The sequence below is a fragment of the Chloroflexota bacterium genome (assembly GCA_016875875.1).
In the GTDB taxonomy this organism is placed as follows: domain Bacteria; phylum Chloroflexota; class Dehalococcoidia; order GIF9; family UBA5629; genus 9FT-COMBO-48-23.
This window is the reverse complement of sequence record VGOP01000012.1, coordinates 1-57,671: the sequence shown is the minus strand read 5'-3', so window position 1 is coordinate 57,671 and position 57,671 is coordinate 1. Positions and strand designations below refer to the sequence as shown.

Annotated in this window: 51 protein-coding genes, 4 tRNA genes, 1 other RNA gene and 2 pseudogenes (1 of these 58 running past the window's edge); 34 read left to right on the top strand and 24 right to left on the bottom strand. The window is 46.5% G+C overall.

Annotation, left to right across the window (positions count from 1 at the left end; genetic code table 11):
• A protein-coding gene (locus tag FJ023_08820; protein ID MBM4447423.1) for a recombinase family protein crosses the window boundary here: on the top strand, positions 1–387 show its 3' portion. The gene continues 1,212 nt to the left of window position 1, outside the view; the window shows 387 of its 1,599 coding nt (coding positions 1,213–1,599); the start codon falls outside the window, past its left edge; the stop codon is at positions 385–387.
• Here FJ023_08820 and FJ023_08815 read toward each other — a convergent pair.
• A tRNA-Leu gene (locus FJ023_08815) sits at positions 342–426 on the bottom strand. The genes FJ023_08820 and FJ023_08815 overlap by 46 nt on opposite strands.
• 189 nt (positions 427–615) lie before the next feature.
• Between FJ023_08815 and FJ023_08810 the strand changes: the two genes are divergently transcribed.
• Positions 616–1,041, top strand: a complete 426-nt coding sequence (locus FJ023_08810; GenBank protein MBM4447422.1) for a protease inhibitor I42 family protein — start codon at positions 616–618, stop codon at positions 1,039–1,041.
• 185 nt (positions 1,042–1,226) lie between these two features.
• Entirely contained in the window at positions 1,227–1,997 is a 771-nt protein-coding gene (locus FJ023_08805; GenBank protein MBM4447421.1) for an SDR family oxidoreductase, read from the top strand.
• Between the two features lie 69 nt (positions 1,998–2,066).
• Here the strand turns inward: FJ023_08805 and xth are convergent, their stop codons facing one another.
• Positions 2,067–2,840: an exodeoxyribonuclease III gene (xth, locus tag FJ023_08800; GenBank protein MBM4447420.1), complete on the bottom strand. Its 774-nt coding sequence runs from the start codon at positions 2,838–2,840 to the stop codon at positions 2,067–2,069.
• 320 nt (positions 2,841–3,160) lie between these two features.
• Complete coding sequence (locus tag FJ023_08795; GenBank protein MBM4447419.1) at positions 3,161–3,394, bottom strand: hypothetical protein; 234 nt, start codon at positions 3,392–3,394, stop codon at positions 3,161–3,163.
• Positions 3,395–3,724: 330 nt separating this feature from the next.
• On the opposite strand from FJ023_08795, the gene FJ023_08790 reads away from it, so the two are divergent.
• The 3 genes from FJ023_08790 to FJ023_08780 all read left to right on the top strand — a co-directional run bounded on the left by FJ023_08790 (position 3,725) and on the right by FJ023_08780 (position 5,429).
• A tRNA-Sec gene (locus FJ023_08790) sits at positions 3,725–3,820 on the top strand.
• Between the two features lie 43 nt (positions 3,821–3,863).
• Positions 3,864–4,289, top strand: coding sequence for a VOC family protein (locus FJ023_08785; GenBank protein ID MBM4447418.1), 426 nt, complete (start codon positions 3,864–3,866; stop codon positions 4,287–4,289).
• A gap of 534 nt (positions 4,290–4,823) precedes the next feature.
• Positions 4,824–5,429, top strand: a complete 606-nt coding sequence (locus tag FJ023_08780; protein ID MBM4447417.1) for a zinc ribbon domain-containing protein — start codon at positions 4,824–4,826, stop codon at positions 5,427–5,429.
• A gap of 165 nt (positions 5,430–5,594) precedes the next feature.
• Here the strand turns inward: FJ023_08780 and selB are convergent, their stop codons facing one another.
• Both selB and FJ023_08770 read right to left on the bottom strand, forming a co-directional pair.
• A complete protein-coding gene (gene selB, locus FJ023_08775) occupies positions 5,595–7,442 on the bottom strand; it encodes a selenocysteine-specific translation elongation factor (GenBank protein MBM4447416.1) in 1,848 nt (615 codons plus the stop codon).
• A 92-nt stretch (positions 7,443–7,534) separates the two neighbouring features.
• On the bottom strand, positions 7,535–8,914 hold the full coding sequence (locus FJ023_08770) for an L-seryl-tRNA(Sec) selenium transferase (protein MBM4447415.1): 1,380 nt from the start codon (positions 8,912–8,914) through the stop codon (positions 7,535–7,537).
• A gap of 200 nt (positions 8,915–9,114) precedes the next feature.
• Between FJ023_08770 and FJ023_08765 the strand changes: the two genes are divergently transcribed.
• Positions 9,115–9,693 carry an isoprenylcysteine carboxylmethyltransferase family protein gene (locus FJ023_08765; protein ID MBM4447414.1) on the top strand — a complete coding sequence of 193 codons (579 nt, stop codon included), beginning with the start codon at positions 9,115–9,117 and terminating at the stop codon, positions 9,691–9,693.
• Between the two features lie 66 nt (positions 9,694–9,759).
• Positions 9,760–10,809: a selenide, water dikinase SelD gene (gene selD / locus FJ023_08760; protein MBM4447413.1), complete on the top strand. Its 1,050-nt coding sequence runs from the start codon at positions 9,760–9,762 to the stop codon at positions 10,807–10,809.
• Positions 10,810–10,891: 82 nt separating this feature from the next.
• Here the strand turns inward: selD and ssrA are convergent.
• Positions 10,892–11,238: a transfer-messenger RNA gene (gene ssrA / locus FJ023_08755) on the bottom strand.
• Between the two features lie 23 nt (positions 11,239–11,261).
• Positions 11,262–11,717 (bottom strand): SsrA-binding protein SmpB, encoded by a 456-nt coding sequence (gene smpB / locus FJ023_08750; protein ID MBM4447412.1) that lies wholly within the window; start codon positions 11,715–11,717, stop codon positions 11,262–11,264.
• A 55-nt stretch (positions 11,718–11,772) separates the two neighbouring features.
• On the opposite strand from smpB, the gene FJ023_08745 reads away from it, so the two are divergent.
• From FJ023_08745 to FJ023_08735, 3 genes are all read left to right on the top strand, one after another.
• Positions 11,773–12,282, top strand: coding sequence for a hypothetical protein (locus tag FJ023_08745; GenBank protein MBM4447411.1), 510 nt, complete (start codon positions 11,773–11,775; stop codon positions 12,280–12,282).
• Positions 12,279–14,717, top strand: coding sequence for a DNA internalization-related competence protein ComEC/Rec2 (locus FJ023_08740; GenBank protein MBM4447410.1), 2,439 nt, complete (start codon positions 12,279–12,281; stop codon positions 14,715–14,717). The genes FJ023_08745 and FJ023_08740 overlap by 4 nt, the downstream gene beginning before the upstream one ends.
• 366 nt (positions 14,718–15,083) lie before the next feature.
• Positions 15,084–16,370 (top strand): hypothetical protein, encoded by a 1,287-nt coding sequence (locus FJ023_08735; protein MBM4447409.1) that lies wholly within the window; start codon positions 15,084–15,086, stop codon positions 16,368–16,370.
• Positions 16,371–16,386: 16 nt separating this feature from the next.
• Here FJ023_08735 and def read toward each other — a convergent pair whose 3' ends face one another.
• From def to FJ023_08710, 5 genes are read right to left on the bottom strand one after another with little or no spacing between them, the layout of a single operon-like run.
• On the bottom strand, positions 16,387–16,878 hold the full coding sequence (def, locus tag FJ023_08730) for a peptide deformylase (protein ID MBM4447408.1): 492 nt from the start codon (positions 16,876–16,878) through the stop codon (positions 16,387–16,389).
• Between the two features lie 11 nt (positions 16,879–16,889).
• On the bottom strand, positions 16,890–19,325 hold the full coding sequence (gene priA, locus FJ023_08725) for a primosomal protein N' (GenBank protein MBM4447407.1): 2,436 nt from the start codon (positions 19,323–19,325) through the stop codon (positions 16,890–16,892).
• Complete coding sequence (locus FJ023_08720) at positions 19,322–19,798, bottom strand: 50S ribosomal protein L19 (protein ID MBM4447406.1); 477 nt, start codon at positions 19,796–19,798, stop codon at positions 19,322–19,324. The genes priA and FJ023_08720 overlap by 4 nt, the downstream gene beginning before the upstream one ends.
• A gap of 18 nt (positions 19,799–19,816) precedes the next feature.
• The gene (gene trmD / locus FJ023_08715) at positions 19,817–20,557 is read right to left on the bottom strand and encodes a tRNA (guanosine(37)-N1)-methyltransferase TrmD (protein MBM4447405.1); all 741 of its coding nucleotides are present in this window, start codon (positions 20,555–20,557) and stop codon (positions 19,817–19,819) included.
• Between the two features lie 9 nt (positions 20,558–20,566).
• Positions 20,567–21,055: a MogA/MoaB family molybdenum cofactor biosynthesis protein gene (locus tag FJ023_08710; GenBank protein ID MBM4447404.1), complete on the bottom strand. Its 489-nt coding sequence runs from the start codon at positions 21,053–21,055 to the stop codon at positions 20,567–20,569.
• Between the two features lie 232 nt (positions 21,056–21,287).
• Here FJ023_08710 and FJ023_08705 point away from each other — a divergent pair, with 232 nt between their 5' ends.
• The 11 genes from FJ023_08705 (at position 21,288) to FJ023_08655 (ending at position 32,440) form a co-directional block, all read left to right on the top strand.
• Positions 21,288–21,704 carry a MarR family transcriptional regulator gene (locus FJ023_08705; protein MBM4447403.1) on the top strand — a complete coding sequence of 139 codons (417 nt, stop codon included), beginning with the start codon at positions 21,288–21,290 and terminating at the stop codon, positions 21,702–21,704.
• A 19-nt stretch (positions 21,705–21,723) separates the two neighbouring features.
• A complete protein-coding gene (gene mraZ, locus FJ023_08700) occupies positions 21,724–22,152 on the top strand; it encodes a division/cell wall cluster transcriptional repressor MraZ (protein MBM4447402.1) in 429 nt (142 codons plus the stop codon).
• Between the two features lie 8 nt (positions 22,153–22,160).
• Positions 22,161–23,084, top strand: a complete 924-nt coding sequence (rsmH, locus tag FJ023_08695; GenBank protein ID MBM4447401.1) for a 16S rRNA (cytosine(1402)-N(4))-methyltransferase RsmH — start codon at positions 22,161–22,163, stop codon at positions 23,082–23,084.
• A gap of 65 nt (positions 23,085–23,149) precedes the next feature.
• Entirely contained in the window at positions 23,150–24,364 is a 1,215-nt protein-coding gene (ftsA, locus tag FJ023_08690; protein MBM4447400.1) for a cell division protein FtsA, read from the top strand.
• A 39-nt stretch (positions 24,365–24,403) separates the two neighbouring features.
• Complete coding sequence (gene ftsZ / locus FJ023_08685; GenBank protein ID MBM4447399.1) at positions 24,404–25,507, top strand: cell division protein FtsZ; 1,104 nt, start codon at positions 24,404–24,406, stop codon at positions 25,505–25,507.
• 157 nt (positions 25,508–25,664) lie between these two features.
• Positions 25,665–26,198, top strand: coding sequence for a transcriptional repressor NrdR (gene nrdR, locus FJ023_08680; protein ID MBM4447398.1), 534 nt, complete (start codon positions 25,665–25,667; stop codon positions 26,196–26,198).
• A gap of 84 nt (positions 26,199–26,282) precedes the next feature.
• Positions 26,283–28,769, top strand: a complete 2,487-nt coding sequence (locus FJ023_08675; GenBank protein ID MBM4447397.1) for a vitamin B12-dependent ribonucleotide reductase — start codon at positions 26,283–26,285, stop codon at positions 28,767–28,769.
• Complete coding sequence (hpt, locus tag FJ023_08670) at positions 28,770–30,254, top strand: hypoxanthine phosphoribosyltransferase (protein ID MBM4447396.1); 1,485 nt, start codon at positions 28,770–28,772, stop codon at positions 30,252–30,254.
• A 246-nt stretch (positions 30,255–30,500) separates the two neighbouring features.
• Positions 30,501–31,787, top strand: a complete 1,287-nt coding sequence (locus FJ023_08665; GenBank protein MBM4447395.1) for a homocitrate synthase — start codon at positions 30,501–30,503, stop codon at positions 31,785–31,787.
• Between the two features lie 72 nt (positions 31,788–31,859).
• Positions 31,860–32,297 (top strand): tRNA (N6-threonylcarbamoyladenosine(37)-N6)-methyltransferase TrmO, encoded by a 438-nt coding sequence (gene tsaA, locus FJ023_08660; protein MBM4447394.1) that lies wholly within the window; start codon positions 31,860–31,862, stop codon positions 32,295–32,297.
• A 67-nt stretch (positions 32,298–32,364) separates the two neighbouring features.
• Positions 32,365–32,440, top strand: a tRNA-Gly gene (locus FJ023_08655).
• Between the two features lie 102 nt (positions 32,441–32,542).
• Here the strand turns inward: FJ023_08655 and FJ023_08650 are convergent.
• Positions 32,543–32,761: a dodecin domain-containing protein gene (locus tag FJ023_08650; GenBank protein MBM4447393.1), complete on the bottom strand. Its 219-nt coding sequence runs from the start codon at positions 32,759–32,761 to the stop codon at positions 32,543–32,545.
• Between the two features lie 640 nt (positions 32,762–33,401).
• Between FJ023_08650 and FJ023_08645 the strand changes: the two genes are divergently transcribed.
• Both FJ023_08645 and FJ023_08640 read left to right on the top strand, forming a co-directional pair.
• Positions 33,402–33,674 (top strand): hypothetical protein, encoded by a 273-nt coding sequence (locus tag FJ023_08645; GenBank protein ID MBM4447392.1) that lies wholly within the window; start codon positions 33,402–33,404, stop codon positions 33,672–33,674.
• Between the two features lie 109 nt (positions 33,675–33,783).
• Positions 33,784–33,856, top strand: a tRNA-Lys gene (locus tag FJ023_08640).
• A gap of 110 nt (positions 33,857–33,966) precedes the next feature.
• Here the strand turns inward: FJ023_08640 and FJ023_08635 are convergent.
• From FJ023_08635 to FJ023_08625, 3 genes and pseudogenes are all read right to left on the bottom strand, one after another.
• Positions 33,967–34,590, bottom strand: a pseudogene (locus tag FJ023_08635) (site-specific integrase).
• Positions 34,591–34,698: 108 nt separating this feature from the next.
• Positions 34,699–35,058: pseudogene (locus FJ023_08630) on the bottom strand (site-specific integrase).
• A gap of 46 nt (positions 35,059–35,104) precedes the next feature.
• Positions 35,105–36,064 carry a hypothetical protein gene (locus FJ023_08625; protein ID MBM4447391.1) on the bottom strand — a complete coding sequence of 320 codons (960 nt, stop codon included), beginning with the start codon at positions 36,062–36,064 and terminating at the stop codon, positions 35,105–35,107.
• Between the two features lie 413 nt (positions 36,065–36,477).
• Between FJ023_08625 and FJ023_08620 the strand changes: the two genes are divergently transcribed.
• From FJ023_08620 to FJ023_08585, 8 genes are all read left to right on the top strand, one after another.
• The gene (locus tag FJ023_08620) at positions 36,478–36,693 is read left to right on the top strand and encodes a helix-turn-helix domain-containing protein (GenBank protein ID MBM4447390.1); all 216 of its coding nucleotides are present in this window, start codon (positions 36,478–36,480) and stop codon (positions 36,691–36,693) included.
• A 40-nt stretch (positions 36,694–36,733) separates the two neighbouring features.
• Positions 36,734–38,065: an AAA family ATPase gene (locus FJ023_08615; GenBank protein ID MBM4447389.1), complete on the top strand. Its 1,332-nt coding sequence runs from the start codon at positions 36,734–36,736 to the stop codon at positions 38,063–38,065.
• Positions 38,066–38,231: 166 nt separating this feature from the next.
• Positions 38,232–38,549 carry a phage integrase family protein gene (locus FJ023_08610; protein MBM4447388.1) on the top strand — a complete coding sequence of 106 codons (318 nt, stop codon included), beginning with the start codon at positions 38,232–38,234 and terminating at the stop codon, positions 38,547–38,549.
• A complete protein-coding gene (locus tag FJ023_08605) occupies positions 38,528–38,857 on the top strand; it encodes a hypothetical protein (GenBank protein ID MBM4447387.1) in 330 nt (109 codons plus the stop codon). Before FJ023_08610 ends, FJ023_08605 begins: the two co-directional genes overlap by 22 nt.
• A complete protein-coding gene (locus tag FJ023_08600) occupies positions 38,835–39,275 on the top strand; it encodes a hypothetical protein (protein ID MBM4447386.1) in 441 nt (146 codons plus the stop codon). The genes FJ023_08605 and FJ023_08600 overlap by 23 nt, the downstream gene beginning before the upstream one ends.
• A gap of 53 nt (positions 39,276–39,328) precedes the next feature.
• Positions 39,329–40,921, top strand: coding sequence for a hypothetical protein (locus tag FJ023_08595; GenBank protein ID MBM4447385.1), 1,593 nt, complete (start codon positions 39,329–39,331; stop codon positions 40,919–40,921).
• 100 nt (positions 40,922–41,021) lie between these two features.
• Positions 41,022–41,279: a hypothetical protein gene (locus FJ023_08590; GenBank protein MBM4447384.1), complete on the top strand. Its 258-nt coding sequence runs from the start codon at positions 41,022–41,024 to the stop codon at positions 41,277–41,279.
• A gap of 314 nt (positions 41,280–41,593) precedes the next feature.
• Positions 41,594–42,052, top strand: a complete 459-nt coding sequence (locus FJ023_08585; protein ID MBM4447383.1) for a hypothetical protein — start codon at positions 41,594–41,596, stop codon at positions 42,050–42,052.
• Positions 42,053–42,641: 589 nt separating this feature from the next.
• Here the strand turns inward: FJ023_08585 and FJ023_08580 are convergent.
• Together FJ023_08580 and FJ023_08575 are read right to left on the bottom strand one after the other, a co-directional pair.
• Positions 42,642–43,313 carry a DUF2293 domain-containing protein gene (locus FJ023_08580; GenBank protein MBM4447382.1) on the bottom strand — a complete coding sequence of 224 codons (672 nt, stop codon included), beginning with the start codon at positions 43,311–43,313 and terminating at the stop codon, positions 42,642–42,644.
• Positions 43,314–43,525: 212 nt separating this feature from the next.
• Positions 43,526–44,619, bottom strand: a protein-coding gene (locus FJ023_08575) for an IS3 family transposase (protein ID MBM4447381.1) whose coding sequence is annotated in 2 segments (ribosomal slippage) — positions 43,526–44,358 and positions 44,358–44,619 — 1,095 coding nt in all. Because the reading frame shifts where the segments join, the coding sequence is not laid out codon by codon here.
• 101 nt (positions 44,620–44,720) lie between these two features.
• Here FJ023_08575 and FJ023_08570 point away from each other — a divergent pair.
• A protein-coding gene (locus FJ023_08570) for an IS3 family transposase (protein MBM4447380.1) occupies positions 44,721–45,835 on the top strand; the annotation gives its coding sequence in 2 pieces (ribosomal slippage) (positions 44,721–44,985 and positions 44,985–45,835; 1,116 coding nt in all).
• A gap of 68 nt (positions 45,836–45,903) precedes the next feature.
• Here FJ023_08570 and FJ023_08565 read toward each other — a convergent pair.
• The 4 genes from FJ023_08565 to FJ023_08550 form a co-directional block, all read right to left on the bottom strand.
• Positions 45,904–46,899: a M23 family metallopeptidase gene (locus FJ023_08565; GenBank protein MBM4447379.1), complete on the bottom strand. Its 996-nt coding sequence runs from the start codon at positions 46,897–46,899 to the stop codon at positions 45,904–45,906.
• A 161-nt stretch (positions 46,900–47,060) separates the two neighbouring features.
• Positions 47,061–50,288 carry a class I SAM-dependent DNA methyltransferase gene (locus FJ023_08560; protein MBM4447378.1) on the bottom strand — a complete coding sequence of 1,076 codons (3,228 nt, stop codon included), beginning with the start codon at positions 50,286–50,288 and terminating at the stop codon, positions 47,061–47,063.
• Between the two features lie 111 nt (positions 50,289–50,399).
• On the bottom strand, positions 50,400–50,897 hold the full coding sequence (locus tag FJ023_08555; protein ID MBM4447377.1) for an NYN domain-containing protein: 498 nt from the start codon (positions 50,895–50,897) through the stop codon (positions 50,400–50,402).
• A 2-nt stretch (positions 50,898–50,899) separates the two neighbouring features.
• Positions 50,900–54,082 carry a helicase gene (locus FJ023_08550; GenBank protein ID MBM4447376.1) on the bottom strand — a complete coding sequence of 1,061 codons (3,183 nt, stop codon included), beginning with the start codon at positions 54,080–54,082 and terminating at the stop codon, positions 50,900–50,902.
• Between the two features lie 354 nt (positions 54,083–54,436).
• Here FJ023_08550 and FJ023_08545 point away from each other — a divergent pair, with 354 nt between their 5' ends.
• Positions 54,437–54,763, top strand: coding sequence for a multidrug efflux SMR transporter (locus FJ023_08545; protein MBM4447375.1), 327 nt, complete (start codon positions 54,437–54,439; stop codon positions 54,761–54,763).
• Between the two features lie 109 nt (positions 54,764–54,872).
• Here FJ023_08545 and FJ023_08540 read toward each other — a convergent pair whose 3' ends face one another.
• The gene (locus FJ023_08540) at positions 54,873–56,081 is read right to left on the bottom strand and encodes a DUF5050 domain-containing protein (GenBank protein MBM4447374.1); all 1,209 of its coding nucleotides are present in this window, start codon (positions 56,079–56,081) and stop codon (positions 54,873–54,875) included.
• Between the two features lie 160 nt (positions 56,082–56,241).
• Positions 56,242–57,456: a hypothetical protein gene (locus FJ023_08535; protein MBM4447373.1), complete on the bottom strand. Its 1,215-nt coding sequence runs from the start codon at positions 57,454–57,456 to the stop codon at positions 56,242–56,244.
• Positions 57,457–57,671 lie beyond the last annotated feature (215 nt).

Genomic DNA, 57,671 nt, shown 5'->3' with positions numbered 1-57,671 from the left:
GATGTTCTGGAGACCGGAAAGCTTGGCTTGGATGAACTGGCACCTAGGATTAGAGAGTTAAAAACCAGGCAGGATGAACTCTCCAAATCAAGGGTATTAATAGAGGCTGAAATATCCGCTGAGGGAGCGACACAGGTCGATATTGAGATGGTGAAGTCCTACGTAACTGATTTAAGGTGGATTTTGCAAGATACTGAGGTGAGTAGGGTGAAAGGCTTTCTAAAGACCTTCATAGAGAGCATAGTAGTTAACGGGCGGGAAATAGTGATCAATTACACGTTGCCGTTAGCGCCAAACGGGAAATACGAAGATAAATTAAGAGTTCTACCTATTGATACGATTGGTGGGGAAGAGGGGACTCGAACCCCTACGCCTTGCGGCACATGATCCTAAGTCATGCTCGTCTGCCAATTCCGACACTCCCCCAGATATGAAACCGACAAATATTGTAACATTTCGCCTAACGTTTATTCTATTCTGGCTTGGCTGGGCTTATAATCTAGTAAACTGAAGGAGGAAACCGGCCGATGACCCGTGACTAAACAAAGTGAGACTATCTGGGTTATAATATAGCAGAGCGTCAACAGACTAAACAAAAGCAGGAGGTAAAACAAAGTGAAGCTAAGAATAATTGCATCATTTGCCTTGCTCACCATATCATTGTGGCTGGCATCTTGCGCTCCATCCACAGGAACATCAATAGAGGTTTCCTGTGACGACTTCGGGAAACAACAGGACATCAGCCAAGAAGTAAATGTTGCTGCTGGAGATACATTTACAGTAACACTATGCTCCAATGCTACAACCGGCTTCAAGTGGTCTGAATCAGCGCAAATCAGTGACCAAACAGTAGTACAACAAACAGGCCACGAGTTTGTAGCTCCTGACGCCAAGGGGCTTGTAGGCGCACCAGGCAAAGAGGTATGGACTTTCAAAGCGCTAAAAAAGGGCACCAGCACACTATCTTTGGAATATAGCCGACCTTGGGAAGGCGGCGAGAAGGGCGAGTGGACATTCAACCTCACCGTCGTTGTCAAATAAAGTCCAGCCGTAATAAGCTAGCCTGAATATAGCCTGTGATAACAATTGCCCTCTTTACCTGAAACTTGATACAATCGTTTGTTGATATCAGTCTATTCCTGTTCTTATGACCTTCAATAATGGCTATTGATGACCGCATCAGACCTAGGCAAGGCATGCTCTGAATCTATAAGCGAGGTAAAAGAATGACAAAACCAAATTTTTCTTTGGAAGGTAAAGTGGCCTTGGTAACTGGAGGCAGCCGTGGCATAGGTAAAGCCACCGCTCTTGGCTTTGCCAATGCTGGTGCAGACATTGCCATTGCCAGCCGGAAATTACCCGATCTTGAGATTGTAGCTGCCGAGATAAGAGGATTAGGAAGAAAAGCCCTACCAGTATCAGCACACGTAGGTAGGCTAAAGGAAATAAAGAACCTGGTCACCACAGTTTGCCAGGAGTTCGGCAAAATTGACATCCTGGTGAACAATGCCGGTACAAGCCCAGCCATGAGTCCGATGCTGGAACTAGAGGAACGGCTCTGGGATTCAATAATGAATCTAAATCTGAAAGGGGTGATATTTCTCAGTCAAGCAGTGGCTAGGGTAATGAAGGAGCATGGCGGCGGTACGATTATTAACGTTGCCTCTGTGGCTGGCTTCAGGCATGAACCTAATATAGGTGTATATTCCATAAGCAAAGCTGCTTTAATCATGGCAACGAAGATTATGGCCCAGGAATTGGCCGAATATAATATAAGGGTGAACGCTATAGCTCCCGGCCACATACACACGCGCCTTGGCGACTCTATCTTTGAAGTAGTGCCGGAGTATAAAGAAGAGCTTTTGCAGAGAGTACCGATGCGACGCATAGGTGACCCTGATGAAATCGTCGGGGCCATGCTTTATCTGGCATCCGATGCGTCTAGCTACGTGACCGGAGAAACCATTGTTGTCGACGGCGGAACATTGACAACTTAGCCGAAACAACCAGCACCACAACGATTGCAGGCACACCAACGCTAAGGTTTATGTGCCACCTACTTTAGATTACTGCTTTAATATTATTCCGACAGGACAATGGTCGGAGCCTGTTACTTCAGGCATTATAAATGCATCTGAAACCGCGGGCAATAGGTTTTCTGTTACAAAGAAGTAGTCGATTCTCCAACCCACGTTTCTCTCCCGAGCTCTAGTCTTCATATCCCACCATGTATATTGATTAGGCTCGTTATTGAAATAGCGAAACGTATCAGCATAACCATGAGCCGCAAATTTATCCATCCAGGCCCTCTCCACAGGCAAAAATCCCGAGACATGCGCATTCTCTTTCGGCCTGGCCAAATCTATCTCCTTATGAGCGGTGTTGAAGTCACCGCAAATAATGAGTCTGGTGCCATTTGCTTTCAGAGAATCCGCAAACCTGAGAAAAGCCTCGTAGAAATCCATCTTGTACTTCAACCGCTCCTCACCCATTTTCCCGTTCGGGAAATACACATTCATTAGAAGGAAATCAGCATATTCAGTTATTATGGCCCTTCCCTCCAAATCGACACCCACGCCTTCAAAGCCATATTTCACATTGGCAGGCTTAGTCTTTGTAAAGGTGGCAACCCCACCATAGCCTTTTCTCTCCGGATAATTCCAGTAGGTGTGATAGCCGTATGGTTCACGCAAATCCTTATCGAGCTGTTCAAGATGTGCTTTCGTTTCCTGAAGACAAAGAATATCTGGCGATTCCCTATACAGCCACTCTAAAAACCCTCTACCCCTTACTGCCCTGATTCCATTGACATTCCAGCACAAAATCTTCACTGCCGCCATAACCATGATTCCCCAGCTAATCCATCTAGTGTTATCACCACATGGAGCCAATGCCACTGCAATCAGGACATGGCTGCCAGTTCCCGCCACCAGCGGGCACACGTCCACTGCCGTGACAGCAACTGCAGAGCGCAGCATCACCCGGCACCAGATTGTAGCCCCTCTGATTACATACCGGGCATGGCTCGGCTGGAGCAGAAGGCCCAGCAGGCCCTGGCACCGCACCCTGCCCCCGACAATAAGGGCAACGCCTTCTCACCATCATCTGCGTACTCCCTGAACCATAATCGTCATCAATTCAAAAATCACTCTCGACTGAATTAGAACTGCACCAGTTTGGTTGTCTTACGCCAGACCCATCTGTTGGCACTCAATGACCTTAACTTGTCATATGCTGTCTTTTGCTCAAAATTCATGGCAGCAGCAACTTGTTCCACCGTTGCTCCCTCTGCCATACCCAGATATTCAAGCATACTAGCTTCAACCCATCTACCTGCCTTCCTAAGCACTGGTATCGCCTTTGTTCCTGACCCAGTTAAAATATATAGCTCCATCTTCCCCCCTTAGCTCCAGCTCCAAGCTCAATTTTACATCATCCCCAAAGCTATGTCACTGCATTAATCCCATCCGCATCTGCTAACAATTTGTCTAGCAACCCTCTCCTACACCTTTCCCCTCAAAAGGAAATGACTGTTTTCGGTGTCATTAAGGGCAGACTTAAAGACCTGTACCTAAACTTCAGCTCCAAAGCAATGCAATTATAGCAAATTTGATTTTGCGAGTCTGACGGCGATTCCGTGTTTTGCGTGAATTTGGTATTATGTTATCTGCTAGCACAAAAGAGGGCAGTTTCTGCCTCAAGTGGTAACCTATATACGGATTGGGGAGCGTTTGGGTCCCGGTGGGCTTCGCGGACTTCAAATCCGTCGAGAGGCATCAGAAATGTCTCTGGTGGGTTCGACTCCCATACGCTCCCGCCACCTTTTCAACATACACTGACAGCAAGCGTACGAGAGGAGACTTATGAAGGTACAACTCCAACACACTCACATCTTTGCCTCGGACATTAAGGCCACGCTTAGATTCTGGCAGGAGATGTTCAATGCCCAGATACTGTTCGATACAGTGATAGCTGGCGCCCGAAATATGATGCTCGCCATTGGCACAGGCAGGCTAAATATCTACGACCAGCCGCCACGGGAGGGCAGAGGTGGGCCCTATCACCACCTGGGCATCCAGACCGATAACCTTGATGCGCTGATAGAACATATGAAGAATAAGGGGTTCCAGTTCCAAGGGCAGGCCAAAGACTATAGCTTCATGAAATATATTATGGCCATGGCCCCCGACAACATACTCTTGGAAATATTCCAGGTGGTTCCAGAGAAGATTCCAGCAGAGTTACAGGATAGTTTGAAACGAGCTTTTGCCTTCGAGGACACAGGGTAATGAAACAGCTAGCATTCCTGGCTTAAACAGCCACTAAAGCAAATACCAGGCAAAAGCCCAAAAAAGCAGAGCTACGAATAAGAAGCCGCTGATAACACTGATAAGTTCTTTGCCCATTTTGTAGTTCCGAATTTACCGGCATCTGGGAGTTACGGCAAATACCAAACACAGGCCGTGACTAGAATGGCGGTAAGAACAGCGGCATCAATAACGATGCCACCGAACATCCCCAACAGTTTCTTGTCACCTTTGAGGATAGCCAAGAATTTCTTACTTTTGCTCATGTCTCCCTCCTTACCATAAATTGTTGTTCCCGTTGGCTCGGCATCTACATCCTTATTTTCACATAGCATCCTCAACAAAACATGATGAATTGGTACTGTTTCAACGAGACACTTAGGTACCACGAACCTAAGAGACATAAGTACCATACGCACCTCATTGCATATCGCTATACAAGTAACAGGAAATGGCTTTTAAAATGTTGCAGACACACAATGTTTTTCTATTTCACTTCGGCTAGGTATATAATTAATTTCAGATGCACTTGCATCAGACTCAGATGACGCGGTAACATCTAAACAAGGAGAAACGGAGTATAAGTTGCAACAAGCGTTCCCATGTCCAAAATGTGGCGCACAAATTCCCGTAGGGCAACAGCTCTGCAACACTTGTGGCCAACGTTTCGAATACAGATGTCACCACTGCGGTGCTGCTACTAGAGACTTATCCGGCTTTTGCACCAATTGCGGCGGAAAGCTATACCAGCAAACACATTTGACAAAGCCTTCAGCTAACAAAGTCAAAGAAGCCCGCCAAAAGGAAAGAGCCAGAAGGGAAAGGATGGTGCCACAACCTGCAGGTCAGATTGGTCGCTATCTTATCTTCATAGCCACTATCATTTTCATCGGAGCAATCCTCTACACTATTGGTACAGGTCTGCAAGGGCAAACATCTAACTGGTTTGGCAGCAGCTTTATCTTTGGGGGAGCATCTCCACCTTCAACACCACCAAGCACAGATGCTCAACAGCAGCTGAAACCAGCCTCCGATTCACCACACTACACGATGGACCAAGTGATAGCTGCAGCAAAGAAGATTAGCCCCTATTGTCGAGTGCCCACCAGGCGAACCGGCTGAGTTAGCCCAAGTTGTCCTCAGTATGAGGACGCCCAACCGACTTTTACCGCTCAGTATATAGGCAATGGGATGTGGAGCGTCATTAAAACCTGCCCTATAAACTCAGAATATAATGGCTCCTGGTATTTCTTTGAGGACAACGATCAACTAATAAAACAGTATTAGTTACCTTAGTATCCGCTCGTCACCGACCCGGCGCGTGAGCTTTTTCTCGTCCATATATTCTAGAAGTGCTTGGGCATACTTACGGCTGGTGCCCAGCATATCCCGTACTTCGGCGAGGGTCACTTTACCTTTTGCCTTGGCATAAGCGATAACTTTATCCACCATTTCGTTATAGGCAGAGACAGAAAAGACCACACCATCGCTTACCTTTAACACCTGTTGCTGTTCGATAAGCAAATTGAGCAGGTCAGGTTCGAGTGTTATATCACCAGGCGGAGAATAAGGATTCTGGCCTAGAACAAGAAGGAAAGCATCAATTTTTGCCTGCTGCTGCGGGGAAAGTTTAACTCGGTAAGAAGGAAGGTGGGCAGCTGCCCCCTCTTCAACTAGAACACCGTCATCGAAAAGCCTTTGTAAAGCTGGGGAATTTGGCGATAGCTTTAACTTACTGCTAAGCTCGCCCTTAGACATGCCTGAACGAGTCGGGAATTTGCGATGATAACTTTCTACTACAGCTTCTGCTTTTCTAGTCAATCGTTCCCAACCAGAACTGGTAAAAAGAAGATTTTGTCCTCCATGCCCTACCGCCACAATCCTTCCTTTTTTAATGAGCTCATCAACAACCTTATGGGCTTCGTCATTTGCCAGATTACATTGAACTGTCAGTTTCTCTAATTCTAGGGGTCGATTCGCCTCCAGAGTAGCAACTATGACATCTTCTACCGCACCCTCTCCCCTAACCTTCAGGCTCTGGATAATTGCTGGGCGGAATCGACGATGTCTCGGAGCGTGCGAATTAACAATCTGACCACCTCCCAAGGTATCCATGGGTGAACGGATAATGAAACGGTCACCCTTAACCAATGCCACTGGTTTAGCCAAGGCGAGTTGAGCCCAGGAAATGTCTCCAGAATCTAGTTTCTCTTTCTCCAGCAGGTGAACTTTGGCTATAATCTCGGCAGCACCTGTAAAAAAGCTAACAGCAGAACCATGACGCAGAGTATGTTTGAGGCCTGAGAGCATGCGAAGCTTTACATCCACTCTCGCTGTCGGCATTAACCAGCCTGGAGAGGTGAGCACATCACCACGCTCCAACTGAGAAATAGCCACTCCAGCTAAGTTGGCTGCTACACGACTGCCCGGTTTAGCAACATCAATGCGAGTCTTGTGAGTTTGCAGTCCTCGCAGCCTGGCTTTGAGCCCCGGAGGGACTACCTCAACTTCCTGCCCCACCGACAGCGAGCCATCAACCAATGTTCCAGTGACTACAGTGCCGGAGCCAGCTATAGTGAAGGCACGATCTATTATAAGCCTAGGCCTACCGATATCTTTCCTTGGCTCAGCAGATATTAAAATCCGGTCGATAGTTGCGACTAGGTCTGGTAGCCCCTCACCAATCACCGCAGAAACAGCAAGGACGGGAGCTTCAGCCAAAGCCGTCGACTTTATCAATTCCTCAACCTCAAGCCTGACCAGGCTCAACAATTCTTCATCAACCAGGTCCTTCTTGGTGATAACAACAATACCTTTTCTTATGTCAAGTAAGTCGAGTATAGCTAAATGCTCTCTGGTCTGGGGCATTATCCCCTCATCAGCAGCAACGATAAGCAAGGCTAAATCGATGCCACCTACACCAGCCAGCATATTCTTAACGAAACGCTCATGCCCGGGCACATCAACAATCCCGACTTCCTGCCCACTGGGTAATTTCATCCAGGCAAAACCCAGGTCAATGGTCATGCCACGTTCCTTCTCTTCTGGAAGTCGGTCAGGGTCTATTCCTGTTAGTGCCTGTATCAAAACCGATTTGCCGTGGTCTATGTGTCCAGCAGTGCCTATAACAAACATCCTTTTTGCTTCTCCCGCGCGTTCATCGGGAAGCTAAAAAAGCTTCCGTAGTTCAACTGGTGCCAAAAGCAGAGAGCTAAATCACATTATCACTATTTCAAGCTAGCAACTGCATTGCTCAGTGCCTTCATTACGATATCATCTTCCTCAGGAAGAACAGTCCTCGGATCAAGAAGCAAAACATCGCCGCTGATATGCCCGATAACTGGTGGGTCATGGTGCCGCAGCCTCTGAGCCAAGGATTGGGCTAAGTCTCTGTGGCTTCCTTTCTCACCAATGGCAACAAGTCTGGTGGGAAGTGTGCTCCCTGGCAAGCTGCCACCTCCGACCATGGTCTCACCTTCAATCATCTGAGCCAAGTCACCAATAGTCTGTGCCCAAACTCTGGCTCGTCCTTCCACCTCATCCAGAGAAGTTGAAATCATATGCCACACAGGAATTTTCTCCAATGCTTCGTCTTTCAGATAATGAACCAATGTTGCGGCTAAACCAGCCAGTCGTATTTTGTCAATGCGGAGTGCCCGCATCAAGGGATGCCGTTTTAGCTTATTAACAAGGCTCTTCTTGCCAACGATAACCCCGGCTTGAGGACCACCCACGAGCTTATCCCCAGAAAAGCAAGCTATCCCAATACCAAGAGAGATGCTCTGCTGCACCGTAGGCTCTGGACCAAGCCCAAACCTAGTTGTGTCTAATAAGCAACCGCTGCCCACATCATCCAGCACAGGAATGTCATGTTTATCGCCAAGCGCCACCAACTCCTCAATAGTAACCGAATACGTAAAACCCTCGACTCTGAAATTGCTGGCGTGGACACGTAGAAGGGCTGCCGTTCTTGGGCTAATCGCTTGCTCATAGTCGTAAATATAGGTACAGTTAGTAGTGCCAATCTCTACCAGCTTTGCCCCGCTCTGTCTCATCACATCAGGGATACGAAAGCCGCCGCCGATCTCCACAGCCTGACCTCGGGAGACAACCACTTCTCTCCTTTTGGCTAGAGCAGTGAGGGCCAATAACACAGCAGAAGCGTTGTTATTTACTACCAGTGCCGCCTCGGCTCCGGTCAACTGACACAGAAGCTGTTCGATATGAACATCACGAGAGCCTCGTGCCCCACTATCAAGGTCAAACTCCAGGTTGCAGTAGCCTGTGGCAACCATCTCCATAGCAACTGTCGCCTCTTTGCTAAGCGGTGCCCGACCCAAGTTGGTATGAAGTATCACGCCACTGGCGTTGATAACCGGGCGCAGGCTGAGCTGTTCCAATGCCCGTACCTGAGAACAGATAAAGTCCACAATATCATCTAATGAAGGACATGGATTACCATGCGTGATAGCCATGCGGTCTTGCTCAAGGCGTTGGCGAACCAAGTCCACAACCAGGCCATGTGGGTAAATCTCACGAAGCTGCTTGATTCGCTCATCAGAAATGACCTTATCCACGCTGGGAAGGCGACGAAGTTCACTCTCCATGATGCACAGATATTCTACTATACTCAGACCGAGTTTCAAAGCTAGCAAAGATTCTTCATTTTGCTCAGAATGGCAGAGGGTTTATGGGCAGGTATTCATACATGCCCGGTCTTTGCCTCTTCGGTTCGGCCAATGTTAGAATACGCTACAAAGTGATGCGCTAGCCTCTATCTGTGTCCGCAGAAAGCTAAGAGAATAAAATGTCGCTTGTGCCAGTTTTTAAAATAGGGATATGGAATGCCTGGATTTTCATGCCCGCATTCCTGTTCCTTCATGGGGTCGCCATTCTTGTTTGGCTGGTGCTAGAATATGATTTGAAGGCCGTTTTCAAGAAAGTCTCTGATGGCACATATAACACGGCTGATAGGAGAATCAAGTGGGTCTGGTTCCTAGTAGGCTGTCTCCTCTTACTCTACTCCATCTTCTTGCCGCTGCAACTAGGGACAGCATGGTTTTACGCAGGTCTTGCCGTCTGCTTGGTAGGATTGATTATCTATGAGGTTGCTTATGCGACCTGGCCCAATACCCCATCCCGCGAACCCATCACCAAAGGACCATACCGATTTTCCAGACATCCAGTATATATAGGTATTTTCGTGCAACTCATTGGAGTAGGCATAGCTTCAGCATCATGGACCTTCCTACTGCTTGCTGCTGTGCTCATTTTTCTGTGGCGTTTCCTTGCATTTGCTGAGGAACGAATCTGCTTGGAAAGATATGGCAATTCCTACCGTGAATACATGAATAGAACCCCAAGATGGATAGGTATACCGAAATAGAATGGTTAAGTGCGGGTGAAAACATTCCATTGCCTCTACGCCTAGCCAATGCTACAATACGCACAAATGGACAAAAAGATACCACCCCGCCTTACTGAAAGTGTCACCGGAGCCGGCTGAGCTTCCAAGTTAGGTCCGGGTGACCTGGATAAAGTCCTATGCGGCTTGCCCCTGATACCTGATAAGAACGTGATTCGAGGCATGGAAAGCCTGGATGATGCTGGCGTATACAAATTGAGCGATGACCTGGCTATCATCCAGACCATAGATTTCTTCACGCCCATTGTCGATGACCCCTACGATTTCGGCCAGATTGCTGTCGCCAATGCGCTGAGCGATGTTTACGCCATGGGCGGCAAGCCTCTGACCGCCATGAATGTAGTCTGTTTCCCGATAAATAAGCTGGACATCTCCATACTGAAAGATATACTCAAGGGTGGACTAGACAAGATGAAAGAAGCTGGTGTGACACTTGTCGGTGGACACAGTATAGACGACGCCGAGCTAAAATATGGGCTTTCTGTCACCGGCACGGTGCATCCTGAACGCATGGTAACTAATTCCGGAGCCAAAGTGGGAGACAAAATTATACTCACCAAGCCCTTAGGCACTGGGATCATAAGCACTGCCCTGAAAGCCGGCAAAGCCAGCAAAGAGACAGTAGCCAAGGTGACAAAGTATATGGCGTCTCTAAACAAGAAGGCCTCGGAACTGATGCAGGAGACAGGAGCTCATGCCTGCACTGACATAACCGGCTTCGGCTTTCTCGGCCATGCCTGCCAGCTAGTCCAGAACAGCCGTGTAGGCATCAAAATCAATCCAAGTTCAGTCCCTATCTTCGCAGAGGTGGAGGGATTTGCCAGGGCAGGGCTTTGTCCCGGTGGCTTGCGTAGAAACAGGGAGTTCTACGGCAAAATGGTGGAATTCTCCAAACAGGTACCTGATTACATTCAGGACATACTCTTTGACCCTCAAACCTCCGGCGGTCTACTGATTGTACTGGCTCCTGAAACCGCAAAATTACTGGTAAACAAGCTGCATAAAGCCGGTGTACAGGATGCAGTCATCGTCGGAGAAGTAATCAGCAAGCCAAAAGGAAAGATACTTGTAGGATAGCAGAAAACACAGGTTTTACTACTTTCTCATTTACTCGGAAACAAAACGGGCTCCAGTCTATACTGGAGCCCGCTAAATTATCTGGTGGAGGCGGGGGAGGGTTGAACTCCCCGTCCAGAAGAAGGTTGCCAGAACTTGCTACAGGCTTAGTCAGCTCTTTTATCTCACCTGGCCAGCCTCTGCTGACCGAGTTCAGGGCAGGCCAGTCGATAAATCTTAGCCAACCTCCATCGACATCAAGGTTGGAGCACCCCGACTTTTCGTCACCCAATCCCAACCCATCGGGGTGAGGTCAGGTTGGATGTGCAGCCTAATTAGGCTGCAATTGGAACTGCTTCGGCAGTTGTCTTTTGCCACCTGTTTTACGAGGTGGATGGCACCTCGACCTGCTATCCTGTAGGCCTTCCACTGTCGAAGCCTCACGCCCCCAAAATCAGGTTTTTAAAGTGCTCTTAGCCCTTCCTCTTCAACGCCCGCCCTATTTCCCTCTCCGTCTCCCTACGGGCCATCGCCTCACGCTTGTCGTGAAGCCGCTTGCCCCGAGCCACACCCAACTCTAACTTGGCAGTTCCTCTTTTAATATATAACTTCAAAGGCACTAAAGTCAAACCTTTCTGATTTACCATGCCTGCCAGTTCGTCAATTTGGCGGCGATGCAATAAGAGCTTACGCGGGCGGTTTGGTTCGTGATTGTAGAAACTACCAGGTTGGTAGGCAGCAATATGGGCATTGACCAGCCACAACTCACCACCTTCAGGTTTAGCATAGGCATCACGAATGTTCACCCGTCCTGCCCGAATCGACTTTATCTCGGTGCCGGTAAGGACAATGCCAGCTTCCAGGCACTCCAGAATATGGTAATCGTGATAGGCCTTGCGGTTGATTGTTATCGACTTTGAATCCACCATATGTGCTAAAATTTTACCACTATTATAATAATAAGGTAAGGACAAGGAGATTGTTATGTCAAGTAATTTAAATAAATACTGGCTATTCATTATCGCCTTTTTGCTGGTCAGCCTCGTCAGCGGCGGCATTGTGCTTGCAGTAAAGCAAAGCAGCCATAGGCCTGTCGAGATTTCCCTGTCCCAAACTGCGCCAATTCAGTATAAAGGCGAGATTTACATCGGCGGCGCCGTGGCTAACCCAGGTTTCTATCCCTTTAAAGAAGATGACACCATAGAGGCACTTGTCCAAGCTGCCGGACTTATATCAGACGCAGATACGGGCAAAATCAAGATTTATGTGCCCAGGACTGGCGAAGGCTCTCAACCGCAAAGAATAAACCTAAACTGGGCTGAAGGCTGGCTGCTGGATGCCTTACCTGGAATCGGCCCGGACAGGGCTCAAGCTATTATCGACTACCGTAGCCAACATGGACCTTTCCGCAGAATCGAAGACTTATTGAAGGTCGAGGGTATCGGTGAATCCACCTTAGATAGGATAAGAGATTTCATAACTGTAGAGGACTGAAAACTGTGACTCTTATTTACCTCAGCACCGCCTGGGTAACAGGCATATACTTGGGCTCGAAAATCACCCTGCCTTGGGGTATTGTTTTTATAGGGTTTCTTCCCCTGTGTCTCATCCCTTTCCTATCGCGGTATAAGAAGCAACTGCTTATAGCGGGATTCTGCCTTTTTGCTTTACTTGGCGGTTGCATTCGCCTCCAATCAAGCCTGCCCGTAATAAATGAGCAGCACCTTCAATTCTACAACGACAAGGGAACGGCAGAAATTGAGGGAATGGTGTGCACTGAACCTGAGGCCAGGAACACAACTTCTACCCTCCAGCTCTCAGCCAGTGAGATACAAATAAACGGCGCAAAAAAAGAAATATCAGGAAAAGCTCTAATACGCGTTCCCAGATATCAAGAATATGATTACGGGGATATATTAAAAGTAACCGGCAAGCTGGAAACACCACCGCAATTTGATGACTTCGACTACAAAGGCTATCTAGCGCGTCAAGGAATTTATTCGGTTATAAATTATCCCAAAATAGAGATACTAGACACTGGCAAAGGTTTTAAGCCTTTGACCTGGATTTATTCACTGAGAAATCGCCTTTCCCAGAGTCTGATCCTTGCCTTACCCGAACCACAAGCCTCGCTAGCCCAAGGCATTCTCCTCGGCTTAAGAGGCAACATACCATATTCTCTGAATCAAGCATTATCGAGAACCGGAACTGCCCATCTGCTAGCTATCTCCGGGCTCAACATCAGCATTGTCATAGGCATACTTGTCGCTGCTGGTATCTGGCTTTTCGGCAGACGTTATTACATTTATATTTGGCTGGCTCTTATAGCCATCTGGCTATACGCTCTGGTTACAGGCATGCATCCGCCCGTAGTCCGTGGCGCTGTCATGGGAAGTATGTTCCTGCTAGCTGAATATCTTGGCAGGCAGCGTAGCGCCTCGACCGCCCTTGCCTTTGCTGCAGCGGTGATGATAGGAATTGAGCCTCAAGTTCTATGGGATGCCAGCTTCCAACTGAGCTTCCTGGCTATGGCAGGACTCATTTTCCTTGCGCCCTACTTCCAAGCCTGGGCAAGAAAAGGGATAGCGGTCACCATAGGAAGAGAAGGAACTGCAGCGTCTTTATGTAATTTTATCGCCGATAGCTTTGCAGTTACTTTGGCTGCCATATTAGCCACCTGGCCGGTCATCACCTACTATTTTGACGTTGTCTCCTTCGTTGGCTTGCCGGCTACTTTCTTCGCTCTGCTGGCTTTGCCAGGCATAATCATCACTTCAGCCCTGGTCGCCGGGGCAGGGCTTTTAGCGCCATTCTTAGCTCAGGCTCTGGGCTGGATAGCCTGGCTTTTTCTCAGCTATTTCATTCTCGTCGTACAAGCCTTCAATGCCCTGCCATTCTCATCAGCCAAGTTGAGCAGTATCCACATCTGGCAAATATGGATTTACTATGCTTTTCTGGCTGTAATCATGGCAGCCATCAACTGCCGAAAGCAATTAGTCGCCTTTTTCCACCTGACAGCTTTCAAAATAAGTCCTTCGGTAAGCAGAGCCTCCGGACTTGCCTTAAAACTCCCCAAGAAATGGCTCATATACCCACTTCTAATTGCCACTATCTTGGTTTGGGTTGCCTTTCTAAATATGCCTGACGACAAGCTACATGTAAGCATACTCGATGTGGGACAAGGGGATGCCATCCTTATCCAAACGCCAAATCGTCAGGACATTCTTATAGACGGCGGACCAAGCCCTCAAGCAATAGGTCTAGAGTTAGGCAAAAAGTTACCTTTCTGGGACAGGACTATTGATTTAGTGATTTTAACTCAACCACAAGCCGACCACATGACCGGCCTTATAGAAGTGCTTCAGAAGTACGAGGTGCTACAGGTTATTGATCCCGGGATAGTATGTAACTCAACCACTTGTCAGCAATGGCTCAGCTTAGTTGACAACAGAGAAATCAAACACGAGGTAGGTAATGCCGGGCAAGAGGTCGACCTAGGAGGCGGAATAAAGCTGGAGGTACTTCATCCTCCATTGCATTTGCTCCAAGGCACTTCGGATAATATTGACAATAATGGTAGGGTGCTACGATTGAACTGGAATAAGGTGAGTTTCTTGTTCACTGCTGATATCGGCCGTGAGGCTGAATGGCATCTAATTGCTAACCGAGCCAGCCTGCAAAGCACAGTATTAAAAGTTGCCCACCATGGCAGCCTGACTTCTACATCCGCGGAGTTCCTGGCCGCAGTTAATCCCGAAGTAGCAGCCATATCAGTAGGTGCTGACAATAGATTCGGTCTCCCTCACAGCCAAATAGTGAATAGATTGACCGAGCGACTGGGAAGTGAGAGGGTCTATCTAACTTCGACTCATGGAACCATAGAGTTTATAACCGATGGTGATAGGCTATGGGTAAAACACGATAAATAGCCTGCATAGAACCGGCCAAGTCCGCTTAAAAGAATTCTAAGAATTTAGTCCCAGGCAGATCTATGACCAAATAGTCTCGTTTTAGATGGGAATTTAGCACCCACAGCCCATCACCAGATACAAAATCACCCCTAGTATAAGCATTGACACCCTAAATACCCCAGTTAATGTTAGCCAAGGCCTATGCAAAACCGGTCCAGCCAACAAAGAAAACAATGGCACATCTTTGCCTTTACTTTACCCTCGAACAATAGCTAGCCTCATAACCCCCAAAACACAGCCTTTTCTGCATGGCCTATTGATTTATAGCCCGTTTTGGCGTACAGTATTAGGCATCTGAACCATGAAGGACTACAGGAGACAAGCATGAGAAAACCGCTTCGTGTGCTGCCAGTAACATTGATACTACTCCTTGTCTTGGCCCTTACTGTTTCAGTTAATGCCCAGGATGATTTTGAGGTGACAGACTTAATCATCAGCCCTAATTCTGTAGCAGTGGGGGAACCCGTTACCATAACTGCTAAGATAACGAACACCAAAGACACAGAGGCAACTTTCCCCATAGAGCTGAAGTTAAATGGTGAAGTCAAAGATAGCCAGGAATTAACCCTAAATGCAGGACAGAGCGACAATGTAAGTTTTACAATCACCGCTGATAAGCCCGGTGACAACCTTGTAGAACTGGGTGACGCAAGCAATGTCTTCACTGTAACTGGGCAAGCATCATTCTGGACTATTTTCGAACCATGGGTATTGTGGACTATTGGCGCCATAATCGTCGTATTGATCATACTCGTCATAGCTATTATCGCCATGCCTTCCCGCAAGAAGCAACCTTCAGCAGCGATTAAAGGCATGCAAGGTATGCAAGGACCACCAGGCACACAAGCAACAATGCCAATTCCAACTCCAATGTCAGGCCCTGGCTCAGCCAGCCCACCAATTGGACATCCAACAGCAATGCCAACCCAGACTCCAGGAGCATTTCCAATGCCGGAACAGTTTCAAATGCCCCGGACAGTCTCCACCCCCGGACCATTTCCAGCACCAGGGCCAATGGCTGGCCCGTATCAACAATATGCCGGAAGACCTGTCTTCTCAGTGAGCAATCTGACCATCACACCAAACCAAGTAAGAGCCGGGGAGCAAATAACCATCAGCGCCATTGTATACAATAATGGAGCAGAAGCAAGCACATATAGCGTGGTATTGCGAATCAACGGCATGGTCGAGAATATAATTGATCTAACGTTGTCACCCGGAGCAAGCCAAGTCACTACTTTCATGGTAACCAAGGATACCGGAGGTGATTATTACGCAGAGATAGATGGCTGGGGCGGTGCATTTACTGTTATACCACTAGTGCCAGCAACTTTTTCTGTGAGCAATTTGGTCATAGTTCCAGATCGCGTCAAACAGGGAGAAGATGTTGTCATCAGTGCCATAGTAACCAACAACGGAGAACTTGCCGGCACTTACAGTATGACGCTTAAATTAAAGGATTCCGTCGAAAGTACCGAAGAGGTCGACCTTAATCCAGGTGAAAGCCGGAAGGTAGCCTTTAAAATAAACAAAAGCGCACCTGGCTTCTATAATGTGGAACTGGAAGGCCTAACTGGCAGATTTGTTGTCGAAATGGAATGGCAAAGATAAACCGCGAAGGTGAAAATTAAAGTCCTTCCTGGCCTAACCCAGATGCCAACTTCCACAACTTATCCGTCCCTTCCACACGATCAATATATAATACCCCGTTTAGATGGTCTATTTCATGCTCCAAAACTTGAGCCAGTAGCTCCTCTCCTTTGAGACGGATGTTCCGCCACTGTCTGTCCTGCGCTTTGACTTTAACCCAAACTGAACGCTTGATCTCCCCTTGATACCCAGGAATACTCAAACAGCCTTCTTGCAGCAAGCGTTCGCCTTTTCTCTTGACTATCTCTGGATTAATCAAGACCATAGCTTCATTGCCTGGTACCTCAATCACAGCTACTCTAAGCGGTACACCAACCTGAGGTGCAGCCAACCCAACTCCAGAAGCCGCCCTCATCGTCTCTATCATGTCATCGATAAGCCGCTGGACAGACTTATCAATTTTGCTCACCTTTTTGGCTTTTTGTCTAAGTACAGGGTCCGGTAAAACATGAATAACACGAACTGCCATTTTGCACCTCATTAAACCATACCTACTGGATCGATGTCCACAACCCACCCTCGAGGAAATGATATTTCTGTCAAGAAGTCATCTAAGTCAGCCCCACAAAGAACCAGTTGCCATCGATAATGTCCTCTGACGCGAGGCACGAAAGCCGGCACAGGGCCAATTAACCTTAAGTACGACATGCCTCTCCTATCTTTTTCGGCAGCAAGTAAGCAGCTCATTCTCTGCGCTTCTTTACGACAAGCTATCTCGTTAGTATGGCTAAAAGTGAGACAAGCCAACTGGCTGAAAGGAGGATAACCAAACTTACGACGGTACTCTATCTCTTGAGTATAAAAAGCTAAATAATCGTGTCTTGACGCTGCATGGACGGCATAATGCTCTGGACTATAAGTCTGGATGATAACCCTTCCCGGTGTAAATCCACGCCCTGCTCTACCAGCTACCTGGCACAACAGTTGGAACGTGCGTTCACCAGCCCTAAAGTCAGGTAAGTTCAAACCAGTATCAGCGCTTATTACGCCAGCCAATGTTACCTGCGGCAAGTCCAGTCCCTTGGCCACCATTTGAGTGCCGATAAGTATGTCGACCTCATGGGCTCGAACCTTAGTAAAAAGTTCCTCATGAGCTCGCCGACCATAGGTCACATCCCTATCCCAACGGAGAGTACAAGCTTGCGGGAAAAAATGCCTGACCTCCTCTTCCACTCGTTGGGTACCAATGCCCAAGAATCTGAGGCTATGCTCAAAACACTGAGGACATTCCACAGGCAAAGGGCCAGAGTAACGACAATGATGGCAGACCAACTCTTTTATTGCTGCGTGATAGGTAAGAGCTGCTGTACAACGCGAGCAGCGAAAAACAAAGCCACAGCCCCGACATTGAATGAAGGTTGCCGTACCACGCCGATTTAGAAACAAGATTACCTGCTCATGATGTGCCAAAGCCTCAGTCATCGCCCCAATCAAAGAGCGACTGAAAATGCTCCGGTTCCCAGCTTTAAGTTCCTCTCTTAAATCCACAACCTCAACTTCAGGCAAGGACGATGGGCCATAAGGTGTGATACGCTCTTTGAGTTCAACGAGTTGATACTCCCCTTGCTGCGCCCTGTAAAAAGTCTCCACATCAGGTGTAGCACTGCCCAAGATAACTACAGCGCCGCTGAGTTCAGCCAGTTTAATAGCCACATCCCTCGCATGGTATCGGGGTGACTTATCAGACTGTTTGTAGTTCCACTCATGCTCTTCATCCATAACAATCAATCCCAGGTCTGGCTGAGGTGCAAAAAGAGCACTCCTCGGACCGATGACTACATCAAATCCACCTTCTTTTATCCGATACCACTCATCAAACTGCTCCCCTAAAGATAATCCACTGTGAATCACAGCCACACGACCTTGGAACCGGGAAGCAAAGCGCTCTATCGTCTGTGGGGTGAGCGCAATTTCTGGAACGAGACAGATGCCTCGTTTGCCTTGAGCCACAGATTCGCCCAGAACTCGAAGATAAATCTCAGTCTTGCCGCTACCTGTGACGCCATGAAGCAGGAAAACTAACGGCGAGTTGTTCAGGTGCTGCTGCGCTATACAGCTTTGAATACTTTGCCATGCCACCTCCTGAGACGGAGTAAGTTTCGGCGGCGACGTCGGAGCAATTCTAAGATGAGCCAAAGGGTCACGCCTTACCTCAACCTCGACCAAGGAAACCAAACCGCGATTCTTCAAAGACTCGATGACCCCTTTCTCACAAGCGATAGACTTCCTAAGTTCAGATAAAGGGACGAGGTTAAGTTGCTTAATCAGAAATTCGAGAACTGCTGCTTGTTTATGAGCTCTGGCTGTTCTCAGCCGAATAACTTCTACCCCAGCCTCATCTGAGTCAATCTGTAGCTTTAAATGAGCAACTAGCTTTGGCTTTACTTTAGTTTCTTCTAGCTGCTGGCTTTTGATCACCAGGCGGTATCGCAAAAGCTGTTGTGTAATCGACTCGGCTTTCTTTTTTCCAAATTTCCGCTCTAATGCTCTTAAGTTAACTTTATCTTTAGCTTCAAGAAGACTTATGAACTGTCTTTGTTCAGGATTAAGCTGCGATAAATCGACAGAATCTTGCAGAAGTTGCAGAAAGGTGACCAGTCGTCGTTCAAAACCAGGAGGCAACATCAAGGCTACAGCATCAAAAAGAGGTGTAAGGTAATGCTTACTTAACCACAGGGCAACCTCAAGTCGTGCTGAAGATAGTAAGGGGAGAGGGGTGATAACACCTTCGATTTCCTTAGTTACCTCAAATGAGGGATAATCACTTACCTTTACGACAATGCCTTGAAGAGTTTTAGAACCAAAAGGCACCCAGACTGCTTGCCCAGCATCAACTTTTAGCTCAGGAGGTACTGAATAGGAAAAGCTACGACGTTGAGCAATAGGCGAGTTGACCGCCACTTCCACATAATTCATTCCGCTTCTTCAGTTTTTTCAACTGCAACTTCCTCGACTGCAGGTTCCCCAACCACACCCTCCTCAGCCGCAATCTCTATAACTTCGCCCTCATCACCCACAGCCCCAATAACAGCAGCTTTTTCCTCCATCTTCTCCCGCCTTTCCTTGAGACGCGCCTCTCTAGCACTCAGTCGGCGTATGTAATAAAGTTTTGCACGCCGGACTTTGCCGTGTCGCACCACCTCAACTTTCTCCAAAAACGGAGAGGCAAAAGGAAAGGTGTGTTCCACACCAACTCCGTAAGTGACTCGCCTGACCGTGAAGTTGCCACCACCAGCCCCCGTTCTAACCCGCACCACCAGTCCAAGTAAGGTCTGAACACGCTCCCTACTAGCTTCCTTAACCTTAAAACTAACCCTCACTGTATCACCGGGGCTGAGTTGAGGTATATTAGGATTTACCTTAATTTTGCTGATCGGGTTGGCTTTCATTTTCTAGTTACATCCCTTCTACGACTTGATTTCAAAGGATTCACTGAGAAGAATCTTATCTTCCCGGGAAAGCACCGCCTTTTCTATAAGGTCCGGACGCCGCTTTGCAGTCCGAAGTAGGCTTTGCTGCCGTCGCCATCGAGCAATTTCACCATGATCTCCAGAGAGCAAGACTGACGGCGCTGCCCAGCCACGATATACCGCCGGACGAGTATACTGGGGATATTCCAACAGACCTCCAACATGCGAATCCTCCGCTAAAGATGCCTCAGAGCCAAGCACTCCAGGCAACAACCTGACTACACAGTCCATCACCGCCATAGCTGCTACTTCACCACCACTAAGCAAATAGTCCCCAATGCTGATCTCGTTACTGGCTAAATGCTCGGCCACTCTCTCATCAACCCCCTCATAACGGCCACAGATAAGAACGAGATGCTGATAATCAGCTAATTCCCGAGCAATCTCCTGATTGAAAAGCCTACCTTGTGGACTGAGTAAAATAGTCGGCACGGATGACAATCCGAGTTCCTTCTTGATGACCTCCACCGCTTCAAAAATAGGCTCTGGCTTGAGCACCATCCCAGCTCCACCACCATAGGGATAATCATCCACAACATGATGTTTGTCATGTGTATAGGCACGGATATCATGAAGCCTGATATCAACCAGACCACGCTCTCTGGCTCTTTCAATAATGCTGCAACTCAGCAAACCATCAAACATTTGGGGAAACAATGTTAAGATATCAATACGCATTTAACTAGCCTAACCATGGCCACATTCAGATATTTTGCCACCAAGAATCTCCATGGCGTGAGGCAGAACAGGCATGATAACCTCAAGGCATTCTTTCACTGCCTTGGGACTACCTGGAAGATTAACAATCAGACACTTACCACGACTACCTGCGACAGCTCGACTAAGTATCGCCTCAGGTTTTCTGTTCATCGTATCCATTCTCATAGCCTCAGCCAAACCAGGAATAACTTTGTCGATCACCGCTAGTGTGGCCTCCGGTGTGACATCTCTGGGAGATAACCCAGTCCCACCACTAGTCAAGATAAGGTCAAGCCCAACCTCATCAGACCACTCTTTAAGCTTCGCTGAAATTGTCTCCACCTCATCAGGCACAACCTCATATTTGGCAATGTCAATAACAAGCTTACTGACAATTTTGTGAGCAACTTGCCCGCTTTTGTCGAGTCGTTCACCACGCCACCCTCTATCACTGATGACAAGTATACCAGCTAACATCTGCCTATTTTACCATACCACAGCTAAAGCTCAAAACCGCAAAAATCGACTGATACTTTAGTACTACCACAGAAAGAACAGGACAAGCCACGATGACACAAGATATTGAGGTTAATTAGGTCATGGCCACTATTTATTGGATAACGCAAACTGGTTGAAATCAGCAAATCAGAAAAGTTTATAAAAATGGTGTGAAATTTAGTGGGAAAGGTATTGACAAAGTGGGTTAATAATGTTCTATAATGGTAAACAGTGGGAAAAAGTGGTAAAAGGAGAGATCGCCATGGTAATTGATTGTATTCAATATCGAGTAGCCAATAGCGGGCTGTTCCATTTTTTAAAAGAGAACAGTAACACCAACCTTGAGGTTCAGCTTATCCGTTTTTGGGCACGACATCCCCGAGCAAAGTTAAGCCTCTACACAATCGCTAGTGCACTAGACACTGCAAAGATCAACTTGAGGGAAGCAATAAAGTCTTTAATCGACAAAGGTGTACTGCAAGAACAACAAGATGGTAATGGCCTCATCACTTACTCGCTAGTCAGTGACCCTCAGACACAGGAATACATCGATGAACTAGCTAAATTAGACTGGCATGAAATAAAAATCCTGGAAAAGCAACTAGAAGGAGAGGTTGTACTAGCCTAAAAACTAGTTCGAGGTAGACATGTTTCTCGGCGAATACGAATATAAAGTTGATAATAAAGGTAGATTGCCTTTGCCCCCTAAGTTCAGAGAGGAACTGAGGGGTGAACTAGTTTTGACCAAAGGGCTAGAAAGGTGCATCGTCATTTATCCAGCAGATGAATGGCACAAGGTGGCGGACACTTTGTCAGCTCAGGCTGTGCCATCAAGTAAATTCAGGACGATGAACAGGGCTATGTTCGGTACAGCTTACGGCCTTTCGCTCGATGGTCAGGGAAGAATAGCCCTACCATCTACGTTACGTAATCGCGTTGAAATAGGCGATACTGCCGTTGTAGTCGGTGCTAACAATTGCATCGAAATATGGAACCCAATTTTATGGGACTCAGAAAAGACAACAGCTGAAGAGCAACTGTGGCAAATCATAGAAAGCCTCGAGGAACAACGATGAGTCTGACCATGGCTATACCTATTCATAAACCAGTGCTGCTTTGTGAAGCCGTAGAAGCGTTACAAGCTCAACCTGGGAAACGCTATATCGACTGCACTTTAGGTTCAGGTGGGCACGCTAAAACGATTCTGAAAGAGATTATGCCTGATGGACAACTTTTGGGCATTGATGCCGACCCCAAAGCTATCGAGATAGCTAAGACCAGGCTAGCCAACTACATTGAATCAACCATCATAATAAATGATAATTTTGCTAATCTCGAGACCATTTGCACAGAAAGCAATTTCTTACCAGTGCATGGAATTCTTTTTGACCTTGGTCTCTCCTCCACACAGCTCGAGACTTCCGAACGCGGTTTTAGCTTCCAGGATGATGGCCCTCTAGATATGCGTTTTAGCCCAGCCCAGGAATTAACTGCGGCTGATATCGTCAATATTCTCCCCGAAGACAAGCTAAGTCAAATCCTCAAAACTTATGGTGAAGAGCGTCACAACAAACAGATCGCCCGGCATATTATAAAAAGCCGCCCTGTCAACAACACGCTACAACTAGCCAACATAGTAGAGAAAGCTATCGGCATCCGTCGCGGCAAGATCCACCCAGCCACCAGGACTTTTATGGCACTGCGCATCGCTGTTAACAGAGAGCTGGATAATCTAGCCACAGCCCTGAAGCAAACCATTGTTTGCCTCAAGCATCAAGGTAGACTGGTAGTTATCAGCTACCACTCCTTGGAAGACCGCATAGTCAAGCAATTTATGCTAAGGGAAAGCAAAGGATGCCTTTGCCCACCGAGTACTCCTGTCTGTAAATGTGGGCATATGCCCAGCCTTAGGATAATCTCAAAGAAGGTTATCACGCCATCTCTAACTGAAATAAAATCAAATCCTCGCAGTCGTAGCGCCAAGCTCAGAGTAGCAGAGCGCCTTTAATAAGAGAAAAATATTCACGGGAGGCAAATTAAACCTAAACAAAATCAAAGGAGGGCAAAACCACGATGAAAAAGCTTATTTCAGCTATCGATGTTGGCACTACCAAAATATGTACCATTATTGGCACATTGGATTCCGGAGGCAATATACAAGTCTTAGGGGTCGGTCTCGTGCCATCGCATGGTATGCATAAAGGTATGGTAGTCAACGTAGAAGAAGCCAGAGAATCAGTTGCTGAGTCGATAAGACGAGCTGAGCAAGCAAGCGGGCTAAAAGTGGAGTCTGCATATGTGGGTGTCACAGGTAGGCACATAAGCTCGCACAACAGCCATGGGGTAGTGGCTATACCACGTAATGACCGGCTGGTTCGACACGATGACTTAAAGCGAGTCCTATCTTCCGCCCAGCAGGTTAACGTCCCAGATGACAGAAAAATACTACATGCCATACCTCGCAGTTATGCATTAGACAGTCAGGAAAGAATTAAGAATCCGGTAGGTATGCACGGCTTCAGGCTAGACGTGGAAACCCACATTATCACCGCTGCCATATCCTCAGTCCAGAATCTGGTCAAGTGTATTCGGAGCGTTGGAGTTGAAATACAAGACCTCATTCTTGAGCCACTAGCCAGTGGTGAGGCGGTACTGACACCAGAAGAAAGAGAAGTAGGAGTCATCCTGGCTGATGTCGGTGGCGGCACCACTGATATAGCCGTATTCAAAGACGGCAGTATCTACCACACCTCAATTATTCCAGTGGCTGGATATCAAGTCACCAGTGATCTTTCTATCGGTCTGGGCCTACCATTTGAGATCGCCGAGGCTATGAAAAAGAAATACGGGAACGTTTATCCCGAGGTACTCACTAAAAACCAAGACTCTACACTGAGCGTCGAAGACGGGCACAGTGTTTCCTACCGTGATTTGTGCAATATCATCAATGTACGCATGGAGGAATTGCTAAGGCTCATCCTCCTCGAAATGCCTGACTCTAACTATGCCTCATTAGCTCCAGGCGGTCTTGTGCTCACTGGCGGCTGTTCTAACTTAGCCGGTCTCGAAGCCCTGGCTCGACAAACACTCCGCATCCAGACGCGGATTGGCGAGCCTATGGGAGTTTATGGCATTACCGACATACTCCATGACCCGGCTCACTCCACTGGAGTTGGACTTCTTCTCTGGGGAACAAGAAATCATGGCAGACCAGCCTGGGAAACCAAAAAGAGAAACGGTGTCTTCGACGGTTTTATGACAGTACTGAAAAAATTCTTTGGTGTGTAAAGGATAGACAAAATATAATATAAAGGAGGCGATTTAAAAATGGCGAAGTCAACATTTTCCAATGCACCAGCCCGGATCAAGGCTATAGGCATTGGCGGTGGTGGTTCCAATGCTATTACCAGGATGGTCCGTGAGGATATTAAAGGGGTGGAATTCATCACCATGAACACTGATGCCCAAGCTTTGGCGTTGTCTGAAGCCCCTGTGCGTGTCCAGCTAGGTGAGAAGCTGACACGTGGGTTAGGTGCCGGCGGTGACCACACCGTCGGTGCTGGAGCAGCCGAAGAGAGCCGCCAGACAATTCAAGAGGTAATCTCAGGTGCCGACATGATTTTTGTCACCGCTGGAATGGGTGGTGGCACTGGCACCGGCGGCATCCCGATTGTCGCTGATGTATCCCGACAGAGTGGTGCTTTAACAATTGGCATTGTAACCAAGCCATTTAGCTTTGAAGGTACTCGACGAAACAAAGTGGCCGAGGAAGGCGTACTACAGCTGTGTGATAAAGTGGATACCCTGGTTATAATTCCCAACGACCGCCTTATTGAGCTTTGTGACGCTAAAACCACCGTGGACAATGCCTTCAGATTAGCTGATGATGTTCTCCGGCTGGCAGTTCAGGCTATCGCTGAAGTGGTGACTGTTCCCGGATTAATCAACCTTGATTTTGCTGATATAAGGTCGATAATGAAGAACGCCGGGCCCGCCTGGATGTCAGTAGGCAGAGGCAGCGGCCAGAACCGCGCTGTCGAGGCTGCCAGGGCTGCACTTGCCAGCCCATTACTCGATGTTTCAATAAACGGCTCCAAAGGGGTACTGTTCAACGTCACCGGTGGCAGCGACCTTACCCTCTTCGAGTGCAACGAAGCTGCTGAAGTCATTGCTCAAGCAGTTGATCCGGATGCAAACATCATCTTTGGAGTCGTCTTCAACTCACAGATGGAGTCCGAAGTTCAAATTACCATTATCGCCACCGGCTTCACCGCTCAATACGGAGTCGGAGTACCAACCGAAGCCGAGTTGCGGCGCCTGCTACGAGGTGTTGCCGAAGATAGCCTCGATGTCCCCTCATTCCTCCGTCGTACGTCGCATTACTCCACTGCCCAAACAGTGCCCCCATCCCAAGCCAAAATGGCCCGCTAACCCTTCACCAACCCCCCACCCTCCCCGACAGAGCGGCAACCCAAATTGCCGCTCTGTTTTTGCCCTTTATTATTCATCTTATGTCTACACCCTGCTTGACACCACCTATATATTGGGCTAAAATAGTTTTGCACCACACTTTGTAGGGGGTGGTCTGATGAAATGTCCCTATTGCGGTGACATTGAATCAAAGGTGATCGACTCCAGAGGCATAGGCGATGGAATCAGGCGTCGCCGGCAGTGTCTTCATTGTGGAACTCGCTTCACAACCTACGAACATTTACAGTCCAGAAATCTTTTTGTGATTAAAAAAGACGACAGGCGGGAGGAGTTCAACAGGGACAAGCTGCTAGCCGGCATTCGCAAAGCCTGCGAAAAACGTCCGCTTCCAACCGGCACTATTGATAAGCTCGTGGACAATATTGAAGTCGATCTTTATCGCCTCGGCAAAACTGAAGTTTCCAGTTCCGTCATTGGCGACATGGTGATGGAAAGGCTGCAAGAGCTGGACCACATAGCCTATATTCGTTTTGCCAGTGTCTACCGCGAGTTTACTGACATCGCCGCATTAAAACAGGCAGTAGATACTCTGGTAGACACGGAATCGAATACACCTCCGGCCGGCCAGCTGCCACTTTTATCCCAGGAAGAGCTAACCGTCTTAGGACAACGACATAGGAGACGGAAATAAATGACTGCTCGTCAAAGTAAAAATCAATCCGGAGGCAACAACCATAACCGTATCGCCCGAGCTACATTTGCAGCTGCTGAGTCTATGGGTATAACTGACAGAAAATTGCTCGAGGAACTCGCCGGTCAAATAATTCAAAGACTAGAGCCAAGGCCAACCTTACCAGGAATGGAGCATTTGATCCCAAAACAGGAGATGGAGATTCCTTCTGACTCCCAAATCGAAGTAGCAGTGAAAGAAATCCTAGCTGAAAAAAACAAGATAGCGGAGCCATCAATGACAAAAATAGAGACGGAAGTCGAACCAGAAGTCAAGAAGGCTAAAACAACAGAGAAACAACCACCCAAAATGAGGACCAAAACCAAATCGGGAGTAGAACTAAATCAAAACGCTCTTACTGTCCTGGAGAAAAGATACCTGAAAAAAGACAGTCAGGGACAGATCGTTGAAACACCTGAGGAGATGTTCCGACGCGTCGCCAAATACATTGCTTCGGCTGAACTTCTCTATAACCAAAAGGCAGACATTACCGGATGGGAAGAGAAGTTCTATCGGCTCATGACATCACTCGAGTTTCTCCCCAATTCCCCGACTCTAATGAACGCCGGACGAGACCTGGGACAACTATCAGCTTGTTTTGTTATACCTGTGGACGATTCCATGGAATCCATTTTCGACGCTGTAAAATACACCGCTCTAATCCACAAAAGTGGCGGCGGCACCGGCTTCTCCTTTTCCCGTCTCAGACCCAAGAAAGACAGGGTTGGTTCCACCGGCGGTATTGCCAGTGGCCCAGTATCTTTCATGCGAGCTTTCGACACAGCTACCGATGTTATCAAGCAAGGTGGTATGCGCCGAGGTGCCAATATGGCTATCCTCAACATCGACCATCCTGATATTCTCGACTTCATCATGGCCAAAGAAGACCCGAAAGCGCTCACCAATTTCAACCTATCAGTCGCCGTAACTAACGAGTTTATGGAAGCTGTAGAAAAAGACAAGGAATTTAATTTAATAAACCCACATAATAAGGAGGTTGTCGATAAACTCAACGCCAGAGAAGTCTTCGAAAAAATCACAGATACGGCCTGGCGCACCGGTGACCCCGGCATTGTTTTCATCGACAATATAAACAAGAATAATCCTACCCCAAAACTTGGCAGAATAGAGAGCACCAATCCCTGCGGTGAACAGCCTTTGCTGCCATTTGAATCCTGCAACCTGGCCTCAATTAATCTGTCAAAAATGGTCAAAAACGAGACTGACAGACCCGATCTTGATTATGTCAAGCTGCGCCAAACTGTTAAACTGGGCGTCCGTTTTCTCGATGATGTCATAGATGTTAACAAATTCCCGCTGCCCCAGATTGAGAAAATGACCAAAGCCACCAGAAAAATAGGGCTTGGCGTTATGGGCTTTGCTGACATGCTACTCAAGCTCCGCATCCCCTACAACTCCGATAAAGCATTAGAGGTGGCTGAAAACGTCATGCGTTTCATATCTGAAGAAGCAACCAAAGAGTCAGTGAAACTCGGAGAGGATAGAGGTCTATTCCCTGCCTTCAAAGGCAGTATTTACGATACAAACAACGGTTTAAATCCTAGAAATGCCTCGCGAACTACCATTGCGCCTACCGGGACATTAAGCATAATTGCTGGTTGTTCCAGCGGCATCGAACCCCTCTTTGCTCTCAGTTACACCCGCCATATCCTTGATGGACAACAACTAATAGAAGTCAATCCTTACTTCGAAGAAATAGCCAGAAATGAGGTGTTCTATTCCCCGGAACTGATGCAACAGCTCGCTGAAGGGAAAAAGCTGCGAGATGCTGAAAATGTACCTGATTGGGTAAAAAACGTCTTTGTCACCTCTCACGATATAACGCCCGAGTGGCACGTGAGAATGCAGGCAGCTTTCCAAAAGTTCACCGATAGTGCTGTTTCCAAAACAGTTAACCTCCCTCACGAAGCCACAATAGAAGATGTAGCTGAAGTATACATACTTGCCTACAAACTGGGATTGAAAGGGATAACCATATATCGGGACCGCAGCCGCGAAAGCCAAGTTCTAACCATTAGTCACACGGAGGGGAAACCTGAAGCTAAGCTCACACCAAGGCCACGACCTAAGGTTACCAAGGGGGCTACTGAGCGAGTAACTACCGGTTGCGGTTATATATATGTCACCGTAAACTTCGATGACAAAGGAATCTGTGAAGTCTTTTCCAGCCTAGGGAAAGCCGGCGGTTGTGCTTCGGCCCAACTTGAAGCTGCCAGCAGGCTTATCTCCTTAGCCTTAAGATCAGGCATCGACCTAGGCTCTGTAGCTAAACATCTTCGTGGCACCCGCTGTCCATCGGTTGCCTGGGAGGAAGGTCGTGCTATTCTTTCCTGCGCTGATGCCATCGCCAGCGTCCTTGAAAAACACATTAAAGACAAAGAGACAGATTCCTCCAAGGACTTCGGCGTAGCTAAGAACTGGGCTGGGCAATGCCCTGAATGTGGCAACATCCTGATTTACCAGGAGGGTTGTCATATTTGCCCCAGTTGCGGCTATACTAAGTGCGGGTAGGTGACAAAAAACATACTCGGAAGGGAAGCAGTTGTGGATAACCACGAGCATAGCTACTCTCAAGCCTTCAAGCAAATAGCCAAGACCGCTAACTCGCTTCTACCCCTGAAGAATATCCTTAATTCTGCAGCCAAAAGCACAGCCAAAGCATTGAAGGCTACCGGATGCTCCATAATGCTTCTGAATCCTCAAAAGGAACACTTAGACATCATAGCCGCCTATGGCCTTAGTGACTTATATCTCCGAAAAGGAGCACTGAAAGCCAGTAAGAGTCTCCCTGAAGTACTGGATGGGAAAATAGTAGCTATCTTCGATGTTGCACAAGACAAGCGAGCCCAATACCCAGAAGCCGCCGAAATGGAGGGGATAAGCTCCGTACTAGCAACTCCCATCCCACAGAGAGGGGAGATAATTGGAGAAATCAGAATCTACACCCGCGAACCAAGAAAATTCTCTCAAGCCGATAGGGACTTCCTGGCCACTGTGGCTGATGTAGTCGCCGTTACTCTGGAAAAAACCGAAATGTATCAGGTGTTAAAAACAGAATTTGAAGAAACGATGACCAAACGACGAAAATTAGCCGAGACACCCACATTACCTTCATCTTCATTAAGACCATCCAGTTTCGGCCACTCCAGCGAAGAGGAATTCGCCAAATTGCTTGATTTCTACCGCATCGAGTGGCTCTACGAACCTCGCTCATTCCCTCTAGCCCGGCAGGATAACAAAGTGGTAGAAATGTTCACGCCGGACTTCTACCTACCTGAGCTAGACCTCTACATCGAGCTTACTACCTTAAGACAGAGCTTGATTACAGAGAAAAATCGCAAATTGCGCCGCCTCAGAGAGCTTTATCCTGATATCAACATCAAGCTTCTGAACAAGAGCGATTACCTCAAACTACTAGCAAAATATGGCTATGGACGTCTGGGAGGAACAAAGGTAGAGGGGGTAGACCATGTCTTATTCAGCCACACGCAAATTCAACGGCGAGTTAAAGCCTTGGCAAAACGCATTTCACGCGAATATATCGGGAGGAAATTGGTCCTGGTTGGCATACTTAAAGGCGTCATCTGTTTCATGGCTGACCTAATGCAACACATTACCCTACCGCTTAACGTGGACTTTATGGCGATCTCATATTATGGCACTGGCAACGAGTCAGCAGTAAAGATAACCAAAGACCTCGATATCAGCATAGCCGGGTTTGATGTGCTGATGATTGAAGACATTGTAGACACAGGAATGACATTAAACTACATCCTTAACCACCTGGCGTCGCATAACCCAGCCAGCCTGCATGTTTGCACTTTGCTGGATAAGCGAATTCGCCGCCTTATTGACGTCCAGCTCGACTACATAGGCTTCGAGGTCCCCGATGAGTTCGTAGTAGGTTATGGATTGGATTACCATGGGGAATATAGAAACCTACCCTTCATTGGTGCACTTACTCCTGAACTAATTGAAGGGGCGGGAAATAAATAAAATGCCCCAAGTAACCTTGCCCATCCCGGTTCCACATCCTCTGACACTTTTCGGCCTTCGCCTACCTTGCGTCAGCGCCCTGCCTCCCCGGTCTTAGCTCAATTACTTGGGACTTTAATAAGATAGCACATTACCTGCGCTTTGTCAAGCCCCCAGTATTAAGTTATAATAATTTACTAAAGTGGTCACATTATCATGGTACAATAGATTATCAACTCTTTCCTGGCATCTCCCTAGAGGACTCAAATGGGCAAGATTTATATAATTGATGTTTCAAATCGAGACGGCGTTCAGACAGCTAAGCTGGGCTTATCCAAGCTGGAAAAAACAATGATAAACATCTATCTGAACGAGTTAGGTGTTTTCCAGTCAGAGTTTGGCTTTCCTACAACAAAACATGAAACAAATTACCTCAAGGCAAATCTTGAGTTAGTCCAGATGGGCGTTCTAAAACCTATCCGCCTGGGCGGTTGGATTAGAGCAACAGTAGAAGATGTTCAAACAACTTTCAAGCTGGTACCGGAGATAAAACACCTCAATATTTCCATTTCGACTTCTGAGCAGATGATTCAGGGCAAATTTCAAGGCAGAAAGTCAAGAGACGACATTACGAAGATGATGACCGATGCCCTTGATGCTGCCCGCTCACACGGAGTTGAATCCATAGGTGTAAACGCCGAGGATGCCTCAAGAACAGACTTGGATTACTTAATAAAATTTGCCTCACAAGCCAAGTTGCACGGTGCTGACAGGTTTAGGTACTGTGATACCCTTGGTTATGATGATCCCTTCACCATATATCAGACCGCGAAAGCCTTAGCCGAAAATGCAGTTATGCCCATAGAGATTCACTGTCACGGCGACCTGGGTATGGCAGTAGCCACTTCCATCTCTGGAGCTAAAGGTGCTATAGATGGTGGGCAAGACGCCTATATTAATACAACTGTCAACGGTATCGGAGAACGAGCTGGCAATGCCGACCTTGTCGCTACAGCTCTGGCACTAACCAAATCAAAAGGTTTCGCTGGTAAATATAAACTGGGAAGACCGATTGACCTATCAAAATCATGGAAAATAGCCAACTTCGCCAGCTATGCTTTTGACGTTCCTATACCAATAAACCAGCCCGGCGTTGGTGCTAATGCCTTCGCCCATGCATCCGGCATTCATGCTGATGGCGTTTTGAAAGACCCGCAGAATTATGAGCTGTACGATTATGCCGAACTGGGCAGAGGTGAACCTGTCACCGTGGAGACGGGTAGAGAAATATGCTCCGGCGAATATGGCGGCATATCTGGCTTCAGACATTTAATGAAGAGGATTCAGGAGAAAATGGGAGGAGAGGTAGAAGAGGAGGTGGAAGAGCGAATAGAGATAGCGTTTGCTGATGCCGCTGAGGCGGAAAAAATTTTGGAACTGGTAAGATTTGCCAATGTCTGTGCTCAGAAGCCGCTTGTCGAGGATGAGTTACTTTTTATTGCCAAGTATCCGGACATCGCCAAGAAACTGTTAACACTGACCCCGCTAACTTAGCCTCGCTATCCCTAAAACAAAGGCATGCACTCATAATGTAGACGGCTTCAGCCAGCCCAACCACATGCAGCCATGGAAATAAATTTAACACCAATCGGCTTCGTCAAAAACAACATCACAGAGCCTAAGAGAGAGGATTGGGAAGAGGTTGCCTCCGAGATAATAATCAAAGAGGATTTGAAAGAGGCCCTGAGCCGAATAGACGAATTCTCGCACATCATCGTCATCTACTGGATGCACAAGCTACCGCCATCACAGCGCTCGGTTATGAAAGTACATCCCAAAGGCAACCAGAACCTGCCCCTCGTCGGTGTCTTTGCCAGCCACAGCCCGGCACGCCCCAATCCAATAGGCATAACTACCGTCAAACTGCTGGAACGTCGGGATAATGTTCTCAAAGTCACCGGCCTTGACGCCATAGATAAAACGCCGGTGCTGGACATCAAGCCCTACATCCCCAACCACGATTCTGCCTCAGAGATTAAAACACCCAACTGGCTAACAAAATAATTATTCCCCGAGGCACGTCTCTGGCTGATTGACACCAGGTTTTTACAGCGGTAATATAACCACCAGCGCGGGTGTAATTCAGTGGTCAGAATGCTTGCTTCCCAAGCAAGACGTCGGCAGTTCGAATCTGCTCACCCGCTCCAAGCATAAATTCAAAATTACACCCGGAGCGTGTTACACCGCTCGAAATGCCTAGGCGCCTTGCACGAGGGTGTTATAACCGGGTTGTCCGCACAGGGCGGTGACTACTTTTCCTTACCCATGTACTTAAAGGAGACCCTTACCTTGGCTCGGTAGTTGGTAACCTTGCCGTTTTCGATCTGCATATCCAGCTCTTCTACCTCTGCGATACGGAGGTCCCGCAGAGTTTTTGCCGCTGTCTGTACAGCAGATGCCGCCGCTTCCTCCCAGGATTTGGTGCTGGTTCCTACTAGTGTGATAACCTTGTATACGCTGTCAGCCATTTTGCCCCCCTTTCCTGAAGTCTTCTATAACCCAATATTATAGGCTACACCTTTCAAAAGTCAATACATACCCTCTAGTCATGTTTCGAGAAAAAATACGACAGAACATGATTAGCCGCAGATGATTATCAATCTGCTGTTAATCCCTCCCAAACCAGGAGGGCATTTCGCGACCTGTCAACACCCCGGCTCGCCATGATGCCCACAGCAGCTTTGTCTCCTCCACACCTTGATAGCATTGTTGCGGAATAAGAGATACAGCTTTCTGTGTCACGGCATGGGCATTGACATGTTGGTGAAAAAGCCTCTTACGCTAGGCATGGCATTCGCCCCTTCCTTTACCCGAATGTTCCCTCCACCTCTATTATACGAATAATGAAGACAAAAGTAGACCCCCTATCGACAATGGTGCAATTTCAGGACTTTCCTGGTCATTATTATAACAATCGTTCGTAGAACATTCATACTATCCTAAAGAGTTACAGACGGGTTTAAGCTGCTTTCTACTGGCAATTCGTGATATTGATTATAAGCAAAAGATGTGTTAGACTTGTAAACCTGCGGGGTTACTGTATATCCGGTGCTAACACCAGGGAAACACATATAAATTCAAGGCATCCGAGGGGTAAGAAGTGGGACCATGAGAATAAAACTTAAAAGCGAACAACTGGAAATATTGGCAAAACGTCTCCGCTTTGAGGTCATGCTGCAACAGCCGCGAGACATACGTGGCATGTTGGAGGTACTTGGAAAAGAAATTCCCTGGAATGAAACCGGGCTTAACAAATTCGATAACTCGCCAAGGCGGCCGGTAAGATTGACTTTCTCCGTGGAAGAGGCCAAGGATGGTTATATTTGTGACATTCATCCGGCTCTAGCCCAGTACATCCACACTCTTCTGTCCTCCGAATAGGTCATCTGTGGACCCACTCTAACTGGTAGAACTACAGGGTTGCAAAAGTAGCAGCAATTCATTTGTTTGAATATTTTACATTAACGACCGTATAATAATGGCGCCCGATGGGCCGTTAGCTCAGTTGGCAGAGCACCTGACTTTTAATCAGGGTGTCACAGGTTCGAATCCTGTACGGCCTACATTCAACCTCATCTTTCCTTGCCGACATTTTGCCGACATTTTCTTCAGGTTCACCTACTGGTAATAACGCATCAAGCCGCTCCGCAGCCGCTTTCTGCAAGCCGGGTATGGTATGGGAGTAAATGTCCAGGGTCGTAGCAATACTGCTATGTCCCAGACGCTCTTGCACTACCCTGGGATGCACCCCCGCCTTCAGCAACATAGTAGCATGGATATGGCGTAGGTCATGGAGCCGGAGGTGAGGTAGACCAGCCCTGACTGCAACTTTAGCAAAGGTGTGGGTAACCGTATTCGGGTTAAGTGGACTGCCATCTATATGACAGAACACGAAATCATCTTCGGTTAAATCTTTCCCCAGCATTAGCCTCTGGCTTTCTTGGTCTGACCTATATTGACGCAGTAGTGTTACCAAGGATAACGGCAGGTCTATAGCACGCCGGCTGCGGGCAGTCTTGGGCTCTTTGAGGATTACGGTACCGTCATCAAGTCTATATAGGCTATGTGATATATAGAAACAAGCCAACTCAAGGTCCAAATCTCTCCACTTCGACGCTATCAGCTCGTTTCTACGCATACCGGTGAGGAGAAGTGTGTGGTAGTAGATGTAGTAAGTACTATGGCGTATGGCATCTAGTAGTTTTGATAACTCATTCGGGCCAATTGCGGGAATATCATTATGTGGTGGCTTCGGCGAAGCAACTCCCTTGCATGGATTGACTACAATCAACCCCATTTTTACAGCGTCACCTAAAGCTTTACTTAAAATGCGATAATGATACTGCACAGTCCTGTGGCTTAGACCACCATTCCTAAGTCTGCGCCCTTTTGATAATGCCCAACCGATGTAGTCTTGAACATGATGCGGGCGCAGTTCCGCGAGTCTCACTCCTCCCAAGTGCGGAATTATGTATTTATCGATTTCACGTTTATAACTTTCAGCAGTCTTGGACGCCAGGTTGCTTACTGCGTAGCTACCAAACCAATGCTGCAGCCACATAGCCACTGTTAACTGCTTAGACTGTTTGATGTAGGTGCCCTGTTCAACACTAAGCAATAATCTGCGTAACTCCTTCTCCGCATCTCTTTTGCGGCCTCTTACAGTTGCAAAATGTCTTAGGCGTTTGCCCGATACCGGGTCTCTGCCCGTATCAACGCAAATTTCCCACGAAGCACTGCTTCGTTGTCTAATCGATCCTTTCATCTTGTTCCCCCTTCTCCAGCTATTGGAATATGGTCTTCCTATACCACTACGCGGGACACAAATCACACCTCGTGCGAAGTAGCAACGGGCGCAGTACCAGCTCGTCCAAACCTTCTTCAAGCTCCCTAGTTGTATCCTGCATCAAGCGAACCTCTTTAGTCAGCTTCTCCACCACATCAGATTTGGTCCCCTCCTGCAAATTGCTAACCACCAGCTGACACATACTTTTGATCTCTTTAGCAAGCTCATTATCATTCAGGTAAAGTCTTGTATCAGAATCTCCCTCATAGAACTCTAGCCACACGTTATCCTTAGTTACGTCACCTCCTCCCTTCCAAGAGTGCACCTCCTCTAACTTACCAGTTACGATGCCTCGCCATATAGTCTCTCCCAATCCACGCGAGATATCGGCCGCGCCGATATTGACCCCTATTGCAGTTTTAATCTTTTCCGTTAAGCCTGGTTGTTTGTTTAGAATATCCTCGATACCCTCTTTAGCTTGCAACAGCAGTTCTTGGGAATACTCTGCCGCATTGGTGCGCGCCTTTTTCCATTCTTCCAAAGCTTCCCACCTTACTTTTTCTCGTGTGTGGTCCTGGAGAGAATTAAGAAGCTTCGTATTTCTCCAGACTAGACGGGCGCTTTCTTGACTTGATGTTGGGGACGTTTCGAGTCCTCCTTGCACAGTTCCCATCAATAACCGGCCGAGAGCTGCCTCGGCATTATCCAGCCCTCGCAGCTTTTCTGGCACGTGGACAACACTAATTAAGGACTCTGCCAGTCTGGTGAGGTCGCTCAGATGTTCATGGAAGGCTTCTGCTGCAACACGAAAGCGAACGGTTTCTTGCTCCCTCATCTTCTGGTCTTTCTCCCACTCATCGTAGGCACGTTTTGCAGCACGTCTCTCAACTCCGGTTTCCTTTTCGATTTCCGTCCATTTCGTACCAAAGTGTCTTAGTTCTACCACCTTTTTTAGCTCTATAGAAGAAAGTTCCTTTTTTTTCATTTTGACATCCCCTTGCTTCTTACTCGATATACACACTATATACCATCCGCCATGATTTGTCAAGTAACAACCCATAATATTTGTCATTGTTTCTTAATATGACTTGACAGCTACCTGACATTTATTTACAATAATACTAAATTTAATTACTCATGTCAAAGTTCAACCAAAAGAGATTTTAAACTATGCAAAAGAGCAAGAGACACAGGCAAGTGGACAGAGGGGGAATAATTGCTGAACCTCGCCAGGTCATACGGATAGGCAATAGCCACTACATTTCGATTCCTCCGGAGTTTATCCAAGTTCACAAGATCAAAGCGGGCGATTGGTTGCCAACTGCGGCAAACCATATCCTCAAGATAATACCAATGTCCGAGGAAAGAGATTGAAACCAAACGGCCCAGGTAGGAAAGATGAACAATCAAGGCAATGTGAGTGACCCATTGGTGCTGACTCCAACCGAGACAGCGAGGTTGTTGCGCATCGGCAGAGCTACTGTTTATGAACAGCTTCGCTTGGGGGCCATCCCTAGCATCCGCTTTGGACGGAAAATTTTAATTCCACGGGCCGCACTGGATAAACTCCTAGCAAATTGTAATCTAGGCAATACACAAGTAGTCGAAAAATAAATATTGCAGAGAGACGAATAGGGAGCTAGCTCATATTGCGATGGGAATGACAAATAAAACTGATGAGCTTGAGCGCCAGAATATGCTGAATCTAGCTTATAGAGATCGCTCTAGGGAGCTTGGCAAAATCCTCACCCCTTCGGAAAGGAAAACGATTCGCGACCAAATATACCAAGAGCTGGATGCAAAGAATACCGGCGCTGATAGAGAACCTTGTAATTGGCGGGCTCATGCAATAACTCAAGGGGACCTAGTCAATGCAAAACTAAAGCCTTTGGAATTTCTGGTCGAAGGTCTACTCATCAGCCCCGGCCTCTGTGTTTTTGGTGGTCGAAAGAAAGCCGGCAAATCATGGTTCATTCTTGATGGTTCCCAACGAATAGCGGGTGGGGCGCCATGGTTGGGAAAGCGAGTTAAACAAGGTAAAGTCGTCTACTTGGCGCTGGAGGACGGCGTGATTCGGTTACAAGAACGATTACATAAGCTAAACAGTGACCATTCCCTTCCAATTCTATATATCACCGAATTCAAGCCGCTAAACACCGAGGAGGGCATGAGTGACTTTGAGTCTATGATTAAGACAGAAAGCCCGGCGCTGGTTGTTATTGACACATTAGCCTCCGCCACGGACCGAGAACTAGATGAGAATAGAGCCGGTGACATGTCTGAATTAATGAAGCAATTGCACAGCCTGGCATTAGTCTATGGCACAACGATTCTTGTAATTGCTCATCATGGCAAGCGTTCCTTCAATGATGTTGGTTACGACCTTCGCGGCAGCAGCGCAACACCTTCGGCTTCCGATGTCAATATGGGTATTTATCGTAACTCTGACAGAAGCTATGATCTGAGAATCGAAGGCCGAGACTTACCCGATACCGAACTACGACTCCAATTCGACGTTGAGACCATGACATTTCAACTGAAAGGAGACAGCAAAGACGAAAGACGTAGAGATGCGGAATTGAACATACTAGAGGCCATCGAGGCACTTGGCGGAGAGGCAGATGCCGCCATGATTGCTACCGAGCTTGGCCTGACTCGTATGGCGGTACAACATACTTGCCAAAGAATGCGAAAGTACAGACTTCTGGACTTTAGGTCGGTACCTACAGGCAAGACCAGAACTAATAAGATTCTATATTCTTTGCCGGAAACAGATGTATCACCTTTATCAACTTTATCACCTCTGAACACTGAAAAAGAAGATAAAGATGATAAGAAAGAAAAAGATGATAATAGTCTAAGAGATAACTCTGATAAAGAAGAAAAAGAAGATACCCCTATCTCCGAGGTAAACAGCAAAGAGGTAGCACCTGATGTATTACCAGTAGGTATGTTTAAGTCCCTAGGCAAGGATAAGTCAAATTGACCTTCCTAATTGCGTCGATGGCATTGATTTGAGGTAAACATGAACAAAAGTGATCAGACAAAGAGGAGATGTGACTATGTACTGCTACGAGGATTTGGCCTTCTGCTGGCAGAGAAAGTCTTGGCTACGACCATTCGGCATAGATAAGTTGAGGTGGCAAGACTAAATGACACTTGTTAGCCCTATAAGGGATTTAAAGGCGTATTTGGAGCTTGAGCAAGTGGAACGGCTGATTGCCGCTGCCACTAACCTCAGAGACAAGCTGTTAGTGAGGATATTATGGCGTACCGGCATCAGAGTCTCTGAATTGATTGGACTTCGTGTTCAGGACATAGACTTTGCTAACCGCGCTATTATTATTAAGGTGCAGAAGTTAAGAAAGAGAAGTGGCAAGCCGATTGAACGAAGAAGAGTCGTGCCCATCGATCGGGGCACGCTGGCCATGATTAAGGAGTATCTAGTATGGCGAAAAAATTACCTGTAGAGGATGACTTACTCTTTCCAATCACAAGGCAAAGGGTTAATCAGATTCTGTCGAAGTTGGCACGGAAAGTCGGCATAAGAGAAGTCGGCGACCCTGCTGTTTCCCGCAGGTGCAAACTGCATCCGCATCATCTGAGGCACAGCTTTGCGATCCACTGCATTAAGCGTGGAATGAGTATCGATAGGTTGCAGAAAATTCTGGGCCATCAGTCGCCTGCTACGACTTCAATATATTTACAGTACTCCTTAAAAGACCTACACGAGGATTATGACAAGGTTTGGGAAGATGACGCAACCGGAGAAAGGTAAGCGGGCAAAGTCGCCCCGGAACAAGAAGACGGAAAAGGCATCGCGAAAGACTGGAGTGCCCTGGGGTAGAGCAGGCAGTGCATACCGGCCCGGCGAGTTTATCCACATATACCTTACGCAACATGATGAGGCCTGCTGTGCCGATGTCTTCTATGCCCTGAAGCAGGACCTCAAGCGGATTAACCAAGAAAGGGTTGAGATAGGCGATAAACCGATTAAAGGATGCACCTACAATTCGTTTGCGAAGTATTGGCACTGGTTTAAAAAACTAGGACTTATTGAACCTACAGGCCGATCTGAGCCGGCGTGCTACGACTTTCTGGAGGACAAACGATATTACCGACTATCCGCGGCTGGAGTAGGTGAAGAAATCGGATGGAACGACCCAATTAGGGCAGCACACCCTGAGTTTAGGTAACGAGCGAATGCACTTCCCCCAGACGATGTGATCGAAAAGATGCAGGGAACATTATGGAACTAGCTGATATATTCCCATTAAAACCTGACCTCGAGAAGCAATTCCGCCCGGAAGCTTTAGAGCACTTGAACGAATGGCGAGCTGAAATCCTAAAAGACGTACCCGAGTTGAGTCAATTAAGCAAAGATGAGGCCGAGGCCGACTTACACAAGTACCTGACAGACTCAGAAAAAGCAGGCCTCCAAAGATACTCAAAAGAGATAGCCGAATGGCTATGGCATTGCACCAGGAATCAAAATATTCCTTTCTTCATGAGTCTGCCTTTGATTTATCTCCCTAAATCTGAAATCAAGCGGTTGATAAGGCAGACCTATGACCGTAAGGCAAAGGAGGCGGAGGAGGAACGGAGGGCACAGGAAGCCAAACTCGCCGAAGAAGAACAGGAAAGGAACATGCAGCGTAGAATCCAGACTGCAATGAAAGGACTGAATCCACCTGAAGAAAAAGCCCAGAGATACCTGGATAAAAATGAGTATCGGCAATTCAATGACAGTGCTGCCCGAGCATTAATATCTTACACCACTCATGGTGAAAACTACCTCAGCGACCCACAATCACTACCATATCTTAGATGGGTTGAAGAGATAAAGGCGAGACAAGACAAAGAAGAACGAAGGAAGAGGGCTGGAGAGAAGGCTAAGCAGTATAACCGTGCTTTCAACAAGGAATTGGCCAGGCTCAAAGCTGAGCTTCTCAAAGAGCAACAGGACACTGAGAGCTACTTCAAGGCTCATGTCGGGGATTTGCTTTACCTGCCCCTCACCTCTGCCTTCGTATCATCTGCTCAGGGGGAGCAAAGACGAGATGCCATCGTCGAGCAGAAGGTGGCTGAAATTTTCAATCGGCAGTTTGACAATATCATAACTACTCGACATAGGACGAGCTATTTTCTTATTCCATTTGCCGAGTTTTGTGCCGACGATGTTCTTCATCTCAAATTTTTCTTCAATGTATATGCTGTGGTAGAAGTCGAGGTCTGGCTGGAACCGGGGGAGGGCACTATTGATGGTTTCATTTTCACCTTTCCCTGGATAGAGCACAAGACCGATTACGGAATGTACTTAGAGATGGCACCGAAGACTCAACTGCTGGGTTATCAATACCTGCTCCTAACACCCTCCGACCTGGGTCACTTCTTTTGGAGAAGCCTACCCCTGGATCTCGTCATAGGCCTGATGTCTGGTGAAATGGAACCCGAGGGGACCTCGATTATCGAATTGAGCGAAAACTATACAACTTATTCAGTAGATGGCCTTGATGACGAAGTCGTCATTCTCGAGAGATTCATCGAGTATCTCAAGGAACTGGGTGGAATCGAGGGTATGGTTGATGCGGGTGTTATAGGCGATAAGGTGGCCTCAGTTATAAGAAAACGTCTAGAAAAACCGCAAGCACTCCCAGCTCCCCCCTTACTCCTAGGTGGCGATGCTTCGTGTTTTGAGAAGGAAGAGTTCGTCTCCGCTTTGACCGGTCTGGGCATTCCAAGGAAAGACGCAGAGGAATTATTCGCAGTCACGCCGACAAATATACCGCTGAACGATGCCATAAGACTGGCTCTACGGAACTACAAAGACCATATCTCATGAAAGTGCTAACGAACTTACATAGTAAATTGGGTAGTTCACATATACTGAACGGTCTGTCTGTCTGACAGTTCTGAACTGTCTGACTGATGAGGGAAAGATTATGAGCAAACTCAACATGGCTTGCCCTGAATGCGGAGCTCAGATGCCGGTGCAACTGGTGAAGCAGGACAAACGCTTTTCAAGCCACTGCTATGGCTGCGGCCTCCACATGTTTGGACCGGCTGCACTCTTAGCCAGGCTGGAGCACACAGACACAGTATGCCTGCATAAACCAGAGTGGAAGGCGTGTAAGCGAGGTTTCACCCTCTGGTGTCCCCTGTGCCGCGTCAGAGCCTTCTGCTATCAAAAACCTGCCTGACTTGTTGACCAGCACGCAGACCTAACGGGTATGCTGGCTAGCTGCAATCAGCGCTAGTTTGCTGGCATCAAGTTTGACCCTATTATTCATATCTGAACATAAAAAGTAATTACTTCTTATCCTTTTCAAAAGCCTCTTTTGTAAAGTACCATAATCATATAGGATAAACTTTTACTTTTCTATTTAGACGAAAAGGTAAAAGCTGAATGCACTTTAAGAATTGAATATCAGAAGTCCAGAGCCTTGCCTTGTGGTCAATAAAATGCCCTAGCTGGGTATAGCTAGAGCAAATCTAACATAGGGGGTCAACCACAATGCTAGATTGGCAAAAGTATATCGAGATTGCCGATAAATTTCAATACAAGGCGAAGCCAGAGGATAGACAGGACTTAAGGCAGGACATTATCTTAAGGCTTGCCGAAATAGAGGTAAAGTATAACGGCAACGGCAACAGCTTAACCGAAGGCGGCATGGTAAGAGTAGCCAGCTATGTTGTGTTGGAGTATTGGCGAAACATAATGAGACTGCCAAAGATAACAAGTCTCAACGGGACTGTAGATGATGGCGAAGGCAACGAGACAGAGCTTTGCCAGATGCTAGCCGATGATAAGGCGATAGACGTTGAGGCTTGGCTTGATGCCAAATTGTGGCTGCATAGAGCACCAGCAAGGCTGGTTAAGATAGCCTACAAAAAGGTAAGCGGATTGCCTCTCGCCAGTGCCGAGCATACCTATTTGAATAGGCAAAGGCAAAAAAGTTTAGCTTTAGTGTAAGATTTTAAGCCTGTTTTGGCATTATATTAGTGAGAGGCTAAAGCCTCTTGCGGAGCGTCTAACCGATGCCAGCGGATTGCGGGTCGGCAAGGCTCTGGACAACTGAATAAGGCTAACCGACTTTCGGGACAAGGCTTGCTTTGGGCTTAAAGCCTTGCCTTGCTTACTCGTCTTGTCTCTAGCTTTTTGAGACTAGCTCAAGCGGTAGTGCTAGCGGTTGCAGGCTACCGATAAACAGGCAAAGGGACAATGAGAGAGCAAGAGCAAAAAACAAAGTAATAATTATCACGAATGATAGGGAAAGCCTTGCCAAAAAACTGAATAGTTTGACTATAGACAATCACAGGCAAAAGAGCCTCTGAAGTGTAGGGGTTCTTTTGCCTTTTTTTATGCCTTTTTTAAGGGGTAGTTGGAAATCTCCGACTACCCCTTTTTTGTGCTCAAAATCTACGCCTTCCTCTCAAATCTCACCCAAACCCACAGGAAAGCCCTCTAAACCACCGGGATACCAGTTTCCTACCTCCCCATAGCTTTTTCCACAAAACTACATAGGCTAAAGTTCAATTAGGTAACAAAGCAAGTATCTGTCTTATCTGCCTTCTCTATGACGGATCAAGAACTCATCTACGGCTTCTTGTGCCTCACCCTTAACCTCTTGGTATAGGAAGTCCCCCCGCTCTAGTGCGAATCCAAACTCAAGCAGTTGATCATCATAGGACGTATAGTTATGTCGAATATACGCTCGTGCTGCCAGCATCGCCTTTTCTTCAAGAGATAATTTCCGTGTTCGTCCTACTCGCTCACTGCCAACTTCTGTTGCGTGCCCCGAAACAGCCTCAGCGATATCACAAGCTAGCTTTTCGTACTTAGGAGCAAAACTGAGATACTCGTAGACAGCCTTTGCAAATCGCTCCCTATACTTCGCTTCCTGTCTCTCACGTTGTTTTCGTGAAATAATTCTTTTGACCTGTCTCCGAGCTATTGTCTCCTCTGCTAGCTTCTTGGCAGTTTCGATATTCTCCTTTGGTGCCCATATACCCAGCGTTCTGGTGTACCTTTTTGCGGGCTTCTTTCCGACCCAATATGGCCCCTTGGATTTTACCTGCCTAGTTATGAAGGCATCGCCGGTTGACAGGAACTCCCACCCCTGTGGTATCTCGATGTTCCCATATTGGCGGCACCACCAGCTTTCAGATTCCGTCCTCGATGGATACACCCATAAAATCTCATTTGAATGGTCTTGCTGATTGGTCATCTTCACTTGTCGTCCGCATCTAGAGAGCACTACATTCGACTACTAGCTTTTATTGTACGCTGGCAGCTCTCGGCGGGCAAGGTTATTCCCACAAGGATAGTCACCGTTCAGGAAATATGACCTGCCCCCCGAAAATGAGTCCAGTATTAATGTTAGACTGGAAATTGATGGAGATGCCCCCTTTTCTGTACCACCCATAATGCTAGTTTCGTGGTTTTTCAATTAACTACCTCCCCAGACAATGCAAACTCTCTTGGGGGTAGATTACCCAGGGCGCCATGTGGCCGTTCTCTATTATAGTACAAACGCCACTCCTCGACTTTTTCCCGTGCGTCTTCCAATGATAGAAACCAGTTTTCGTTCAGACATTCCTGCCGGAACCGGCCGTTGAACGATTCAATGAAGGCATTATCTGTGGGTTTCCCTGGACGGATGAAGTCTAGCTCCACGCCGTTCAAATATGCCCATTGATCCAGCCGCTTCGAGGTAAATTCCGGCCCGTTGTCTACTCTGATGGTTTTGGGTAAGCTTCTTTGCTTGGCTATATTCATTAATACCTCCACAACACGTTGACCACCTATGCTCCTGTCTACCTCTATTGCCAGACTCTCACGGGTAAAGTTATCCACTAACGTTAACAGCCTGATTCTCTGGCCGTTAAATATCTCATCGCTCATGAAGTCCATTGACCAGCTCTCATCCGGACTTTGGGCCGCAGGGATTTCCTCTCGCCTGCATGCCGTAACATGTCTCCTTGGTCTCTTGGCACGCATGGTAAGGCCTTCCTGCTTGTAGAGCCTGTATACCCGCTTGTGATTCACTTCCCAGCCTTCTCTCTCAAGGAGCACATGAATTCTCCTGTAACCGTAACTTACCCTCGCCTGCGCCAGATCACAAATTCTTAACCTCAGGGCAGCCTGCTCATCTGCTACACTCCGGTAGTAGTACGTAGATCTCTGAAACATCAACACACTACATGCTCTCCGCTTGCTTGTGCCGTAACAAACCCGCAATGCCTCAACATGTTCCCGCAGTTGAGCAGGCTTCAGGACTTTTTTCGTAGCACATCCTGAAGCATCTGCTTATCAAGGCTCAAGTCTGCTACCAGCTGTTTCAGCTTTCTGTTTTCTTCCTCCAGGACTCTCAATCTCCTCACTTCTGCCACACCCATGCCGACATATTTCTTCTTCCACCGGTAGAAGGTCTGCTCACTGATGCCCATCTTCCTGCAAACCTCAGGAACTGCTGTCCCTGACTCTGCCTGCCTCAGGGCAAAGGCAATTTGCTCCGCTGTGTACCGGGACTTCTTCATGGGATGATCCTCCTTCATCATTGTTAATCATCCCACAAAACCAGCATTTTGTCTGGCTCAGTTTTCGGGGGGCAGGTCATTGAGAAAGGGGGGCTATTTCATTGGCCAGAAGAATGTTCAAACCGGAGCAAATCATTAACAAGCTCCGCGAGGCTGAAGTACTAATCAGCCAGGGAGCTACCATCGGCGAAGCCAGCAGAAAGATCGGAGTTACCGAACAAACCTACTACCGCTGGCGCAGAGAGTACGGTGGCATGCATGTGGAGCAGGCGAAGCGCCTCAAAGAGCTGGAGAGGGAAAACACCAGGCTGAAGAGGCTGGTGGCTGATCTTTCTCTAGATAATGCCATACTCAAGGAGGCTGCCCGGGGAAACTCCTGAGCCCGTCGAAGAGACGCAGGATAGTGGAACTGGTATGTCAGGTACTATCAGTCTCAGAGCGGCGGGCATGTAAGGTGCTGAGCCAGGCAAGGGCAACACAACGGCATGTACCGCAGATTCCCTCTGATGAGGAGCAATTGAGGAGTCGTATCGTTGAACTGGCTACCAGGTACGGGCGGTATGGCTACCGGCGGATAACAGCGATGCTTAAGCACGAGGGCTGGCAGGTGAATCATAAACGCGTGGAACGTATCTGGAGGCAGGAAGGACTAAAGGTGCCAAGGAGACAACCTAAGCGGGGACGATTGTGGTTGAATGACGGCTCATGTATTAGGCTCAGACCAGAGCATAAAGACCATGTGTGGAGCTATGATTTCATGGTTGATAGAACAGCTGACAGCAGAACATTTCGTATACTGACCATAATCGATGAATACACCATAGAGTGTCTAGCGATGCTGGTAGGTCGTCGCATCACTTCTCAGGATGTCGCCGGCAAGTTATTCCAGCTCTTTGTTTTCAGGGGAGTACCAGAGCATATTCGATCCGATAATGGAACTGAATTCACTGCCAGGGAGATACGCGCCTGGCTGAACCGATTAGGAGTGAAGACTCTGTTCATCGAGAGGGGAAGCCCCTGGGAGAACGGCTACATAGAATCATTCAATGGCAAGTTAAGGGATGAACTTCTGAATCGTGAGATATTCACTACACTGGCTGAAGCCAGAGTATTGATAGAAGGCTGGAGAAAAGAATATAATCAAGAACGACCCCATAGTGCACTTAACTACCGGCCGCCTGCTCCTGAGGCTATTGTGCTTGTGGGACTAACTTAAGAAGTGGTACAACTATTGGGGGCAGGTCACTTTTCGGGGGGCAGGTCAAAAACTCAAGCAAAAATAAATTATGGATACTGGGGGTTGTTGTCAACTGTCCATTGATTTGTCGCTGGCGAATATGTCTCAATATTTCTGTAAGGATCTGTATAATGTGTGTTAGGTTCATTATAAGGAGGATCTAATGAGATTGAGATGAGAAATCCAAAATGTAGATGTTTACCTTCTAACTTTTTTCCTCTTAGGATACCTCCAGATAGGCCTATAACATCTCCTCTTTTCACCTTGTCTCCTGGTTTCACCTTTACCTCATTTAAATGGCAATATTCAGTTATTGCAGTCTTATAAGGAGGATAAAGATAAACATTTTCATGACTTACTAGAAGGGTATATTTCATCTCTGGTTTGTATGGTTTTGAAGGTTTAACTACAATTCCTGGGGCAGCTGCCAATATTGGAGTGTTCTCTTCCATGTAGAAGTCTATTCCATTATGGTTATCATACGTATCATCTTCGTATTTAGTGCTTTTCCAGGTCATTGTAAAACCCTCTCTTCCATCCATATCCACGTAGTCCATTATACCGAGTGGATTGTCTCCTAGAAATTTTGTGTTTCTGTCAAAAGGGAGTGTCAACCACCCCTGCATAAGTTTCACATCAAGATTCATGTTATTTACTACCTCAACAGGCAAAGAGGCATATTTGAATTCTTCTTTAGAAATATTGAGATATGTGAAATGTTGATTGTTGTACCCAACGACAGTCCCACCGATGTCCAAAGTATACTTACCTTTCTTCAATGCAATGCTATAACTCCCATCTTGATTTGATTTAGTAACATATTGTTTTTTTCCTACATCGCTAAAAAACTTCAATTCAACACCATTTATAACTGGCTCATTTTCTTCTTTTGCACCATCCCCATTATAGTCATGATAAACAATGCCTGTAACAGTTATAGGAATTGGTGGATTCTCATCCTTTGGAATGCATGCAACACCACCTAGTCCAACAGCCGTAGCCAAGCCAATATTAACTGCAGCCTTTTTCCAAGAATCAGGCATACAATCCCTTAAAGAGAAATACAAATAGTTCTTTGACCTGCCTCCAACAATTATACCACTTGTTAAGTTAGTCGCATAAGCAGCTAGTTACACAGAAGTCAGGAATGTTCAATGGCAACTCGGCGCATCACCCGGAGGGCTATCTTGTTGGAGCTACCGGTCTATTTCCTATTGGAGCCTTCCATCACCGCAATCTCTTCAGACGTTAAGCCGTAAAGCTCATATACCAACAGGTCAATCTGGCGCTCGTATTCTTTGACTTGGGCTTGCTTGGCTGGATTAGTGAGATAGTCCTCATCTTTGGTTATGGACAGAATAATATCAACTAAATCATTTAACGGTTTCTCTTGGAATTGAATCTTGATAGGTAAGCCAAAAATGTGCTTTTTCTTTATCTGTGGCAAGACCCTACCCTCCTCATTATTTAAGCTCCGATATAGATATAAGAATAGATTAGAATTGAGTATTGCCAATAGCACTTTATGAGAAATCATCTCTTTGAACTGTTTTATTACAAATGTACTCGCCAAAGTAAAATAACCCTCATCGTCATAAGCTCCAATAATCCTATCAGCAGTTTGCCTTATGATTATCTTCTTACTTGTTTTGAAGATAGTTTTTCTTGTATTGCTATGTAGTAGCTCTGGCACATAATATATATATTTACCACCCCAACTCTTGTAATAGGCTTGTATATCCGAACCTGTAATAACCCTCTCCCATTTGGCAGATCTCCTCTCATAACTTACAAACTTCTTATCATTGCCAGTCTGAATGCCATTGTAAATCTCTGCTAATACTCCGAGCTTCATAATATTGTCTTGTTTGCATAAATTGTCAAAAAAGTCGAAAAACCACTCATCCGCATAGACATTAATATAAAAATCTGGTTCCTTCACAAAAATTTGCTGATGTATGCATCTTTGCGAGAAGTTGTCATTCAAGAAGTCCGCGACACTATTTATGTCATATCTAACGTTTATTACATGATTATCATTAGCAGGCTTGTTCCCGAATAAGATAATTGCCGTGGGAACGACAGTTTCAAAAACGAAGCCTTTGAACTCATCGATACTGATAACTTCACATTTACTTAGCAGATACCTCCTTATTTTTCTGGATAGAGGTTTCGTAAGGTATGTGTTTGCTGTGATAAGGCATACATGACCTTTTTCTTTAGCTATGTTTGAAGATTTCTCAATGAAAAAAGTGTAAAAGTCATATTTGTCTTCGGCAGTCTCATAGCTTCTGCGAAGATAATCCTTAAAGGTACTCTCTATGCCTTTACCTCTTGATGTTTCATATGGCGGGTTGCCAATCACTACGTCAAAGCCGCCTTTTTCATGGAAGACCTCTGAGAAATATACCTCGAAGTCAAACATCTCTTTATTATTCGTGAGGTTTTTGATTAGCTGGTCAATCTGCTTCCTGTATTCCTGCTTCTTCTTAGCGTTCGTTTCATTGAAGTAGAATGACTTAAGCTTCTCCAATTCGTTAAACAGGTCAACATTAAACAGGTTCTTTTCCACACCCAAAAGCGAGTTGCCACAGACAATCTTGTAATCGAGATTGGGTAGCGGCTGAATCTGCTTGATATCCTCCTCATCAACCACCAGGGAGAGCCAGAGGCGGAGCTTGGCAATCTCCACAGCGCCGGGGTCGATGTCCACACCGTAGAGGCAGTTCCTGATAGCATGGCGCTTGAAGTTGTAATTATTTCTGCTCTCGTCCTTTGGCAGGTAAGTTGTGAGCGTATTTCTGGCGCGGACAATTTCATGCATCATGCCTACAGGGAAGGCACCGGAGCCGATGGCTGGGTCACAGATACGAATAGTTGCAAGCTTTTCGTCGATCAAGCCCGCATTCTGTCGGATACTCTCGGGGAGCTTGTAGGAATAGTCTCTTGTTTCTCTTCCGGCGCCTTCCACTCTTGCATCATGCTCAATCGCCAGCTCTCCCATACGAATGAAGGCTTCAATGTCCTCACGCGGTATAATCGCTCGATAGGCCGGCGCTTTCAGGGTGCCTTGCTCTGGGTCAGGCTTGCCGAACAGTTTACCCTGAGGTGGCGGCGTCGCCACCAGTGGTACATCACCTGTGTTAATAGCAGTGTCTAGATAATTAATGAGACTCTCCTGGCACATATAGTGGACAATCTCGCGTGGGGTATAGTAAGTGCCTTTAGATTTACGGTCTTTAACCTCAAGCAGGTTCTCAAACACCTTGCCCAGCATCTCAGGGTCAATGGCAACTTCTTTTTCCAGAGGCTCGTCTTCTTTTACAGTGAAGTTGTATCTGTCAAATACGTCAAGAACGCCAGTGCCAATATCGCCTTCTTTGGTTTTGAACGTGTTGGAGAATAGCTCATTCGGCAATAGAATGTCGGCATGCACCCAATCGTAATTGTTGATGGGGTCGAACAAGCCGCCGTTCAAGAAGGGAATCTTGCAGTTGAAACGGCTGTAAAAGTCGTCGGTTCTTTCTACGGCTAGCGCCTCATAGAACAATGACTCTAAAACGTCGTTAAAGAAATTGTCGTAGCTAACATTCTTCTTGTCGAACAATAGCCTAAGGAAGTTCTTGGGACCGGTCCCCCAGTTTTTATCCCGCCCGACGCCAAACCAGCCCTTTTTCTGAAGAAAATACAAAAATACAATCTGGCCGAGAAGTTTCTTAGAGAAATCAACGGTACTTACAGCTTTAGTCGCAAAATCATCTCGGACTTTCTGGTCTTTGCTAACAATATCTTCAAGGGCTTCATGAACTTTATGATAAAGCTCACGGTATTTTTCGAAGAACTCCTTAGTGACCTTCTCAATGTTAAATGCGGCTTCTAACTGTTTGAGTATGGGATTATATGCGTCATCCTGCAGAATGGGAACCAACTGGCTCTGAGCGGTATGGCTGCTTTCGTTCACGCCCACAATGAAGGAAAAACGCCGTGCCGGGGTGAGTTCTGTTCTTACTTTCGTCTTTCCGCTTGGCGACTCTTCCAACAGGTAATCCATTTTCACCAGCGAAAAGCGCCAATCTTCCTCATCTGGCGACACAAAGGCAACCAATCCTGCCTCTTTCTCATCACGTTCTTTGAGGTATCTGGCAACAAAATTCCTCTGAGATGTGCGAGCACGTTCCAGAGAGGTCTCTTTCTGTAGGTAGACAATTAGAATATCAATCTTATTGTTTTCGTGGTCGGTGTAGGTACCGATTCGCTCATAGGCTTTTACGTAGTCCCGGAAGCTCTCAGGGATATAATGCCCCTGGATATGGAATGCCTTGGTCTCGTCAATTTTGTTGAGGAGATTCTTGGTGAAATAGATAAATCTGGCTTTATCGAATGGGCTTTCAAAGGTATCCCTGATTATTCTTATCGCAGTCTGTTTATCCATCTAACCACCCATCTGGCACTTGACAAATATAGTATATTATGCTAAATTTCTAGCATAATCACGATGAGAGGCCAACCAAAGGGTTTCGTCCCGCGGTAATGCCTCTCTTTTTTATTTGTTTTTCTTATCATAGTCCAGTTTACCTTTGAGCTCATTCATAAATACAATATGAGGTCTCAACCTCCTGAATAGCGAAGAATAGCTGTCTCTGTTCGGAATCATTAGCTTTAACAGTTTACCGTTCTTTACAAGATAGTCTACCAGGCAGTAAAGGTCGCCATCTCCGGTAACGATAAGCGTCTTATCATAGTTCTTGTACTCAATCATGGCATGAAGCACCAGTTCTGCATCTACATTTCCTTTTACCTTACCGCTTGGCAGTTTGAGCGTTGGCTTGAAGACTAAAATATAGCCGGCCTTCTGCAAGCTAGTATACAGGGCTTGGTTTTCATAGACATAGCCGATAAAGAGAAAGGCTTTGGCTATGCCGTATTTGTCACGTAGATATTGCCTGAATCGTTTAAAGTCTAGAGTCCATCCCTGACTACGAATTGAGAGGTTAAGGTTCTGGCTGTCGATAAAAGTGTAGTTATTTTGTGGTTTTGCCATATCTATTTGCCTGCAAGGTACTCAGAAAGGATGACCTCTCTGGGACCGGAAGTCTGAGCAGCGCTTTCAGCCGCCGTCTCTTTAAAAAACTCTGAGGGGATGTTCTTCTTCAATATGCCCAGTATCTTTACAGGATTTAGCTCTTTGCTTAATTCCTTTTGCAGCGTTTTGGTGGTCTGTTTGGGCAGCCCACCCTCTTCGACAAGCTTAATAACCTGCTTAATATAGAGCTCATCATCCTCGGTATAGCCATGGAAATGCCTGATTTGATTTGATTTCAAGACCCTGAGCACGAAGGTAGCAGTATCACGCCCGCCTCTCATTTTCGCTTCCGGCACCTCTTCGGTTGTTGCCACCTGAAACGCCTTTTTATTAATCTCTAGTAAGTCGTAATAATCCTGGGGAATAGGCTGGCGTTTAGTGTCTTCATTCACCTCAAGCTGTCTGGCAGCGGAAAAGAAGTCTAATTCTTGAGTTGACTGATCTTGAGCCAGATAGAACTTCTGTAGCTTACCTTTACGGAAATAGGTCAACAAAGAATTGCCTTCGCTTTCGTCTATCCTGGCAGTGCGGGCTTTCTTAGGCAGGCGCTTAATCTTTTCAAATAAGTCAGGTTCGTTATCCCTGATGCTTCGGATAACCTGCAAATACTTGAGCTCACTCTCCTCATCTTCATCCTCACCGGTGATGGTTTTCTTTGAGGTTAAGCGAGTGAACAGGTCATGCGACTTGATTTCTTCACCTTCTGTTAGCAGTCTGGCATCATTGCCAAGCATCTCGATAAAGGCTTGAATTTTATATTCGGCAGCTTCCTTCAGCTTAATTACGTCGTTCGATTGCGTGGTGGGGAAGAAAGTGAAGGTGTAGATTGTATCGAATTTGGTATCGACGCGGTTGATACGGCCTACTCTCTGCATCAGGCGGGTAGGATTCCAGGGTATATCGTAATTGATAACAACGTTCGATTGATGCAAATTAACGCCTTCGGAGAGGACCTCAGTGCTGACAAGAATCCGATAATCGTTGCGAGGTTGTTTTGCCCTGCGGTCGAAATTTTGAATTACGCTCTGGCGTGTGGCGGCGCCAGAGGCGCCAGTGTAAATCAGCACTTTGCCCAGATATGCTTTAGCAAGGTGACCTCCAAGATACTCCGCTGTCTCCCGTGATTCTGTAAAGATGATGAGTTTGCTCTCTTTCAGAATTGTCCTCTGTTTAAGAATGTCAAGGATAGTTAATAATTTGGGGTCCCTATCTATTGTTTTCCAGAGTTTATCCATCTCTTTCAACGTTTTCAGGTCACTCTCCAAGTCTTTTCTGAAATTATCCTCAAAATCACTGGCATTAAATCTTTGGGCTTTATCCTCATCAATCAGCATCTGGATTGACTCATCATCATCCTTTTCCAGAAACTCAAAGATTTTATTGGCATATTTTTTGCTGACATAAACATTTCCCTTATCGAACTCGGCCAGAAACTGTTCATATGATTTAATGAATCTGGCGAGGCTGTTTCTGAAGGCAAAAAAGCTGCTTTCCAGCCGTTTTACCAAGAGATTCCTCATAAACTTTCTCATGTTTTTCTGGGCCAACTCTTCGGGTTGGGGGATATCCTCCTTTAGGTAAAGCAAGGGAACATAGCGGGCATATTGAAACTTTTTGATGATAAGCTCCATAGTCTTGGTGAAAACACTGTCTTCATTCTCATTGAACTGATAATAAATAGGCTCAGGGTCAGCCACTTCGGGGAATTTGAATCCCTGCTTTTTCAGATCCTCAGTGAAATATTTAACGATCTCGGAGCGGGTACGACGTACCATTATGTGTTTGAGAACCTTTTCTCTGATTTCCTTGGCGTTTTCCTTGACAATTCTTACGTATTCATCGCTATCTAACTGTCTGTCCAATCCTTTGAGTCTCCGGGCAAGAGCTGAAAAGAAGCCTTCTAAATCAGGAAGGTTGGGAATGGTGCCTTTCCGCGCTTTTTGGAACAATTTAATCTGGCTGAGAATGTCTTTTGGATAGTTATTTAACGGGGTTGCTGTAACCAGTATTACGCGCTTGCCGCGGCATATTTGAGCCAACTGCTCGTATGTTGCGGTGGTTTCAGTTCTGAAGCGATGAGACTCATCTATGAATATGTTCGTATATCTTTCTGTCCCCTGTTTTATGAGATGGTCAAGCTTGCCCAGTGATTCGAATTTGGCTGCTTCTTTAAAGTCATGGAAAACGTTGGGCCAGGAACCAGGACTGTCCTCATCCAGAAGAACGGGGGGAGCAATGACCAAATTTCTGCCATCAAGCTGATTTGCCAGCAGCGCTGAGATGTAGGTTTTTCCCAAGCCGACTACATCGGAAAGGAATACACCACCATATTCTTCCAGTTTTGATTTGGCATCTATTACTGCCTCCCTTTGATATTTCAAATCCAAAAAGTCTTCGGGCTGATACTGCGAATCTGCAATGTCCTGGTCGATGTTAATCTTCTCCTTAAAGTATTCGTAGAGAAACTTAAGGTATAGTTCGTAAGGAGTGATGGTGTTGTTAAGCCAGGTTTTAGTTTGGATGGTTTCAAGATATTCGTCTTTGACATCCACCGCATTTCCCCAAAGTTCGTCGAATTTGGCTAAGGCAAATTCGTAGTCGCTCCTATTCTTAAGTTCAATATTAAATTCAAGGTTGCTTATCAAGCCAGATTGGGTAAAGTTACTGGAGCCGGTTATGACTCTGCCGACATCCCTTCCGCCCTCAGCAAAAGTCATAATATACAGCTTGGCGTGAATGTTTTCTGAGGGGTAGGCTTTAATCTCCAGTTTGCCATTTTGGAGCCATTCTTGAAACTTGCTGACACCGTCTTCAACGTTTTTATTGTCTTCGGAGGTCGCTATTTCGCCAGAAAGAGTTCTGGAGAATTCCTCTTTTGCCTCAGAGTGGGAGAATTGGAATGTTCCCTGAGTTGGAGTCTGAGACTGCTGAATTAGGTCTGCGGTTTGCTTATTAGTATTGATACCAATCAGAACCCTGATTTTCTGGGTATTTTCTAATGATTGATAAAGGGTATAGAAGCCGCTGGTATAAAAGTACCCAACCAGAACATCGAAGAAGCTGGTGTCTTTTAGAAGAATGCGGAACCTGTCTTGAAGGGTATTCCCCTCTTCATTGGTTATGAAGGTTCTATCAGTGCTTATCAATTTCCGCCGCCCTAATAGGGAGCTAGGTTTTCAACCAAGCTGTCGGAATGTGTTTGCTACTATCCTATCTCTAGCTGTCATAATAGTCAACCTTTTTAGGAAGGCGGTTATCTTTTTGCTGCACAGTCCGTCAGAACGTGCAGCTCCATTGTTCGTTTTGAATTTCACGCATTAGTTGCTTGAGACTTAGCGGGCAGCTATAATCCGAGCAGCTAGCAGAGTAAAATATGAACACTTTCCTGACGCTTTCATGCATTGAACAGTCTCACTCTTCATCTGTTGCTCTGGCGACGAGATGAAGCAACACGTGAGACCAGTTATCTGAATCAAGTTCTAAGGAGGCACGATATTATGGGTTGGCTGTTTCTATCTATAGCTATCATTTTAGAGGTCTGCGGTACTACGTGCATGAAGTTATCCCAGGGATTTTCAAGGTTATTGCCGTCCATTCTTATTTTCGTTTTCTATGGACTCTCTTTTACTGCCTTCACTTTTGCGTTGAAGTATATAGATTTGAGTCTCTCCTACGCAGTCTGGGCGGGACTAGGAGTCCTGCTTATAGGTGTCATTGGCGTGTTGTACTTCAAAGAACCTATAACTGCTTTGAAGATCACTTCGATGGTCTTAATAGTGGCTGGCGTGGTGGGGTTATATAGTAGTATGGCAATTCATTCATGAAAATGCTCGGCGGCATTTTCTGGGCTCTGTGAACAGAAAGCCATTTCGTGTAGGCGTACCTTGCCTCAATGTCAGTTCATACTCTGATCACTCTGACTTAAACGAAAAATCACCGCCATGCCAAAGGCATATCGTGCTGAATATCTGGTGCAATGCAAACTTGGTTATTACCATTGGCATCCATGGTATAAACATCAGATTTTGCGCCTTGAATGTTAAGGAAGGCAATTTTGGTTCCATCTGGTGACCAAGCTGGTAACCCATCCATCGCAGGATTGTTAGTAAGTCTCGTCTGGCTGCTACCATCTGTGTTCATAACATAAATTTCCCAATTGCCATCTCGGTTAGACATGAATGCAATTTGCGTACCTTTAGGAGACCAAACAGGGGCCCAGTCATTTGCCGCATTGTTTGTAATTCGTGTCTGATTGCTGCCGTCTGCATTCATAATGTAGATCTGATTCTTGCCGGAAGACACCTCTCTTGCAAAGACAATTTGGGCACTATCCGGGGACCACGATGGTAAGCCATCGACATTATCTGTAAGTCTCGTCTGATTATTACCTTCAGTATTCATAACGTAGATTCCGTTGTTGCCGCCCCGGTCGGAAGAAAAAGCAATCCTGGTGCCATCTGGCGCCCATGCCGGCATGGCAGAGTTCCCAGGACTATCAGTGAGATTGGTCTGGTTGCTGCCGTCTGCATTCATAACGTAGACTTGATTTTGACCAGTGCGTATCGATTGAAACGCAATTTTGCTGCCGTCCGGTGACCATGTCGGCCAGCAGTCAGTCGCATTGTTATTAGTGAGCCGAGTTTGGTTGTTGCCATCCGCGCTCATGACGTAGATTTCCTCGGTACCAGCTCCATCTTCACGTTTGGAGAATGCGATCTTTCCCAATTGGAAAATCGGCGTGCTGAACGTCCGAGGCATTGACCAAGATGATGTACCACTGGCATTTGAAGCACTCATCCTCCAGTAGTAGCCAGTATTCCAGCTAAGCTCCGAAGCCATTTCATAATATGTACTAGCTAGGCTAGGCTTTTCTACGACCAACTTAGTGAAGGCAGAGTCGGTGGCTACTTGCAAACTATAAGTGGTTGCGCCAGTGGATGGTTGCCATTCCAGCTTGACGGCTAATCCTGATGTCGTGCTCTCGTTAACCGGGGCAATCAATACTGGAGCTGCAGGAATTGGAGCAACGGAAGTAACAGTAGTAGTTGGAGATGCAGCTTGCTGAGAACGACATCCTGTCCCGAGTGTCAAAGCAATTGCAAAGAGAATCGTCAGCGCAATTGTTGATATTGTTTTCGACATTTGCTACCTCCTATTGAATTTGATCTATGCCATGTTTGAAGCTAGCCTCAGATTCGCACTGAAGTTATCAAACGTACAAAAACATAATCCAGTGACAATAATAACCGAACAGGAAAATTAACACAAGAGCCTTAAGAAAAACGCTATCTCCCTGAGCGAGTCACTTTACAGGTACAGATTTAGTTTCCTCCTGATCTACATCAAGGAAGGTATAAGCTCTCACGCCTTTAAAGCCCTGGGCGCTAATTACGGAATATGCTGCTTCTTCAATAGTAGCAAAGGGACCTTTTATGGAGCCGCCTTCTATGTAATAGAATTGGCCTTCGTCCGAGTATAAACAGACTTCATGATAAATAATCCATTCCGATATAGGCCCTTTGGCATCTGTAACGTGTAACATTTCGGCATTTTTAATGCGTAAAATGCACGCCGCTCTATCCGTGTGATTCTCAAAGTCATCGTAATAGTAACCATTATGCAATAGACAATACAATGCAAAGCTGGATTGCTCCCCACAGACGCCTCTCTTGTCTCTAAAAGTCTGATTTGGCTTTCTATAGACGACTGTGCCCGTTTCCACCACTTTTGGGAACTTCTCGTAGTCATACTGTATATTCTGTATCATATACATACTCACTAATTGTGGCGTACTCAGCCTGCTTATCACGGTATCGAAATCCTTCCATTTATCGGAGTAGTAGTTCGACTCAGCAGACATCACCCACGCTTCTTTCAGCAGCTCAGTAAGTGAGTACTTCTCCAGCAGATTATGCTCATCATCCAACTCCTTGTCGTATGCAACCCACAGTAATGCCTCCAAAGGCGAACAATATTTCCTCTTGTCCTTTACACCCTCATTAAGTATAGACTCAAAAGCCACCTTGTATTCTGGCCGCAGGGCTAGGTATGCGATTTCCCTAATTGCCTCATTATCTTTTTCATCAATTTCCGTCAGTTCAGGTAATTTGAGTAGTTCTTGGTATAACTCCGGATAATCAACCTTCAACTGCTCTAATGTAGGTTCTTTTATTTTGAAGCTTGCACTAAGTTCCCCTACAGAAACCTGATATGAGCCAGCTTTATCCTCGGTTAAAGAGAAGACTAACTTTTGAGATGCTTCTGGCAATAGTGTAATAGTTTGGGTCGCTGCTGCAACACCATCAACATTCAGGACAGCGGAATAGCTACCCTCACGTTGTCCGATGTTCTTCACCTGGGTTGCAACACTAATCATGTCACCAGCAAGGACCACTTGCGGTGTAACATCCAGAGAGAGGACCTCAAACTGGGCTGGTTTAGCACAAGCTGCTATAGGAATTGACACAAGAAGAGTTAATACCGCAAAGATAGCCAAAAGCCAATTACACTTTCTCATCGCAACTTCCTAATCTGACAATATTCTACGCCTGTACTTTATTCTTAATCAATGCGAGTAAAGAAACCATATATTTTGCGGTGAACTTTTCATCGTGTATATTACTTTCAGGCTGTACCCTCAAAATAGGATAGAATAGAGCCTGACGGGTTCCGGTGAGGTGCACAATTCATTGGGGAACTCAGGTTGCCCCGCCAATCAGATTGCCTGCCGGC

Bases quoted from the DNA above. Each gene is read 5' to 3' on its own strand.
- FJ023_08805 (MBM4447421.1), top strand. From the start codon at position 1,227: ATGACAAAACCAAATTTTTCTTTGGAAGGTAAAGTGGCCTTGGTAACT.
- xth (MBM4447420.1), bottom strand. From the start codon at position 2,840: ATGGCGGCAGTGAAGATTTTGTGCTGGAATGTCAATGGAATCAGGGCA.
- FJ023_08795 (MBM4447419.1), bottom strand. From the start codon at position 3,394: ATGGAGCTATATATTTTAACTGGGTCAGGAACAAAGGCGATACCAGTG.
- FJ023_08785 (MBM4447418.1), top strand. From the start codon at position 3,864: ATGAAGGTACAACTCCAACACACTCACATCTTTGCCTCGGACATTAAG.
- selB (MBM4447416.1), bottom strand. From the start codon at position 7,442: ATGTTTGTTATAGGCACTGCTGGACACATAGACCACGGCAAATCGGTT.
- FJ023_08770 (MBM4447415.1), bottom strand. From the start codon at position 8,914: ATGGAGAGTGAACTTCGTCGCCTTCCCAGCGTGGATAAGGTCATTTCT.
- FJ023_08765 (MBM4447414.1), top strand. From the start codon at position 9,115: ATGTCGCTTGTGCCAGTTTTTAAAATAGGGATATGGAATGCCTGGATT.
- smpB (MBM4447412.1), bottom strand. From the start codon at position 11,717: ATGGTGGATTCAAAGTCGATAACAATCAACCGCAAGGCCTATCACGAT.
- FJ023_08745 (MBM4447411.1), top strand. From the start codon at position 11,773: ATGTCAAGTAATTTAAATAAATACTGGCTATTCATTATCGCCTTTTTG.
- FJ023_08735 (MBM4447409.1), top strand. From the start codon at position 15,084: ATGAGAAAACCGCTTCGTGTGCTGCCAGTAACATTGATACTACTCCTT.
- def (MBM4447408.1), bottom strand. From the start codon at position 16,878: ATGGCAGTTCGTGTTATTCATGTTTTACCGGACCCTGTACTTAGACAA.
- priA (MBM4447407.1), bottom strand. From the start codon at position 19,325: ATGAATTATGTGGAAGTGGCGGTCAACTCGCCTATTGCTCAACGTCGT.
- FJ023_08720 (MBM4447406.1), bottom strand. From the start codon at position 19,798: ATGAAAGCCAACCCGATCAGCAAAATTAAGGTAAATCCTAATATACCT.
- trmD (MBM4447405.1), bottom strand. From the start codon at position 20,557: ATGCGTATTGATATCTTAACATTGTTTCCCCAAATGTTTGATGGTTTG.
- FJ023_08710 (MBM4447404.1), bottom strand. From the start codon at position 21,055: ATGTTAGCTGGTATACTTGTCATCAGTGATAGAGGGTGGCGTGGTGAA.
- FJ023_08705 (MBM4447403.1), top strand. From the start codon at position 21,288: ATGTTCTATAATGGTAAACAGTGGGAAAAAGTGGTAAAAGGAGAGATC.
- mraZ (MBM4447402.1), top strand. From the start codon at position 21,724: ATGTTTCTCGGCGAATACGAATATAAAGTTGATAATAAAGGTAGATTG.
- rsmH (MBM4447401.1), top strand. From the start codon at position 22,161: ATGGCTATACCTATTCATAAACCAGTGCTGCTTTGTGAAGCCGTAGAA.
- ftsA (MBM4447400.1), top strand. From the start codon at position 23,150: ATGAAAAAGCTTATTTCAGCTATCGATGTTGGCACTACCAAAATATGT.
- ftsZ (MBM4447399.1), top strand. From the start codon at position 24,404: ATGGCGAAGTCAACATTTTCCAATGCACCAGCCCGGATCAAGGCTATA.
- nrdR (MBM4447398.1), top strand. From the start codon at position 25,665: ATGAAATGTCCCTATTGCGGTGACATTGAATCAAAGGTGATCGACTCC.
- FJ023_08675 (MBM4447397.1), top strand. From the start codon at position 26,283: ATGGGTATAACTGACAGAAAATTGCTCGAGGAACTCGCCGGTCAAATA.
- FJ023_08665 (MBM4447395.1), top strand. From the start codon at position 30,501: ATGGGCAAGATTTATATAATTGATGTTTCAAATCGAGACGGCGTTCAG.
- tsaA (MBM4447394.1), top strand. From the start codon at position 31,860: ATGGAAATAAATTTAACACCAATCGGCTTCGTCAAAAACAACATCACA.
- FJ023_08650 (MBM4447393.1), bottom strand. From the start codon at position 32,761: ATGGCTGACAGCGTATACAAGGTTATCACACTAGTAGGAACCAGCACC.
- FJ023_08645 (MBM4447392.1), top strand. From the start codon at position 33,402: ATGAGAATAAAACTTAAAAGCGAACAACTGGAAATATTGGCAAAACGT.
- FJ023_08625 (MBM4447391.1), bottom strand. From the start codon at position 36,064: ATGAAAAAAAAGGAACTTTCTTCTATAGAGCTAAAAAAGGTGGTAGAA.
- FJ023_08620 (MBM4447390.1), top strand. From the start codon at position 36,478: ATGAACAATCAAGGCAATGTGAGTGACCCATTGGTGCTGACTCCAACC.
- FJ023_08615 (MBM4447389.1), top strand. From the start codon at position 36,734: ATGGGAATGACAAATAAAACTGATGAGCTTGAGCGCCAGAATATGCTG.
- FJ023_08610 (MBM4447388.1), top strand. From the start codon at position 38,232: ATGACACTTGTTAGCCCTATAAGGGATTTAAAGGCGTATTTGGAGCTT.
- FJ023_08605 (MBM4447387.1), top strand. From the start codon at position 38,528: ATGGCGAAAAAATTACCTGTAGAGGATGACTTACTCTTTCCAATCACA.
- FJ023_08600 (MBM4447386.1), top strand. From the start codon at position 38,835: ATGACGCAACCGGAGAAAGGTAAGCGGGCAAAGTCGCCCCGGAACAAG.
- FJ023_08595 (MBM4447385.1), top strand. From the start codon at position 39,329: ATGGAACTAGCTGATATATTCCCATTAAAACCTGACCTCGAGAAGCAA.
- FJ023_08590 (MBM4447384.1), top strand. From the start codon at position 41,022: ATGAGCAAACTCAACATGGCTTGCCCTGAATGCGGAGCTCAGATGCCG.
- FJ023_08585 (MBM4447383.1), top strand. From the start codon at position 41,594: ATGCTAGATTGGCAAAAGTATATCGAGATTGCCGATAAATTTCAATAC.
- FJ023_08565 (MBM4447379.1), bottom strand. From the start codon at position 46,899: ATGCCTGATTCTTGGAAAAAGGCTGCAGTTAATATTGGCTTGGCTACG.
- FJ023_08560 (MBM4447378.1), bottom strand. From the start codon at position 50,288: ATGGATAAACAGACTGCGATAAGAATAATCAGGGATACCTTTGAAAGC.
- FJ023_08555 (MBM4447377.1), bottom strand. From the start codon at position 50,897: ATGGCAAAACCACAAAATAACTACACTTTTATCGACAGCCAGAACCTT.
- FJ023_08545 (MBM4447375.1), top strand. From the start codon at position 54,437: ATGGGTTGGCTGTTTCTATCTATAGCTATCATTTTAGAGGTCTGCGGT.
- FJ023_08540 (MBM4447374.1), bottom strand. From the start codon at position 56,081: ATGTCGAAAACAATATCAACAATTGCGCTGACGATTCTCTTTGCAATT.
- FJ023_08535 (MBM4447373.1), bottom strand. From the start codon at position 57,456: ATGAGAAAGTGTAATTGGCTTTTGGCTATCTTTGCGGTATTAACTCTT.